This window comes from Ensifer sp. B1-9 (genome assembly GCF_050474445.1).
In the GTDB taxonomy this organism is placed as follows: domain Bacteria; phylum Pseudomonadota; class Alphaproteobacteria; order Rhizobiales; family Rhizobiaceae; genus Ensifer.
The window spans coordinates 1-54554 of sequence record NZ_JBCHVG010000028.1 but is presented as its reverse complement, the minus strand read 5'-3'; the positions used below and the strand labels follow the sequence as shown (position 1 = coordinate 54554).

The window sequence follows — 54554 nt, the reverse complement described above, 5'->3', positions numbered from 1 at the left end:
GCGGAGTCATCGTTCCCCCTCTACCGATTTCACCGAAGCGATAAGATCCGAACGAGACCTAGAAAACGTGGCTTGCGCGGGCGTGTGGAGGCAAAGCAACAATCATGCAATCGCTCTGCCCTGAGGCAGAACGTCTCTTCACACGAGAATGAGGTGAGAGTTTTTGGAGGCCTCGCCCGGAATTGAACCGGGGTACAAGGATTTGCAGACTTTATCCAGCCATTGAAATCACAGCGGTATTTCGGCGCATGTCGCGTCCATGTCGCGTTCAGGAGAGTAGCGCGCTCGCAGCGTCGGCCAATTCCTTGCCATCGTCGCCGCGCGGAAACAGGTGGCCATAGACGTCCATGGTCATCACGATCGACGAGTGACCGAGTCGTTCCTGCACCACCTTCGCCGGCAATCCGAGGCCGCCATCCTCTTTCCGATTGATCAGCCAACTCGCGAAGAAGTGCCTCAGAGCATGCAGGCCGGTGTACTTGGCGCCGAGAATCGGTTCGCCCTTCTTGTCGACCTCACCGGTATCGACGGTGACGCCAGCCCGGATCATCGCCGGCTGCAGCCCTTTGGACACGAGGTTGGCATGTGAGCGAGAGTTCCCGTCGGGATTGGGGAAGACGAGCCCTTCCTTGTTTCCCTGCTTGAGCTTCAGTTCCTTGAGGGCGTTGATCACGAGTGGAGGCACGGGAATGGTCCTGGTGCCTGCCTCGGACTTCGGAGGGCCGACTTCGCGGAACTGGTCGACGCGTTGTCGAACATTGATCTCGCCGCGCTTTATGTCCACGTCCTGCCAGCGCAGGCCGCGGATCTCCGACGAGCGCATGCCGGTGAATATCGCCGTAAGCAGCAATGGCCTCCAGTGAGGGTCCAGGGCGGCGATTAGCGCCTTGATCTCGTCTCGGCTTGGAATGTCCACTCCGACCTCCAGGCGGCCCTTCTGGCGCTTCTCTGCGCGTCTCTCACGCCCTTTCCTACCGCCGCGCATGTCCCGCACAGGATTGCGTGTCGCCAACCCTCGTTCGTTCGCATCGGCCAAGATGGAACCGAGCGAAGTAATGACCTTCTTTGTCATGGCCGGCGAGCGGCCTTCCTTGCGGAGCCGGTCCTCGAAATCGCGCACGGCCGGCAACGTCAGCTTCGACAAGAGCGTGCCGCCGATCAACGGCTTGATATGGTTCTCGAGGTGGTTCTTGCGCTGGTTGGTCGTCGAGCGTTCCAAGCCCGCACTCTCGCCAGATGCGATCCAGAGCGAGCCGGCTTTCTCCACGGTCACCGTGTCCCGATCCGCAACGTGCGTACCCTCACGAACTTCAACAGAGGCGGTAGCGGCGAAGGCGTCGGCCTGCTTCTTCAGCTTGAATGTCTTCTGGCGCCGAGTGCCCTTAGCGTCGACGTAATCGACAATCCAGGCGGTCTTCTCTTCGCCCTTGGCGGTGGTCCATGTGCGCTTGCGGACAGACATTACAGCCCTCGTAAGTATAGATATCCGCGATTTACGTGCGCCATGTGAGCTAACACTATATTTATTACGTCTTCGAAATCAAAGACTTACAGGAATTAACGTGCCGCACCTGGGGACAGAAGCCCAAACCCCTAGCTTTTCGGGCACGAATTACGGTTCACTATAAGTACGCTCAAGTGATTTGAGTTTACTACAAGAGAGTGGCGGGACTGGTCAAAGTCGCCAAACCAGAAACAGCCCCGCCACCGTCCACACGCTAACGATGGAGAACCACCGATCGTGCCGAACCCTGTTATCCACGAGTCAGCTTCCCCGAGCAAGACAAAACCCGCCCCAGAGATCGTCTATGGCGTCCAAGCAATCGCTGAGGCTGTGGACGAGCCAGACCTTCGCCGTGTCTTCTACATGCTCCAGCAAGGCCACATCCCAGGCGCCCGCAAGATCGGTCGCCGATGGGCTCTGAGCCTCCGCGTCTTCCGCCGAGAGATGCACGGGGATGCCGCATGAGCTGCCCAACTCCCGACAACGAGACTGTTATCCAGGCCGCCCAATGGCTCGCCGACCAGGCCAACCCGCCGCGGCCGATCATTCCCGCATTGCGCCAGCGCTTCAACCTGACCGCCCTCGAGGCGACCGAGGCGGCGGCGATGTCCGATCGTTTTCGGATGTTGCGGAGGGCGTTCGGATGAGCCACCTACACTGGATGAAGCTTTACATAGGCGACGAGTTGGCGATGGCTTCCCACATGACCAATGCCGAGTTTGGCTCGTACATGTTCCTCAAGATGCACTATTGGCAGTTTGGGCGCCTGCCAAGCGACGATCAGCGGCTCGCTCGAATTGCGCGGGTAAGCCTGGAAGAGTGGGAGAACATTCGCCCGACGATCGAGGTACTTTTCGATGACGAATGGGGAAGCGCACGGATGGATGAGCTTCGATCAGAGGCCGAAGACGCCCATAAACGGCGCGTTGAAGCAGGTCGAAAGGGCGGTAGACCCAGGAAAGACGAAAAGCAAAGCTATAAGCATAGCTTTCCGAATGAAAAAGCTATGCCTAAGCAACCAGAACCAGAACCAGAACCAGAACCATATTCAGATTCAGCATCAGCCCCAAAGCCAGCACCAGTTGATCTGGCTCTTGAAGAAAGAGGGAATATGGAAGGAGAGAGCGGCTCCATTCGTCGCTTTTCGGTACCTCGAAACGTTGCGGACGGCCGCAGCTTCCTCATCGGCCACAAGGTGCCGAGTATCGAGATCGACCGTTGCCTTCGGATGCTGATGGCTGGTGAGTTGACGCCATATGACATTGAGGAATGGTCGACCGTCAAAGGTGCAGCATGAAGCAGATGGATCTGTTCGAGTGGGCTGCTTCCCGGTCGTCCGCGGATGTCATCGACATCATGCCGGCGCTGATCCGTAAGATCGCATCCGAACCAGTGTGGCCGCCGACGCCAAAGGGCGGCGAGCTCGTGCATCTCAAGCGGAGCGTCGCATGACCCAGCAGCACCGCGCCGCCCTGGGCTGGGCCGTCAGCCACAAGCCCACAATGGAAGCTTACAGGCGATCGACCGGCGAGGATATCGCCCCCGCGCTCGATCGATACCGGGCATGGGTGGAGGAGAACCTATGCGGGAAGTCAGATGATCATGCGGCGACCAAAGGTCGCGAGACAGTACGCCATTCATAATTGCTTTAACGCGAAACGCGTATATATGATGCGCGCAGGGAGGCCGGCCCGAGTCAATTCGGCCTTTCGCTCCATCGTGCCCGCAAGGTACGAACAAGCGCCTTCAACGAAACTTTTTCGATCGGGAGTGCTTTAAAGACTCGAGAGCGATCGGAGTGAGACCATGAACGCCAACGACGTTGCGAAATACATTCTGCGGATAAAAGGGCCCATGTCCGCGATGAAACTGCAGAAGCTCGTCTACTATTGTCAGGCGTGGTCGCTGGTTTGGGATGACCGTCCGATGTTCGATGATCGCATCGAGGCATGGGCAAACGGTCCCGTCTGCGTCAATCTCTACAATTCCCATCGCGGGCGCTACACCGTCGAGGCGGCGCACATTCCTGGGGATACAAGCCAGCTTGACGTCACAGCGCGGGAAACGATCCAAGTCGTTCAGTGAGACGCAAAGCCTCAAATCGCCGCCCGATTTCTCCAGCATCTTCGCAATATCAAAGACTTAACAATCACTACGACCATTGACATTTGATATGGTGGTGAGAATATCCAGCAAGGCAAGGAGGGAAGCCATGCTGCGATATGTGATCTACACCCGCGTCTCGACTGAGGATCAAGGCAAGTCCGGGCTCGGGCTCGAGGCCCAGGAGCGGGACATCGGAATCTTCCTCGATCGGTTCAGCGCCGTCCCTTACGAGATCATAGGCCGGTTCCAAGACGTCGACAGTGGGAGCAACAACGGCCGGCCAGAGCTGACGAAGGCCCTTGCCCTGGTCCGCAAGACAGGCGCCGAGCTACTGATTGCAAAGCTAGATCGGTTGAGCCGGAAGGTCTCATTCATTGCCACGCTCATGGAGGACAAGCGCGTCAAGCTGCGCGTCGCCTCTATGCCGCACGCCAACAAGTTCGAATTGCACGTCTATGCCGCCCTGGCAGAGCAGGAGCGCACCTTCATCAGCGAACGCACCAAGGCGGCTCTCAGGGTGGCCAAGGAGCGCGGTGCGAAGCTCGGAGGGCTGAGAGATGCCACAATGAAGCGGAACACTGCAATCCAGGCCAAGGCGAACACCGAGGCGGCCAAGGTGATGAAGCTGATCGCTCCCATGAAGGAAGCAGGCGCCTCCCTCGGGCACATTGCCCGCACTCTCGACGAGATGGGTATAGCCACCTCCCGCGGTGGCAAGTGGACCCCCATGCAGGTCTCTCGGGTGATTGATCGATCTCGCCCGTAGCGTGCCCCTCAATGTTCACTGTCCGTTCTTGAATATCCCCCAGATATAGGGTAGATATAAGGGACATCGCACAACATGCGGTGCGTGGCCGTCGAGATGACGCCCCAGTCCCGGAGATGGAACCTTATGCGCCAACTAGGCCCCCACAGCAGGCCGACTGTGCTGGCGAAGCTGGACGGACGCAGGCGTGAAGCGCGCCTGATGCAAAATGTCCGTGACGAGCTTACCAGGCACGTCGGCGGCAAGCCCACAGCCCCACAGAAGGCATTGATCGAGCGCGCGGCATGGCTCAGCCTGCATTGCGCCCTCATGGATGCCAAGCTCCTGGAAGGTGAAGGCCCCCTCTCTGAACGTGATAGCCGGGAATACCTAGCCTGGTCGAATAGCCTGACCCGCTGCCTTCGTTCGCTCGGTATGGGTGAGGCGCCTACTAAGCCGCGCAGGTCTCTTGCAGACATCATGCAGGAGGCGGCGGCTTGAACATCCTCCAGGCATGCCAGAACCCAGAGATCTTTGCACCATGGTTCCGCAAGCCGGAGACCTATCTGGCTTGGCATGCCTTCCTTGCAGCGATGTTCGGGCTGCCAATGACCGAAGAGCAGCTAGACCTATACCGGAAGCATACCGGCCGCTCAGAGCCTCCCACGGAGGCCCAGAGAGAGGCGTGGATGGTGATCGGCCGCCGTGGGGGCAAGTCCTTCCACATGGCGCTCATTGCGGTCTACCTGGCCTGCTTTTTCGACTATCGGGAATACCTCGCCCCTGGTGAGCGTGCGACGGTCCTTGTGATCGCCACCGATCGGCGGCAGGCGCGTGTGATCCTTCGATATGTCCGGGCGATGCTCGATAACATCGACGTGCTCAAAGACATGGTCGAGCGTGACACGGCCGATTCCTTCGACCTGGACAACTTCACCACCATCGAAGTCGGTACGGCCTCTTTCCGATCGACGAGAGGCTACACCTACGCCGCCGTTTTATGTGACGAGCTTGCCTTCTGGCGGACGGATGACGCCGCAGAGCCCGACTATGCCATCCTGGACGCTATTCGGCCTGGTATGGCCTCGATCCCCACCTCCATGCTGCTGTGCGCCTCGTCGCCTCACGCGCGCCGTGGGGCGCTCTGGGACGCGTTCAAGCGGTATTGGGGAAAAGATGATGCGCCGCTCGTCTGGAAGGCCACCACGCGCGAAATGAACCCGACCATTTCGCAATCGGTCGTCGACCGTGCGCTCGAGCGTGATCATGCGTCGGCAATGGCTGAATATGGCGCCGAGTTCCGTGCTGACATCGAAGACCACGATCCGAAGGACATCGTCAGTGAAATGCGTCGTCAGGAGGTGCGGGCCTGGCTGCGCACACTGAAGCCGGAAGAACGCACGAAGGCTGTACGCAATGCCTCTGATCCCTTGATCAAGGAGGCAGCGCTTAGCGTCCCTGCGGAGGTTTCCGGGCTCTTGCCGTCGACCCGCGATGATCTCACCCGCGAACTGATCGAAGCACGCTATGGCGACGAGATCGCCGCCCTGAACGAGCTTGATGAGGCGGTGTCCACTGTGGAGCGAGCCGTCGACGGCGCCCGCGATGACGTCCGCGAAGCCCTTGGCATGGTCCCGCACGATTTCAACGCGGAGTTCCGCGACGTCGAGGACGAGATCGATCGCCTCGCGGAGATTCGCGCGTCCAAGCCTCAGCCCAAGATCGACTTCGATTCCGTCATGTCGACCGTGAAAGCCCTTAACGTCGATGAACAGGATCAGCTCGTGCATGCAATCAAACTCGAACAGAAACGCGCCGATGACCGCGCCTTTCGTGACGAGATTGCCAGACTTAGCGGCAAGGCCGCCTAACCGGAAAGGACAAGCCCATGGACACGAACACCATCGAACTGACCGACCTCGCCAGGGGCCTCCTGCGGTCATCCCTGGAGGACATCGCAAACGTCACCTTGACGCCGGCCGTCGTCGCGAACCGGATCGACGTCCACTTCGATCGTTACCTTGAGAAGGTCGCGAACATCGAGCGAGCGGGCCGAAGCGGCGCCGGCGAGCGCGAAGCTTTTGAAATTGCACGCTCTTTCGCTCGCGAAGTTCTGCGGATTTCGCGCAGCGAGACCAACGTTTCGGCCAAGGTGGCCTGACGAGATGCGCTCCCCGCCGTTCCACGATTTTCGAGCCATGGATCGTGGCTTCCCAGCGGCGGGGGGCGCTGCCTTGCCCGAAGGTCACAGCGCGCTCGCAGAGCAGGCAAACGCCGCGTTCATCGAGAGCCTGGATGCTTTCGGTAGCGCTGCGACTGACGAGCTCCTTCGCTCAGACGTCGACCGCAAGACCGCCCGGGCAAACGTGGTCACGCTGCACAGGCAGCGCAGGGCGGAGATCAAGCGGATTGCCGAAGCATTCAGCCGGCGCTGTGTGACGGAAGACGATCGCAACCTTCTCCGGTTCTCAATCGAACTTTCACTGAGCAACTTGGACGACCTCTACAAGCAGTTCCGTCGAGCCGTGAACGTCATTCACGAGAAGGGATGAGACCATGGCCGACGCGTTCAACTTTGCGCTGGATCTCAGGAAGTTTGCCGACTCCATCCCCGAGGAGATGGTCAAGCCGGTCGTGCAGAAGCTGGCAATGCACGCGCTCAACGGCGTGGTGATGAAATCCCCCGTCGACACCGGCCGCTTCCGTGGCAATTGGAACGTGGCAGTCAAAATCGGATTGATTACTCGGTCTCGGCGGAAACCGACAAATCCGGGGGAAGCGTCATGGCCAAGGGCGCCGCGATCATCGCAGCGGCCGACCCGTTTCAGGCCATCTTCATCACCAACAATCTTCCATACGCGACGGCGCTTGAAGCCGGACATTCGAAGCAGGCGCCTATCGGCATGGTCGCGGTGACCTTCGCCGAGCTTGAATCCATGCTCGTGAGGCTCCCATGACCAACAAGACACTCAACATCGTCATTGACCCCTCTGGCGCGCAGACCGGCGGTCGCGTGGTCAAGCGGACGATCGAAGATGTAGCTGCGGCAGCCGTCACGGCTGAGAAGAGCATCGCGAGCATGTCGGAGAAAAGCGGCAGGGCAATGCGCGTCGTCAGCGATAATGCCCAAGACGCAAGCCGCGACATGAAAAGCTTTAAGGCATCGACAGAGGATGTCGGCCGCGCCTATGCCGCCATGACCGCCAATATGGCCAGGGCGGCAAGCATCGCGAGCTTTCAACAGCGCAATCTCGCGTTCCAGCTCAACGACGTCTTCCAGTCGATCGCCCTCGGCATGCCCGCGATGCAGATCCTGCTTCAGCAGGGCCCGCAGATCGCCCAGATCTACGGCGCAGGCGAAGGCGGTATCGGCCGCGCGTTCAAGGAGACCGCCACACTGGCAACGGGGCTCGTCGCGCGTCTGTGGCCCGTCGCAGCCGCCGCAGCAGGTGTCTACGGCGCCTATAAGCTTGTGACGTCCTATTCCGCGGAAGCTCGCCTGCAGGTCGACGATCTCACGCGCAGCATGGCCGCTCAGGCGCAGTCGGCGGGTGCCCTGAAGGGGTCCATTGCCGATTTCGTGGTTCTCCGCGAGGGCCTGGTCGAAGCTATGGGCATCAAGGGTGCGCTCGGTGAACTGATTACCCTGCAGAGCAACTACAGCGCTGCGATCGGCGAGAGTGCCGGCATACAGACCCGGACGTCCTCATCGATCGTTTCCGACCTTCGTCGGGAGTACGAGGCGAAGCGTTCGCTTCTTGAGATCGAATCCCGCTTGCAGGATGCGAAGATCGCCGTTCAGAAGGCTGACATTGCCTCGAAACAGGCCCAGCTTCGCAAGGAGATCGGCGATCAGGTCTTCACTCGCAACGATCTCGAGGCTCAGGGCTTCTCCGATCCTCGCACCGGCCGATTCACACAGCAGCTTCCCGACTCCATCACCGGCCTCGAAAAGCTGAACAGTGTCATAGCGAACAATCCTCTGACGCTAGAGATCGCCAAGGCGTCCGCGGAATTGGCGATCAGTGAAAACCAGGCTCAAAAGCTCAAGGACACGTTGGCGCAGACCTTCGGCGGCGCTGCGATATCTGCTGGGCTGGACAAGCTTTCAGCTCTCGGGACCACGTTCACGACGACGACGCAAAGCGCCAATGGCCTCGGCGTGGCGATCAATGGCATCGGTACGGCTGCACAAGCCTCACTGGGCGGGGTTTCTGCCGTCGCGCAGACCGCCAGCACGAGCGTCGTCAACGTCACGCAGCAGCTTGCCAAGGCTCGCTTGCAGGCATTGCAGGCAACGCAGCAGGCGTCCAGCCAAGTCACCACCATGAAGAAGGAGCTCGCCGACGTCCAGGCAACGCTGGCGAACGCTTCGAAGATCAACGCTTCCGAACTGTTTGGGGGCAAGGCTCCGGCTGGTGCCCAGTCGGCGATTGCCAGCGCCGTATCGGAAGTCCAGAAGGCCGTCACGGCGCTCCAGAGCGGCGCCAGCACCGTCAGCGTGACGCACAAGGCCATCGAGCAAGCCCGGCAGAGCCTCTTGCGATTGGGGGCGGATTCCAAGGCCGTCGACCAGCTCATCAGCGCTATGATCGTCGGCTATATGCGGACGATGGACCTGAAAACGGCGATCGACCAGGTGTCCCGCTCGATCATGAACATCCCGAACCGGGTCGTCTCAATCGGTATCCAGCAGTACACCGTCCCTTCGTCGGGCGGCGGCACGACGGGCGTCAATGTCTACGGCGGCCAGGCTGATTTCAGCTATCAGCAGTATCAGATCGGCGGCAAAACGGTCGGTGTATCTTCGGGCAATGGTCCCGCTGTCCGCAGCAGCGGCATGATCACGCAGGACGATATCGACACGATGTACAGCCTTCAGGGGCGCCGTGCTGCGGGTGGTACTGTCTCTGCCGGCGGCACCTATCTCGTCGGTGAAAAGGGCCCGGAACTGCTCACCATGCAGGGCGCCGGCCAGGTCACCAACGCCAACTCCACCGCCTCCATCCTCTCCGGCGGCCGAGACACACTCTCGCTGATCGAAGACCACCTCTATAACGCCGTGCAGGAACTGCGCATCCACACGAACTATTTCGAGACCTTCGAGAGCGACTTCAGCGAGATGATCTCTTGCCTGAAGAAGTTGGAGTCGTCGGCTGGCCGTGCGTCGTCTTATAGCGGGGGCGGCTCGTCCTACTCGGGCGGCAGCTCCTACAGCGGCTCGTCGGGGTCCTCGGACAGCGGACAGAGCCACCTCGACCCGTATTCGCCCTATTACTTCAACGCAGCCCGGAACAACGCCGGCCGCGGTGGTGGTCGATATGACCCCGTCGCGGATGCACTGATGAACGGCAACGTCGAAGCCCTGCGCAACTTGAGCGGCGGCCCGACTGAAGCACTCAGCCGGGCGCTCGGCGCCATCAGTGGTTCGGGAGGCCCGTCATTGCTCGATCGGCTGAAGAAACAGGCAGGCTTCGCAACAGGCGGCCAGATCATGCCGGGCGAGGATCAGCGCGTCGAATTCTTCAAGAAGAACACCGAGCGCGTGATTATCGTCGACGACAAGAAGGTCTCGGATAGCCGCGGCGGGAACCCGCAATCCAGGCAGGACGCACGCCCGATCAACCTGACCGTCAACTTCCCCGGCGGCAACCCGGGTGATCCTCGGTCGCGCCAGGCGATGGTCGATGACTTTGTCCGTGCCGTCAAACAGGCTGTCCGGAGGTGATCGCCCATGAGCATGATCATCAACCCATTCATGTTCGCTCCCCCAGCGGCCGGAAATACGCTCACCGCCGAGCTTGGCGCCTTCGCGCTCACTGGCAATCCTGTCGCCTTCAAGCGCTCCCTACGCATGTCGGCCGCGCCCGGCGCGTTCGGGATCACCGGCAAAGATGCGAATCTGAACACAGGCAATGCGCCACTCGTGGCAGCAACGGGCACCTTCGCCTTTACCGGCAATGACGTATCGTTCAAGCGATCACTTAGGATGAGCGCAGCCGCCGGGGTCTTCTCGCTCACCGGCAATGCTGCGACGCTGACATCTTCCGGGTCTGACCCGAACTTCTCCAGCGTCGTCTTGCTCTGCGGCTTCAACGGCGTCGATGGTGCAACGACAGCGACCGATGATAGCAATTCCGCCAAAACGCTCACCTTCTTCGCCAATGCGCAGATTGATACAGCACAATCGAAGTTCGGCGGGGCGAGCCTGTTGCTTGATGGGAACGGCGACTATCTTGAAGTCGCATCCAGCGCGGACTGGAGTTTCGGATCGAGCCCCGTCACCATCGAGTTCTTTGTCCGCTTCAACGCGCTTTCCTCGTCGCAGCGGATGATGATCGGCAACGGGGGCGCGTCCGGCAACTTGGGCTGGGGTGCGGGGGTCACGTCAGACCTAGCGGCCTTCCAGTTCTTCTACAGTTCCAACAGCGGGACAAGCTACAACAATACCGTCACGACGAGCGGGGTCACCCCAGCGACGGGGCAATGGTATCACTTCTGCGTTGAGGTAGATGGCTCGAACAAACTCCGGGTATATGTCGACGGGGTCATGCGCGGAAGCCTCACGTCTGCACCGGCCATAAACTACGAGACAACGAGCCTTTATATCGGCAGCTACATACCAGCCAACATTACCGCCTCCGAAATGAACGGCTGGATTGATGAACTGCGCATCACCAAGGGCGTTGCCCGGTATGCGTCGGATTCCGGCTTCACCGTGCCGACTGCAGCGTTCCCGAGGAGCTGATCATTGTCCGAAGCGCTCGCCCGCTCCATCTGTGCCGAGTTCGATATCGAGATCGTCGCGGCGAACGTGCAGCCAATGCCTGGGCAAACTCGGGCTGTAGGGACGCTCGAGCGGATCTTAATGCGGTATGGCGAAGGGCATGTCCGCCTTGTCGTAGCCACCTTGGCAGAGACGGCCGGCAACAAGGGCCTCATCAATGAATATTCGGCCTGGGCAGTCTCAGACCTGATCCGTGCGAATGCGGAGTGGGTGGAGAACCGTACCGAGGAATGGTTCCAGGCGTGGGAAAAGATCCCCGTGGGCTTCCTGATGTGGCATTGCATGCAGCTCTACGGCTTCGTCACACAGCGCCAAGCCTTAGCCGGAATGCTCTATCTGCTTCTTTCGGGCATGAACCCCCTCAGGAAGCCGGAGGAGGCCATGGGCAGCCGCTGGATGAACCGGCTTCGTGAATCACAGGAAGAGCGGCTGAAGGCCGTGCTCGAGGCCGCTTGAAGCCTTCCCCCGGTGTCAATATCGCCACCAGTTGCCCGGATCGTGGTCGAATTCTTGGAACACACTCCGTTGCTCTCGTCCGACGATGACCATTACGAGGCCACCCAGGAACGTCATGGTGGACACGATCATGCACAGGCTGGGGCCCCAAAGGTTTCGGCTATAGTCAGAGGCCTCGGCCAACTCGTTGATGAGCCACCAATAGAAGAACCCGTCGAAGATCGGGCTAAGGATGAAGAGCCACGCCCCTAGCTTTCCCACCGGAGTTAGGCGCTGGATGCTCATCACCTCGAAGTACTTCGTCGTCTTCTTCTCCTCAGCAGTATGGACGTTCATGACTTCCCCCACGCTCTACAACCATGAGGGGATGCTCTCATAGCGCAAGTTACAGTCAAGCCTTATTTAGCCTCGACTAAACTGTGGCGTGTGCTATCGTCCCTGCGGGGGAGTTTTCTCATGCGATATGTCGCCGCCGGTTTCGCCTTTCTTATGTCTTACTCGTCTTTTTCTACGAGCCAATTCCATCCTACATCGTTGTCACTGGGCGTCATCTTCCTATGGTGGGGGATTGTGTGCTTACAGGGGAAACGGAGGCGCTGAGGCGAACAGCGGTTCTTTTCACGAGAAGCATCCGGGCGGTGTCATCATCTCGACGGACGCGATCTCCTGGTCGGAAAGCGGCTTGCCGCCGTGCTCCCAGACGACCCTCATGGCGGTCAGGTAATACGACGCCTCCAACGCGTCGCCGACCCGCTTGATCGGGCGATCCGGCTGGAGTTCGTTGTAACGCCTACGAGCGGCTTCGAGATCTTTCATCACGGGTAGATGGTGAGCCGCGGGCAACAAAAAAGCCGGATAAACCCGACCCTTCCGTGATCGCCTCCCGCCGCTGCCAGTACATCCGTGGTCAGCAGGCGAGAGGGACCGCATGCACCCAATATAGGCATGGTTGAAATTTAATCAATCACTTCCCGAGCCTGACGCCTGGACCGCCGGCAGCGGACGTCTCACCATCAGCGATGAAAATAACACCGGCCTCCTCCATGGCTGCCCTCATCTTGTCGACGCTGCTCACGCGAGCGTCTTGCCCCGCCTCGAAACGGTTGACCGTGTTTGCTCCCACACCCGCCTTTTGTGCGAGTTCCTGGGTGCTCCAATTGAGGGCTGCACGCCCCATACGACATTGATTTGGCTTCATGTGGTGTTTTTATCACCATTTTCAGTTGACAGCAAATTGGTGATGATACTATGGTTAATGGTGTAAATATCACCATTTGGAGTATTTCCGATGCTTGATCGACCGATCCAGGCAGCCGCCGAAGGCTTGCCAAAACCGACCAGAGCCGACCTGGCTAAGCGGAGAGCCGCATCGATCCCGACGCTCGTAGAACAGATCTCAACGATCGAAGACATTGCCGCGATCTTTTCGTCGCTTCGGACTCTGTTTGACGTGGCGGGCGCCATGAGCTGCCAACCCAAGAGCTTTGATCAAGACGCGCGCGATTACACTGCGGTCGGGAAAGTCACCGAGGCAATTTGCGACTACCTCGGTCACGAAATGGATTCGCTCGTGGCCAAGGTGAAGACCATCAAGCCTCAGACCGAATGGGATCGCTTCCTGGCTCACGGAATGATCATCCGGCACGAGGTGATGGCCGGCGCTGACGCCGCTGACATTGTCACCTTGGCAGGTCAGTTGGCCGCGTCCGAGATGAAGGAGTCCCGCCCATGACCGCGATCAGCAGACGCATCATGCTTGGTGGCTTGGCAGCCACGGCCGGCGGTGTCATCGGTGCCGCCATTCCCCTGCCGGAAGCTGCCACGCTCGCGATGTCGCCCGAGGAACGCCTGAACGCCGCCATCTCCGCGGTGGTCGACATCCTGCGGGAGATGAATCCCGACCGCCCCGAGGCGGAGATCCTGCGGGACCAGGGCGGCAGCTATGTGTTCCTCGGGCTCAAGGCCCCGATCAAGCCAACCTCGGTGGAATGGAGCGGTCCCGGCTTCTACAAGGTCGAGGGCAAACATCCGAACGGCAATCGGTGGTGCGCCACGCTCCGGCTCGAGCGCGTCGACTACAAGACGGTTCCCGGCTCCTACTACCGAGCCGAGAGCTGGTGGAAGGGGCGCCTCGAATACGCACGGCGCCTGAAGCCGGCGGCGATCAGGATCATCAGCAAGGACGACGAATACGCCGCCCTGCACCGGGAATAGGGGGAAATAGGCGATGGACGACCTATCGACCCTCCAAGCCCTCATAGACGCTCACAGGGCCGCTATGGGGCGCTATGACAGCCTCCCAGGCGGTGATGTACCCGATGACGTCGCCGTCGAGATGAGACGAGCCGGTGAGGCGCTGTGTGCCTATCGGCCGGCCACGATCGAGGGGGTCCATCTCAAGGCCGAATACATGATGAGCTGCGACATCTTCGTCGGTGGCGAGGACGGAGATCCAGATTTTACGCACGCGCAGTTGGTCTGCGGGTTTCTGGCGCCGGATTCGCCGTGACATGTTGCATTTCATGTCGCGTGGAGTAGCCGAGTGCCAGAGAAAACCGTTTGAAATCAATCGCACTGGCTTGCAACATGACGCGACATGGAAGCGGGGATTTCCCCGCCTCGGCGCCGCTGCAACGTATTGATTTCGTTGGTGAATATGTTTGGAGGCCTCGCCCGGAATTGAACCGGGGTACAAGGATTTGCAGTCCTCTGCGTCACCACTCCGCCACGAGGCCTCACAGCTCGGATAACCGAGCGTTGGCGCGGATTTAGAATGATTGCAGAAAAACCGCAAGAGGCATTTTCCGAAAAACGCGCCGTCGATTTGCAAGATAGATACTTTCCACAGAGCGATCGCGAAGCTCCGCCGATCGCATCCCGGATTGGCTTCAGCACCAGGGCGTCGCGTGCCCCGTCCACGGCCGCACCAGCCCTTCGTTGACGAGCACCCGCCCGATGGACTGGTCGCCGCGGGTGATCAGCCGCAGCTTTTCACCGGACTTGGCATCCGGACGGCCGCTCGCCGCTTCCAGCTTGAAGTCACCCGCATTCAGCAGTTCGCGCAGGCGCTGCTTGGCGTAAAAGCCGCGCGAACGCTCCTTGTCGCAGCTTGCCTGGCGGATGCGCGGTGCGTCGACGTCTGCCACGCGGATCGTTTCGCCACGGTACAGGAAGGTGGCGCCGTCGATCACGCAGTTGTCGTTGCGAATCCCGCAGAAATAAAACTGATCCGTGCGGATGGATGCCGTCTTCACTTCCTCGTTCGGCCGCACCGCAGGTGTCGGCGCCTTTGCACCGACGTCAACGGACGGCACCGGCGTGGCAAGCGCAACTCTCGTCACCGGATTCGGTTTCTGCCTCTCGACTTGCTGGGTGGGACGCTCATCCGTTTTCTGAGCGACGCGAACGGGCTTCGGCTTCGATTCGTGGCGCGATGTGAAGGCCAGCACGTCCGATGCCACCGGCCAGTGTTTCAATTCGGCGCGGTGATCATAGGCGACCACGCCGCCAATGGTCAGCGCCGCAGCCAGATACCACGGTGCCATTCCGCCTTGTTTACCCCTGCTCCGACCGGAATTCCGGCTTCGACGTTTCGTAGTGGCTTTGGCCATGCGTCCCCATCCTGATTCGCGACCGCATTATGCGTTTGATGGGTTGCCGAAAAGTTTTCGGCGCCCTCCCTCAACAAGGGCTCGCTGGTTCGGTGGGAATCAAATGGTGGAGAAGCGGGAAGCGCTCAGGCTGGTTGCGATCCGGATCGATCAAATGTTTCGCGATCTATCGAAAATGTGGGCGGCAGCTCTTGGTTCACGAGCCGTTGGAGGAATTCGCGCGTCCGCGCCAGCGTGCCCACCAGACAGCCAAGCGACGGCGGCGGCGACGAACGGACGGGATATCGTGCGAAAGGACGATGAGGCCCAGCGGTATCATCCAGAAGCCGAGCACCGGCAGAAAGCCGAGAAAGCCGCAGAACACCAGCAGCGAGCCCAGCAGGATACGCAGCAGCGGCGATTGCGGTAGCGTGATGCGCCATTTGCCGAGCACGATCTGGCGCGTCTGCGGATCAATCCCGAAGTGCGTCTGCTTCCTGTTTTTATTCATCATTCGCTATCCGGCGTCTTTTCCCACAATTGGGGGCTTCTCCACAGCCTCGCAACCGAACTTGTCATTTTTTTTGAAAAAACCGCTTGGCAAATCAGAAAAGCATGCGTATTAGCAGCCTCACTTCTGAAGCGCACAGCGAAACAGCGGCGCGGATGATCCCTGGTAGCTCAGCGGTAGAGCACTCGACTGTTAATCGATAGGTCGCCGGTTCGAATCCGGCCCGGGGAGCCAGTTTCAAAAAGAGCCATTTGCAGAAATGCGAATGGCTCTTTTTCGTTTTGCACCTATGTTCCCCGGGTGATCAATCCCATTCTAGACGGTACCTATGACAAAGGCGGCGCCGATCATCGTGTGGTTCCGCAAGGATCTGCGCCTTGCCGATAACAGGGCCCTTGCGGCCGCGGCGGGCGAGGCTCCCGTCATTCCGCTCTATATCCGGGAGCCGGACGAAAGCGGCAACGGCCCGCTGGGTGCGGCGCAGCGATGGTGGCTGCACCATTCGCTGGAGGCCTTGGCTGCCCGCCTCGGCCGCCACGGCTCGCAACTCATCTTCCGCTCCGGCGCCCCGCTGGATGTCATCAGCGATGTGGCGCGGACCACGGGCGCCAGTCGTGTCCATTGGAACCGGCGCTATGATCCGAATGGCATCACGGTCGATACGTCCCTGAAAAAAGCACTCGCCACCAGGGAAATCATCGCGGAGAGCTTTCCCGGGCAATTGCTGCACGAGCCTATACGCCTGCTGACGACGACAGGCGGCCCTTACCGCGTCTTCACGCCATTTTGGCGTGCGCTCGAATCCAAAATCGTCCCCTCGCCGCCCGTCGATGAACCACGACATGTCGCGAAACCGGGGATCTGGCCGGAATCGGAAACACTCAGTGACTGGGCGCTGCTACCGAAGAAGCCCAACTGGGCAGCCACATTCAGCGAGATATGGGCGCCGGGTGAGCAAGGTGCCTTTGCGCGCCTCCACGAGTTTACCGACGAGAAGCTGGCAGACTATAAGGTTCACCGCGACTTCCCGGACACCGACGGTACATCCCTGCTCTCGCCTCACCTCACTTTCGGAGAAATCTCGCCGGCGCAGGTCTGGCACGCGACGCAGGGGATGCAGATCGCGGACGGTGAAGGCGTTGCCACGTTTCGTAAGGAAATCGGCTGGCGCGAGTTCTCCTACCATCTGTTGTTTCACTATCCGGAACTCCCGCACCGCAACCTCGATCGCCGGTTCGACCATTTTCGTTGGCTCGACCGTGAGGACGATTTCACCCGCTGGACCAAGGGTTTGACCGGCTTCCCGATCGTCGATGCCGGCATGCGCCAGCTCTGGCAACATGGCTACATGCACAATCGCGTGCGCATGATCGCCGCCTCGTTCCTGATCAAGGGCCTGCTGATCGACTGGCGGAAAGGCGAGCAATGGTTTCGCGACACACTGGTCGATGCCGATCCGGCCAACAACCCGGCAAGCTGGCAATGGGTCGCGGGTTCGGGCGCCGACGCGGCGCCGTTCTTCCGGATCTTCAATCCTGTTCTCCAAGGCGAAAAGTTCGATCCGGACGGAGCCTATGTGAGGCGCTTCGTGCCGGAACTCGGGCGCCTCGATCGGCGCTATCTCCATCGCCCCTTTTCCGCTCCTGCCGCCGTCCTGGCAGCGGCTGGCATCGAACTCGGCACGACCTATCCAAATCCGATCGTCGACCACGCCAACGCGCGGGAACGGGCGCTCGCAGCCTTCGGCGAGATCGCAAGCGCGCCGAGAGAACCGTGACGGATACAAGCCCCCGGTAGAATTCCACAGTTGGCGTCTCGGCCGATTGCCGCTAGGCTCACCTCACGGATGCAACCGCTGAGGGGATGGTGTATGCGTGGTCCGGAAGCCGACTTTGCCGCATTCGACGGCGCGGAAGAGCTTTCCTCCGACAATCTGGCAACGGTGTTGCGTGATTTTCCGCTGAAGGCACGGATGGTGTTGAACGCACTGGTGCATCTCCGGATCGGGACGCTGATGCTCTCCGCCCCCGATGGCCGCAAGCTGGTGATCAGAGGCAAGAGAGCGGGCCCAAGCGCGATCCTCACCTTGAACAACTGGAACCTGCCGAAACGGGCAGTAACAGGCGGCACGATCGGCGCGGCGGAAAGCTACATCGACGGCGACTGGGACAGCCCCGATGTAGGAGCCTTTCTCGAGCTCTTCCTCGTAAACGCCGAGATCGGCGCGCATTTCCCGAACCGGGCGCGCGGCCTGCTACAGCTAGTCGAAAAATTTCTGCATTGGCGCCATGCGAATACGAAGTCCGGCGCGCGCCGCAACATTTCCGCTCACTACGACCTCGGCAATGCCTTCTACAGCGAATGGCTGGATCCGAGCATGACCTATTCGTCGGCGCTCTATGCCGCCGGTGCCAACGATCTCCGCGCCGCGCAGGCCGCCAAGTATCGCGCCCTTGCCGAAGCGACCAATCTTCGGGCGGGTGATCATGTGCTGGAGATCGGCTGTGGCTGGGGTGGCTTTGCAGAATTCGCGGCAACCGAGATCGGTTGCAAGGTGACGGGGCTGACGATCAGCCGCGAGCAACTGGCCTTCGCCCGCGAACGCATCCACCGGGCCGGGCTTGCCGATCGGGTCGAACTGAAATTCCAGGACTACCGCGAGGAAAAAGGCATCTATGACCGCATCGTCTCGATCGAGATGTTCGAGGCGGTCGGCGAAAAATTCTGGGCGACCTATTTCTCGCAGCTCAAGAGATGCCTGAAGCCCGGCGGTAGGGCCGGTCTGCAGATCATCACCATCAAGTCCGAAGCCTACGAGGAATACCGATCCAATCCGGATTTCATTCAGAAATACGTCTTCCCGGGTGGCATGCTGCCGACGCGCGAACATCTCATCGACCTTGGCCGCCATGTCGGCCTGCGCATGATCAACGACTTCGGCTTCGGTATCGATTACGCCCGGACACTCGGCGAATGGCGCGAGCGTTTCTGGTCGGTCTGGAACCGGATCGAACCGTTGGGCTTCGACCTGCGTTTCAAGCGGCTATGGGAGTTCTATTTCTGCTATTGCGAAGCCGGCTTCCGCGCCCGCAACATCGATGTTCGGCAGATCGTCTTCGAATAGGAACGCATATGGCGCGTCTTTACCGCGTCACGCGTAGCGCTTAAGAGGCGGTCGATCCAATTCTCTTTTGAAGGTTCCGCATGCGTCTTGCATGGTTTTTCCTCGCGCTCGCCATCGCGACCGAAGTGGTGGGCTTGACGGTGATGAAGGCCGCCTCATCGAACGGCTCTTATCTCGGCCACATCGTCATGTATGTCTCGATCGCGCTCTCCTACGTTTTCCTGGCCAAGGCAGTGAAGACGATCTCCGTCGGCGTCGCCTACGCGATCTGGGAAGGTTCGGGTGTCGCAATCATCACGCTGGTCTCCGTATTCGTCTTCGGCCATGTGCTGACCGGCCGCGAGATGCTGGGTCTTTCGATGGCGATCGTCGGCATACTGCTCGTCAATGCCGGCGAGCGTCACGACGAGGACGAAGCCACGACGGAAGGAGCAGCCAGTGAGCGCACCTAGCATCTACTTCGCGCTGGCGATGATGGCAGGCATTCTCGATGTCGCCGCCAACCTCGCCTCGACCAAATCGGAAGGCTTTGCCCGCCGTGGATGGGGTGCCCTCTCCATTCTGCTGGTGCTTGCCGCCTTCGCGCTCCTTGCGGAAGCGGTCAAAGGCATGGAGCTCGCGATCGCCTACGCCGTCCTCGGCGCGACCGGAATCTTCGGCACGGCCATCTGCGGACGGCTGCTCTTCGGACAGAAGTTGAAGCCGATCGGCTGGGTCGGGCTTACGCTCATCTTTGGCGCCGTGTTGGTGCTTCACACGGCCTGACGCCGGCGCTCGCCGGAGCCGGCATGTTTTTTCGCCTCTCTTGCCTCGGCAACGACACCCGTCAGCCGCCTGATAAGAGCGAAATAGAGACTATAGGGCAGCAGACGCATGAGCTTCACCGCGTAGGTGAAATGCCGCGGGAAGGTGATTTCGAAGCGTCGGGATTTCAGGCCCGCAACGATGCGATCCGCCGCCTGCTCGGCACTGACGAGGCCCGGACGCGGGAAGCGTATCCTCGCGGTACCCGGCGTATCGACAAAGCCGGGGCAGATGATCTGCAGACGGATACCGATCCGGTCGAGATCAAACTTCAGGCTCTCGGCCATGTTGATCAGCGCGGCCTTGGAGGCGCCGTAGGCGGCGCTGGTGGGCAACCCGCCATAGCCGGCGACGGAAGACACGATGGCGATGTGGCCATGTCCCTGCGCCTTCATATGCTCGACGGCCGGCAGCAGGCAGTTGACCACGCCATTGAGATTGACCGCAAAACTCTTCTCGAAGGCTTCGCGGTGGAGGTCGTCTCCCCGCACGGGGACCGCAACCCCGGCATTGAGGATCACCAGCGACAGGTGGCCATGATCGTACTCGATCGCCGCCAGCACGCGCTCCATGTCCTTAGGGTCGGTGACGTCGCCGTCGAGAACGGTGATCCTTCCGTCACCCGCCGCCTCGTGCTGCAGGTCCACCAGTTTCTCGTGGCTTCTGGCGGTGACGACCACCGAATAGCCTTCACGCACCAGCTTGAGCGCCAGCGCCCGCCCGATACCCGCGCTCGCGCCGGTGACCCAAGCCAGTTTATGTTCGGATTTCACAGACTGAATACTCATCACTCACTCCTCGGCACGCGCCGGGAAAAACGCACGCATCTCCTTCTGGTGAAAAAGACGAGCCCGGCCCTTCATCGCGGCAGCGATCCTTGCCGCGGAGCCCCAGATGCCTTGGAGACGATTTTTGTTCGGGACAGAGCGGCGGCGAAACGCTATTTCTTGCCTGAAGTGCAGGCTGAGCCGAAAACACGCCAACATTTCGGCGGTCCGCGATCGTTGTCGATTTTCGTCAGCCGCCGTTCGTATTTCCCTGGCACGTGTCGCCCTGCTCCGGCGCCTGTCCTCAAACACGAGGTTCTGAAAATGGCCATTCTACCGTCCGTCCTCGAAGCGATCGGCAACACACCCTTGATTCGGTTGAAGGGCGTGTCGGAAGCGACGGGCTGCGACATCCTCGGCAAGGCCGAGTTCCTCAATCCGGGACAATCGGTCAAGGACCGTGCCGCGCTCTCGATCATCCGTCACGCGGAGCGGAGCGGGCAGCTTCGCCCCGGCGGAGTCATCGTCGAGGGTACGGCCGGCAACACGGGCATCGGGCTTGCGCTCGTCGGCCAGGCGCTTGGTTATCGCACCGTCATCGTTATTCCCGAAACCCAGAGCCAGGAGAAGAAGGACGCCTTGCGGCTGCTCGGCGCCCAACTCGTCGAAGTGCCGGCGGTTCCCTACAAGAATCCCAACAACTATGTGAAGATCTCCGGCCGGCTCGCCGAGCAACTGGCGAAAAGCGAACCGAACGGCGCCATCTGGGCGAATCAGTTCGACAACGTCGCCAACCGCGACGCGCATGTGGAAACCACGGCGCCCGAGATCTGGCGCGACACGGACGGCAAGGTCGATGGCTTCATCTGCGCCGTCGGCTCCGGCGGAACGCTGGCGGGCGTCGCTCAGGGGCTGAAGGCGAAGAACCCGGCAATCAAGATCGGCCTTGCGGATCCGCAGGGCGCAGCACTTTACAGCTACTATACCAACGGCGAACTGAAGGCCGAGGGCAGCTCGATCACCGAGGGCATCGGCCAGGGCCGCATCACCGCCAATCTCGAGGGTTTCACACCGGACTTCTCCTACCAGATTCCGGATTCGGAAGCCGTTCCCTACGTCTTCGATCTGATCGAGCGGGAAGGCATCTGCGTCGGCGGCTCGACGGGTATCAACATTGCCGGTGCCGTGCGGCTCGCCAAGGAGCTCGGTCCAGGACATACGATCGTGACGATCCTCTGCGACTATGGTAACCGCTATCAGTCGAAGCTCTTCAATCCGGACTTCCTGGCCTCCAAGGGACTGCCGGTGCCGGCCTGGTTGAAGACGTCTTCCCACATTGCGGTGCCATACGAATCAGTTGGATAGGAATGCCATGACCAGGACCGTGACCGCCCTTTTCCGAGACGATTTCTACCTCTCGACCTGCGAAGCAAGCGTCACCGGAATTCTGGAAGATGGCGGGATCGAACTGGATCAGACCTGCTTCTACGCGACATCGGGCGGACAGCCCGGCGACACCGGCTTTCTGGAGCGCGCCGACGGCAGCCGGATCGACATCGCGGTCGCGCGTCACGGCGATACCAAGGACATCATCATCCATGTGCCGGCTGAGGGACAGCCGGCACCGAATGTCGGTGAAAAGCTCGTCCTGCATATCGACTGGCCGCGCCGCTACCGGCTGATGCGCATGCACACCGCCTGCCACCTGCTCTCGGTCGTCTGCCCCTTCCCGATCACCGGAGCCTCGGTCGGCGAAGACGAGAGCCGTGTCGATTTCGACATGAGCGAGACGATCGACAGGGACGAAGTCACGACGGCGCTGATGAAGCTCGTCGAGGAAAATCACCCGGTTTACGTCCAGTGGATCACCGACGAGGAGCTGGCCGCCAATCCCGGCATCGTCAAATCGAAGAACGTGCGCCCGCCGATCGGCCTTGGGCGCGTCAGCCTTGTCTGCATCGGCGAAAATTCGGCCATCGACAGCCAACCCTGCGGCGGCACGCATGTGTCGGAAACGCAGGAAGTCGGCGCCATCCGCGTCGCCAAGATCGAGAAAAAGGGCAAGGAAAACCGTAGGTTCCGCATCCGCTTCGGTACGCCCGAAGATCGCGCATCAGTTTGAGTAGGGAGTTGCGACCGTGACCAACAACAAGAGCGCCTTTGTCGTTTCCGCCGATTGGCTGCAGGAGCGCCTCGGTGACCCGACGATCCGGATCCTCGACGCCGCCTGGTACCTGCCCGCACAGAACCGCAACCCGAAGGCGGAATACGACGCCGGACACATTCCCGGTGCCGTATTCTTCGACCAGGATGCCATTGCCGACCACACGAGCGGCCTGCCCCACACCTTGCCCTCACCGGAAGTCTTCGCCTCGTCGGTCGGCGCGCTCGGTGTTAGCGAGAAGGACACGATCGTCGTCTACGACGGCCCCGGCATCATGACCGCGCCGCGCGTCTGGTGGATGTTGCGCATCATGGGCGCCAAGAACGTTTACGTGCTCGATGGCGGCATGGACGGCTGGAACAGGGAAGGACGCCCTGTCACCACCGAAGTGCCCTCGCCCAGGCCGGCGACGTTCAATGCGAGCTTCACGCCTTCGGCAGTCACTTCCTTCGAGCGGATGAAAGAGATCGTCGCCGACGGCAACATCCAGATCGCCGATGCCCGCGGGGCCGGACGTTTCTATGGCGAAGAACCGGAGCCGCGCGCTGGCATGCGCTCGGGCCATATGCCTGGCGCGCGCAGCCTTCCCTCCGGCATTTTCTCGGAAAACGGAAAGTTCAAGGATCTCGCGACGCTACGCCAAACCTTCGCCGACGCCGGCGTCGATCTCTCCAAACCCGTGGTCACGACCTGCGGATCGGGCGTCACCGCCGCTATCATCACCCTGGCGCTGCAATCGCTCGGTCACACGGACAATACCCTTTATGATGGCTCCTGGTCGGAATGGGGCGGCCGCGCCGACACGACGATCGTCACCGGTCGAGAGTGATATCATGCGCTCGCCGAAGCTCGCCTCCCTGACAGCGCACGTAACCGAACTCGAGATGACGGCGCCGCCGAAGCAAAGCCTGCCGATGCCGGTCAATATCCAGACCGCCATCCTGCGCGTCTCCGACATCCCGCTCAGCTATTACCGCTTTTTGTACCTGCGTGTCGGTCGCCGCTGGCACTGGACCGAGCGGCTGCGGATGAGCGACGAGGAACTTTCAGCGGTGCTCGGCGACAAGCGGACGAGTGTCACGGTTCTCTATGTCAATGGCGCGCCGGCCGGCTTTTTCGAGTTGCACCAGGGCGACGACGACGTCGTCGAACTCGTCCATTTCGGCCTGATGGAACATGCGCTTGGCCTCGGCCTCGGCAAGTGGTTCCTGCTCCAGACGCTCTTTGCCGCCTGGGCGCTCAATCCGAGCAAGCTGACGGTAACGACCAACAATCTGGATCACCCCCGAGCGCTCCAGCTTTACCAGCAGTTCGGCTTCTCGCCGGTCGCCACCCGCGAGGCAACGGTCGAGCCTCTGACCGACGCAGAACTGCTGACCCTGGCGAAAAATCTCTGAGGCATGTCGCCCCGGCAAGTTCCGGGTGTCGAAAGGGTCGCGCCAGGCGCATCCTCCTGATCGAACATATCGAACCGATCAAGGAGATGCGCCATGACTTTGCGCTACATTCCGATGTCCGACGACGAAGCGCGGCGGATCCGAGAGGGCGGGCCGGACGCCTATGGCAATCCGCCGGAGCGAGAGATTTCCGATGGTGAAGGCGTGCCCTGCCGGCACTGCCTGCGCAATGTCGGCGCCGGAGAGCCCTACCTGATCTTTGCGCTGCGGCCGTTTTCCTCGTTGCAGCCCTATGCGGAGACCGGCCCGGTGTTCATGCATGCCGAGGAATGTCCGGCGCATAGCGGCAACGCGCTTCCGCCGATCCTGGCTTCGAGCGTGAGCTATCTGTTGCGCGGCTATGGCGAGAACGAACGGATTGTCTATGGGACCGGCGGTGTCGTTTCGTCGGAACAACTGCAGGCGCGGGCGGAAGAATTGCTGGCACGACCGGACGTTTCGTCCGTCCATGTGCGTTCGGCCAGGAACAATTGCTACCAGTGCCGGATAGAACTGGCCTGAACACGAATTCGGCCCGGCATCTCCGCCGGGCCGAAAGGATCTATCCCTCAGGCGACGTTCAGGACGGCCTCCGGCGCATAGGCATCGTAGCCCAGCGCTTCGGCGACCGGCGCGTTGGTGACGCGGCCGCGATGAACGTTGAGGCCGGCACGCAGATGCCGATCCTCCGCGATCGCCTTCAGGCCCCTGTCCGCGAGCTGCAGGCCGTAGTGGAGCGTCGCGTTGTTCAGCGCATGCGCCGAAGTCACCGGCACCGCACCCGGCATGTTCGCCACGCAGTAGTGCACGATGCCGTCGACCTCGTAGGTCGGGTCGGAATGGGTGGTGGCATGCGAGGTCTCGAAGCAGCCGCCCTGGTCGATGGCAACGTCGACGATGACGGCACCCTTCTTCATGCCGGTCAGCATTTCGCGGGTCACGAGCTTCGGCGCCGCAGCGCCCGGAATGAGAACCGCTCCGATCACCAGATCGGCGGAGAACACTTCCTCCTCGAGCGCATCGATGGTCGAATAGCGCGTGTGGACGCGGCCGGCGAAGAGATCGTCGAGCTGGCGCAGACGCGGTATCGAGCGATCGATAATGGAGACATCGGCACCGAGACCCGCCGCCATCCGTGCCGCATGCAGGCCGACGACGCCGCCGCCGATGACGGTGACCTTCGCCGGCAACACGCCCGGCACGCCGCCGAGCAGGATGCCGCGGCCGCCATTGGCCTTCTGCAGCGAGGTCGCGCCCGCCTGGATCGCGAGGCGTCCGGCAACTTCGGACATCGGCGCAAGCAACGGCAGGCCACCGCGATCGTCGGTGACGGTTTCATAGGCGATCGCCGTGACGCCGGAATTGAGGAGACCCTTGGTCTGTTCCGGATCGGGCGCAAGATGGAGATAGGTGTAGAGAATTTGGCCTTCGCGGAGCTGCGCCCATTCTGAGGGTTGCGGCTCCTTGACCTTGACGATCATGTCCGACTTTTCGAACACTTCCCTTGCCGTCGCGACAATCTTCGCGCCAGCGGCACGGTAAGCATCGTCATCCGCGCCGATCCCTGCCCCGGCCTTGGTTTCCACGATCACCTCATGGCCATGGGCAACATATTCACGCACCGAGCCGGGCGTCAGGCCGACTCGATATTCATGGTTTTTGATTTCCTTCGGGCAACCGACACGCATCCTCGCGTTCCTCTCCTGTTATGGGCTTTTCGCCCCTTTTGACGAGGCATTCAGCAAAACACGGGCTAAATCGAATGTCCTTGCAAAGACGGAATCCCGGGCGCATTGATTTCGAATAGTATTGTGCGAACTGAAGCATTATTGAGGGAAATCACGAATGAGTGAACTCGATGCCATCGATCATGCGATTCTGCGCATCCTCCAGCAGAATGGCCGGATTTCGAATGCAGACCTCGCGGCGAAGGTCGGGCTCTCTCCGTCCGCATGCTCCCGCCGGGTCGACATCCTCGAAAAGTCAGGAACGATCGCCGGCTATCATGCCCGCATCGCGCACAAGGCGCTCGACTACCAAATTATGGTGATCGTGCATATTTCGCTGTCGGGCCAGTTCGCCAAGACGCTCGCCGAGTTCGAGGCGGCAGTGAAGCTCTGTCCGAACGTGCTCGTCTGCTACCTGATGTCGGGAGAATACGACTATATTCTGAGGGTCGCGGCCAAGGACCTGCAGGACTACGAGCGCATCCACCGCGATTGGCTCTCGGCCCTGCCCCATGTGGTCAAGATCAATTCGAGCTTCTCGCTGCGGGAAGTGATCGACCGGCCGAATGTCGGCATCTGAGCGAGCGGCCTACCGGCCGACGACACAATTGCGGCCACGCCCCTTGGCGGCGTAGAGACGAAGGTCGGCCTCAGACAGCAGGTTCTCGATCGCCGCCCCGTCGTCCGGCGTCGACGACAGACCGATGCTTGCGGTCACCGGCCGCCCGTCCGGCGTCGCGACGAGGTCCGATACGGCTACCCTAATCTCGTCCGCCCGGCGCAAGGCATCCCCATGGGTCATTGCCGGGCACAAGACCACGAACTCCTCGCCGCCATAACGAAACAGCCGATCGACCGGGCGCAGTTTCGATTTTACCGTCTCGACCAGCCGTTGCAGGACGCGGTCGCCTTCCTGGTGGCCGAAGCGGTCGTTGACGCCCTTGAAATGGTCGACGTCGATAATCATCAGCGTGACCGCGGCGTTGTCGGCGCTCGTCGCGCGGAGCATTTCCGGCCCTTCGATTTCAAACCGGCTGCGGTCGAGCGAACCGGTCAGGGTGTCCTGCCCCGACCGCGAAAGCAGGTCTTCGTAGCGTTCTCGGAACGTCAAGGTGTTGAAGATATCGCCAAGCGGCCGATCCGACATAGCCAGGAACGGATGGCGCGAGGCATTGAGATACATGCCTGTCGCAATCGCGAAAAAGGGCGCTGCCAGCATCTTCGCCATCCAGCCGCCCCAGAAAACCTCGAGGGGCGCACCGTTCCACCAGCGCAGCGCCGCATAGAAAGCAGCCTGGTCGAATGTCAGCACGACGACGCCGCAGATCAGGAACCGGACAGTCGCGAAACGCCGGAACCACCTGCCCAGCCGCTCGTAAAGCAGGATGATCATCAGCGAATCGAAATAGAGGATCGTCGTCCCCCAGACCATCAGCCAACCCATCTCGTCGATGAAGGCGAGGTCGGCGGATCGCTCCGCCACGATGGAGACGGTATCATGCTGGCGCAGCAAGAGGCTCAGCGCCACCGTCAGGAAATTGCCGGCGAGCAGGCCATAGATCGGCTGACGAACGGTTGCCGCGTCCTCCTTCACGTAGAGCAGCAGGATCATCATCAGCTTGCCGGAGAAAAGCACGGCCGAGCCGGGCGAGATCACGCCGAACGGCAATTGCACGTAGAAGACGGCAGCGAGATAGGTCTCGATGAAATGCATCACGCCGAGCGCGGCGACGAAGACGCCAAGTCCCAGCCGGGCCCGCAGATGCAGCAGCCCGATCATCACCGTGACGTAGACCAGTGCCTCGCCGACGAAGAGAAGAAGGTTGGCGTTTGGCATGCGCTTCAAAAAATCCGTTTCCCGAAAACCGGTTAACCGGGAAGTTTGAAGAAAACTTTAGCGGGACTCGCGGTTGCCCGGCTTCAGAATGCGAAAATCTGCCGCTTTCGGAAATGTCGCCTTTCCGGCATAGTCGCCGCCAACCCACCGTGGTTCGCGTGCCTGCGAACAAAACTCCGGATTGCACTCGTCTCGGAAAAACCGGGATTCTTGATAAATGGAGGACCGCATGCCAACGATGACATCCCCGCTCCACCTCACGCGCCGCTCGCTTCTCGCCGGGGCCGCGGCTTCCTCGGCGCTCGTCATGCTGCATCCGTTTTCCGTCCGCGCCGCCGCCAACCAGGCGCACCTCAGAATCATGGAAACGACGGACCTGCACGTCCACGTCTTTCCCTACGACTATTATGGCGACAAGCCCAACGATACGGTCGGACTTGCGCGCACCGCCTCGATCATCGACGCCATTCGAGCGGAAGCGACAAATTCCATCCTCGTCGACAATGGCGACTTCCTCCAGGGCAACCCGATGGGCGACTACATCGCCTATCAGCGCGGCATGAAGGATGGCAATCTCCACCCTGTCATCGCCGCCATGAATGTGCTCGGCTATGATTGCGGCACGCTTGGCAACCACGAATTCAACTATGGCCTGGACTTCATGTTCAAGGTCCTGAACGGGGCGAACTTCCCGCTCGTCTGCGCCAACCTGACGAAGGGCGCCCTTGCCGCCAACGGGCGTCAGGACGAGCTGTTTCTCAAACCTTACGTCATTCTCGATCGCAAGGTGAAGGACGGCTCCGGCACGGAGCATCAGATCCGCATCGGTCTCATCGGCTTCGTTCCGCCACAGATCATGACCTGGGATGCCAAGAACCTCGAAGGCAAGGCAAATGCCCGCGATATCGTCAAGGCGGCCGAAGCCTGGGTGCCGCAGATGCGCGAGGAAGGCGCCGATATCGTCGTCGCGCTCTCGCATTCGGGCATCGGCCAGCAGTCCTATGCGGAGAACCTCGAGAACGCCTCCGTGCCGCTCGCCGCGATCGCAGGCATCGATGCGATCGTCACCGGCCATAGCCACCTGGATTTCCCCGGCCCGAAATTCGACGGCATCGCGGGGGTCGACAACACGAAGGGCCTGATCTCCGGCAAACCCGGCGTCATGGGCGGCTTCTGGGGCTCGCATCTCGGCCTGATCGACCTGCTGATCGAACGCGAGGGTGGCGCCTGGCGTGTCGTCAGTTCGACGAGCGAGGCACGGCCGATCTACCGTCGTGAAGGGAAGAAGGTGATCGCCGAAGTCGCCGACAAGCCGGAGGTGCTGGCCGCCGCAAAGAAGGACCACGAGGCGACGCTCACCTATGTGCGCACGCCCGTCGGCAAGACCAGTGCCCCGCTCTATTCCTACTTCGCTCTGGTGGCGGATGACCCGTCCGTACAGATCGTCAGCCAGGCGCAGACCTGGTACGTCAAGGACATGCTGAAGGAGACCGAGTACCGCGACCTGCCGGTCCTTTCGGCCGCCGCTCCCTTCAAGGCCGGCGGCCGCGGCGGCGCGGACTACTATACCGACGTCCCGGCCGGCGACATCGCGATCAAGAACGTCGCCGACCTCTATCTCTACCCGAACACGGTGCAGGCCGTTGTCATCACCGGCGACCAGGTGCGCAACTGGCTGGAAATGTCCGCCGGCATCTTCAACGAGGTCAAGCCAGGCGCCGCCGATGCACCGCTGATCAACGGCAGTTTCCCATCCTACAATTTCGACGTCATCGACGGCGTCACCTACCAGATCGACCTTTCCGAGCCGCCGAAGTTCGACAAGGACGGCAACGTTATCAACCCGTCCTCGAACCGCATCAAGAATCTGCAGTTCAACGGGAAAGCGATTGATCCGGCACAGAAATTTGTGGTCGCCACCAACAACTACCGGGCTGGCGGCGGCGGCAATTTCCCCGACATCGCCGCCGACAAGGTGGTGTTCGTAGCCCCCGATACCAACCGCGATGTCGTGGTGCGCTACATCATCGATCAGGGCATCATCAACCCGTCGGCCGACGCCAACTGGACCTTCGTGCCCCTCGCCAATACGAGCGTGACATTCGACAGCGGGCCGAAGGCCCGGCAGTTCCTGGCGCAGGTGAAGGGTGTGACAATCGAGGATGCCGGCGATGCCGCCGAAGGCTTTGCCCGCTTCCGGATCAAGCTCTGAGCTTCCGTCAAACGAGGATCGGGCCGCACCCGTGGCGGCCCACCACATGTGGCGGGTGACGAAGGTTCAGCCGAACCAGCGATGCCTCTGCAGGCTGCCGAAAGCCAATGCGAGACATTAAAAACGTCCGCTAACTATCTGAGAAAATTTTGATATGCCGCAGGCGGCGACCGATCAAACCTGGCGCGACTGGGCGTCGTCGGAAAACAGCGACGGGCCGGTCTGGTCGATGATCTGGCGTCCCTTGCGCAGCGCGGCGTCAATCGCGTCCTGCTCGGAAGCGAAGAGATCGGCGCGAATGAAGCTGCGGATCTTGGCACTGCCATCGGCCGAGGGCTTCTCGATACTGCCTGCCAGGCGAAACTGCGAGCCCTCGCGCATGGGCGTCGCGCGAATGGTGCATTCGGCATAGGCCTCGGTCTTGCCGGGGGCAGCCTGCGCCTGGTTTTCAGAGGAGCCCGAACGGCCGAACAATTTCGAGAAAAACGATGCCATGACCAAGACTTAGACGCCGCGACCGGCACTGTCAAAGCTTAAGTGCCGATTTTCGACCGCGGCGCCGTCATCCCGGCCTAGATGATGAGATTGGAGAGGATCTCGTTTTCCGTGATGTCCTGGTAACGCAATCCCGCGGCGTCGAAGCGGGCCTTCAGCACCGGGAAATTCTCGGCGTGCTTGGTCTCGATGCCGATCAGGATGGAGCCGAAATTGCGCGCAGACTTCTTCAGATACTCGAAGCGCGAAATATCGTCCTCGTCGCCGAGCAGATTGAGGAAATCGCGAAGCGCGCCCGGCCGCTGCGCCATGCGCAGGATGAAATATTTCTTGAGCCCCGCATGGCGCATCGCCCGCTCCTTGACATCAGGCAGGCGCTCGAAGTCGAAATTGCCGCCGGAGACGACGGCAACCACCGTCTTGCCGGCAAGCGCTTCAGGGCCGAGCGCTTCAAGGGCCGCAACCGAAAGGGCGCCTGCCGGCTCCAGCACAACGCCTTCGACGTTCAGCATATCGACGATCGTCAGGCAGATCGCATTCTCCGCCAGGAGCATCACCTGATCGGCGGAAAAGCGGCGGAGGGCCGCAAAATTGAGGTCGCCAATGCGTCCGACTGCGGCACCGTCGACGAAATTGTCGACCTGATCGAGGGTGACGACGCTGCCGGTTTCGAGGCTCTCGCGCAGGCTGGGCGCGCCGGCGGGTTCGCAAAAGATGAAGTGATCCGCGGCGATCACGTCCTTGAGATACCCCGTCACGCCGGCAGCAAGGCCACCACCGCCGACAGGCAGGACGACGAGATCGGGTGTCACGCCGTCAGGCAGTTGCCAGGCAATTTCAGCAGCGACGCTTGCCTGGCCTTCGATGATATCGGCATGATCGAAAGGCGGCACCATGACGCCGCCGATCGCTTCGACGTGATCGCGCGCCGCCTTGTAGCACTGGTCGAAGATATCGCCGACGAGGCGGATGGTGATGAATTCGCCGCCGAACATGCGGGTCTTGTCGATCTTTTGCTGCGGCGTCGTCACCGGCATGAAAACGACGCCCGGCACGCCGAAATGGCGGCAGACAAAGGCAAAGCCCTGGGCGTGGTTGCCGGCCGAGGCGCAGACGAAGGTCTTGCCGGATGCGTCGGCGCCGAGTGCCTTGCGGAAGAAATTGAACGCGCCGCGGATCTTGTAGGAGCGCACGGGCGACAGGTCTTCGCGCTTGAGGTAGATGTTGGCACCGTAGCGTGCGCTCAAGTGCTCGTTGAGCTGCAGCGGCGTCGGCGGGAAGATCTCCCGCAAGGCTTCGGTTGCGGCTTCGACATCCTGCTTCATCGCGCGCGGTCTTCCGTTGAGTTGGTCGCTGGCTGTGGCTATTGCACATTGCAACGCGCGAAGCCATCGCTTTGACTCGAATCGGACCGCCGTGAACAATGCAGCCGCCTCCCCTTCGTCCGGGACCTCAGCAACACTTTCCGGGAAATTGAACGCTTGAACGCAACGTTGATCCGGCATGCTGTGCACATTGCGGCAATCCTCGGCATATACCTCGCGGGCGCCATGCTCGTGCCGGCGATGGTCGATCTCTATTACGGCCACCCGGACTGGCAGATTTTCGCCGCTTCGGCCTTCATAGTCGGCGGCCTGTCGCTTGCGACCTTCATGGCGACCCGCATGGGGCCACCGCCGTTTTCCAAGAAGTTCGGCTTCGTCCTGGTCAACCTTTTGTGGGCGGTCTTTTCCGTGGTCGGAGCAATCCCGCTCTGGCTGTCGTCGCTGGATCTTGATTTTGCCCAGGCGCTTTTCGAGTCCGTCTCGGCAATTACCACGACCGGCGGCACCGTCATCGTCGGTCTCGACGACGCGCCGCCTGGGCTTCTGGTCTGGCGTTCGCTGCTCTGCTGGCTCGGCGGCATCGGCATCGTCGTGCTCGGCCTGTTCATCATCCCCTATCTCAGGGTCGGCGGCATGTCCTTCTTCAAGATGGAATCCTCCGACACCAGCGACAAACCGTTCGCGCGCCTCGCCAGCTTCAGCCGCGCCTTCCTGATCGTCTATGTCGTCATCACGCTTCTCTGCACGATCGGCTACTTCCTGGCCGGCATGAACCGCTTCGACGCCATCAACCATGCGATGTCGACGGTCGCGACCGGCGGCTTTTCCACCCATGATGCGTCCTTCGCCTATTTCGGCAGCATCCCGCTGCTCTGGACGGCGACCTTCTTCATGGCGCTTTGCAGCCTGCCCTTCTCGATCCTGATCGTGCTGGTGGCGCGCGGCCGGCTCGATGCGCTGCGCGATCCACAGATCATCGTCTTTCTCGGCTATCTCTCGGCCTTCTCAATCGCGGTCGCCGTCTATCACCGCCTGGTCAATGGCGTGGAATTTCACCTGGCGCTGGCGCATTCCTTCTTCAACATCACCTCGATCCTCTCGACCAGCGGCTATGCCAGCCAGGACTACAGCCTCTGGGGGCCCTTCGTCGTCATGGCCGCCTTCATCGCCACCTTCATGGGCGGCTGTTCCGGATCGACGGCAGGCGGCATCAAGGCCTATCGCTTCATCGTGCTCTTCAACGCGATCCGGTCGGGGCTCAACAAACTCGTCTACCCCAACGCGATCTACGCCGTACGCTACGGCAAAAATGCCGTCGATGCCGACACGCAACGCGCGATCTTCCTGTTCTTCATCACCTATATCCTGCTCTGGGTCTTCGGAAGCCTCGCCATGGGTGCGCTCGGCTACGATCTGGTCACTGCGACATCGGCGGTCATCACCTGCCTTTCAAATGTCGGCCCCGGGCTTGGCCCCATCATCGGACCGGCAGGCAACTTCTCGACGCTTGGCGATCCCGAACTCTATCTGCTGTCGCTGATGATGCTGCTCGGCCGTCTGGAGGTCCTGACCGTGCTCGTGATCCTGACGCCGGTGTTCTGGAAGCATTGACCATCGGCCCGCCGGCCCTATCGTCTTGACTCAATGCGGCAGATGCCGAAAGTCGGTGTCATCCGGCGATGGGGAAAACGTCATGGTGAAACATATGCTTTTTCTGGCGACGCTGACCGCCGCCACGACACTATCCGGAAATCTGATCGCACATGCCGGACCACTCACCGATGCAGCGGCGCAGGCGGAGAAGCTTGCCGCTTCAGGTGATGCGGCAAAAGCCCGTGACCTCCTTCGCCAGGCGATCAGCGATTTTTCGCAAAAGCTACCCTTCGCGATCGGCAAGGCGATTTTCGTTTCCAAGCAGCCGACTGGCTATGCGATGTACCAGCCGAGGGACGGCTCGGTCTTCAAGGAGGGCGAGTCGCTGATCTCCTATATCGAGCCGATCGGCCTCTCCTGGAAGGATGCCGCAGAGAAAGGCAAGCTCGAGAGCCATTTCACCGTCGATTTCGACATCCTCAACCCGAAAGGCGACGTGCTCGCCGGGCAGAAGGCCTTCGGCGATTTCACCTTCACCGGTTACCTCAGAAACCAGGAAATCTATGCGACGCTGACCATCGATGTTTCCGGTGCGCCGGCGGGCGACTATGTGCTGCGCTTCCACTTCAACGACGTCAACAGCGGCAAGAGCGCCAGCGTCGACCAGCCCTTCAAGATTGCCGGACCGTAAGACCATGCCTGACGCCATAACGACCGTTGGTTTCGATGCCGACGATACCCTCTGGCAGAACGAACAGTTTTTTCGCCTGACCGAGGCTCGCTTCGCCGAACTTCTCAGTCCCCACACCGACACCGAGCATCTGTCCGAACGGCTGCTTGCCGCAGAAAAACGCAATCTCCGTCTCTACGGTTTCGGCATAAAGGGCTTTGTCCTCTCGATGGTCGAAACCGCGGTGGACGTGACGGAGGGGAAAGTCCCCTCTTCCGTCATCGCCGAAATCCTGGCAGCCGGTCGCGACATGCTCGTGCACCCGGTCGAGCCGCTCCCGCATGCCAAGGAAACACTTGACGCCCTTCATGGCCGGGTCCGGCTCGTCCTGATCACCAAGGGAGATCTCTTCGACCAGGAGCGCAAGCTTGCCGCCTCCGGCCTTGGCGACTATTTCGACGCGGTCGAAATCGTCAGCGACAAGAATGCCGGCACCTACGAGCGCATCTTCAAGCGCCATGGCGACGGCCCGCTGCAGAGCCTGATGGTCGGCAATTCGCTGAAGTCCGATATCGTCCCCGCGCTCGATGCGGGAAGCTGGGGCGTCTATGTCCCGCACGCGCTCACCTGGTCATTCGAGCACCATGACAAGCCGGAGCACCATCCGCGTTTCCGCGAGATCGAGCATCTCGGCGGACTGGCCGCGCTCGTTCGCGGTTTGGGCGACTGACCTGCCCCTTCTCATCCGCACGACTGATCTTGCGTAGATGGACGACGACGGGGGACGACCCCGTACGGTTTCCCGAGGGATTTTAAGTCCCTTGCGCACATCCAGTCTTTCGCCAGATCGGCGCTCCGAGCCCCGCCAAATCGATGCAGGACGAAGCGGCAGACAGCGGCGTGCGGACGATTTCCAGGGAACGCGCGGGAAAAGCGAAAGCACATCCCCTTGACGCAGCGGCGCAAGTGTTTGATCTAGGAGGTCATGCGGGCGTGGCGAAACTGGTAGACGCAAGGGACTTAAAATCCCTCGGCCTTGGCTGTACGGGTTCGACCCCCGTCGCCCGCACCAGACAGACGGCTTTCAGGATCATTGGGCGGCCGGCGTCCAACTCTCGCTCGGCAGCGACAGGTTTGCGCCGGAAAAGGTGACCGCTCAGTTGTTGTAGTAGTAGCAATCGCATTCCGCCTGGTAGGCATCGTCGTGCCATACCCGGACGGCGAGTTTCGAAGCGCATCCCTCGTCTTCCAGCCTGAGGCCGAGAAGCGAGACCGCTGCCGCCTTGGAATTGGGGGCGTCCACCTCGATTGCCGATCCGACCTGGTGGACTCCCTGCCGCGGGGTCCAGGTGAAGATCTGAACGCTGTAGTGCATCGAATATCCTCCGTGGAGAGATGGTGTGCACGCAATACTGTTGCAGAACGCTGGAGCGGAATAAGGAAGCGTGGACGTTTCCGCCCGCATCTTACTCTAATTTATTGTAATCGATCACGTTTGCGATTTTATGTCGAATCATCGTGATCCGGTGTTCGGATTGAGCCGGTTGCCTTGAAGCGAACTAACCGTCGTCTACGGTCGCCTCCGGTCGATCGCCGCCGTCAGTATGTTCGAAGTGCCAGTGACCCTGCTCGTCCTGGAAACTGATATCTTCGTCCTCGCCGCCAACCTGCTGTTCAGCGGCGGCAGCCTTGGCGGCGGCAAGCGCCATTTCGCGGCTGGGGAAGGGTTCCGAAAATGCGTCGGCAGCCTTGTAGGCCCAGCCTCCGTCATGAGGAACGATGGTGTAAGTTATCCGCGCCATACTTCCCTCCAACAGTCCGAAAGACGCTTCGGTCCTCGGGCGGGCCGTTGCCGCACGGCCCTTCTTTCCTCCTCGTCAAAGGCATGCTCATGCCGAACGCCGCGGATATTACCACAGGTACGGTGCGAATTGCCACCTTCGCGAATCACTCATGAACGGCGTGCGGCGAATCAAAAGAGCGGCCCCTGTCGGAGCCGCCCTTGATCAAGAAATCCAATATCTTGAGCGATCAAGCCGCAAGCTTCGCGGCGATCTTGGCGACATGTGCGCCCTGGAATCGAGCGGCATCGAGTTCGACCTCGGAAGGCTGACGCGAACCGTCGCCGCCGGTGATCGTCGAGGCGCCGTAGGGCGAGCCGCCCTTGATCTCGTCGAGGCCCATCTGCCCCTGGAAGGCATAGGGAAGGCCGACGACGACCATGCCGTGGTGCATCAGGGTCGGGATGAAGCCAAGGATCGTCGACTCCTGGCCGCCGTGCTGCGTCGCCGAGGATGTGAAGACCGAGCCGACCTTGCCGACCAGCTTGCCCTTGGCCCACAGGCTGCCGGTCTGGTCGATAAAGTTGCGCATCTGCGAGGCAACCGTGCCGTAGCGTGTGCCCGCGCCGAAGATGATCGCGTCATACTGCGCAAGTTCCTCGACATTGGCGATCGGCGCTGCCTGGTCCAGCTTGTAGTACGAAGCCTTGGCAACTTCCTCCGACACGAGCTCGGGAACGCGCTTCACATCGACCTGGGCGCCCGCCGATTTCGCGCCTTCGGCCACCGCATAGGCCATCGTTTCGACGTGTCCGTATGCCGAATAATAGAGAACAAGAACCTTGGCCATAAAATGCTCCTTTGGATTCAAGCGATCCCACTTGATCACCGCTGCCGGGAAGATTTATCAAAATGCGGCCGCTTGCCAGGAGTTGTCCGGGAAACAGACTGTTCTTGTTCGTCGAACAATGAACAGTCACTGTTAAACGATTGTCTTATATAAATAGGAATTACCGATGAGCCCAAAAATCGTCACTGCCGCGATGGTCGCCATCGGCGACGAACTTCTGTCGGGTCGCACCAAGGACAAGAACATCGGCCATCTCGCCGAAATGATGACCATGGTTGGCATTGATTTGCGCGAAGTCCGGATCGTCGCCGATGACGAGGCTGCGATCGTTGAGGCCATCAACGCCGTGCGTGGCCGCTACGACTACGTCTTTACGTCAGGCGGCATCGGCCCGACGCATGACGACATTACCGCCGACGCGGTGTCGCGCGCGTTCGGTGTCGAATGCGTCTACGACCCAGAGGCGATGGCCCTGCTCGCTGCAATGTACGAGCGCCGCGGCATGGAGTTCACCGACGCGCGCAAGCGCATGGCACGCATGCCGCTAGGTGCACGCCATATTCCAAACGCCGTCTCTACTGCACCGGGATTCGCCATCGGCAACGTGCATGTCATGGCCGGCGTGCCGCAGGTATTCCAGGCCATGCTCGACGCCTTGCTGCCCGGCCTTCAGGTCGGTTCGCCGCTGCTCTCCCGAACCGTGCGCTCACCTTTCGGTGAAGGCGATATCGGCAGCCCGCTGACGGAGGTGCAGAAGAACCATCCGGAGACGAGCATCGGCTCCTATCCCAAATTCGACGGCAAGAACTTCTCGACCGATATTGTCGTGCGTGCCCGCGATCCACAGGCGCTGGCTGCGGCCGAAGCCGACGTGCAGGCAATGATCCAGGCAATCACCGAAGCGCGCGCGAAGACCTGATTGCGACTGCATAATTCCTGGGATTGGATCGATTAAAGGATAATTGTGCGGCAGGCCCGATGCGTTGCAGCGAGCTTGGCGCGTCTTAAAGGATGCGCGGCGCTGTAGAGCCTTGCGCTTTGACCGCCATTGCCGTTATTGCATGTCGGCAAATCAGGATGACGCGTTCCCGCCTGCCCGATCTGCCGGACGCTTCGCCTTTACCTCGTACAGACAAGCCGGAGCCCCCCCATGTCGCTGCCCGATAAAGCCTTTCCCGTCTCCTGGGACCAGTTCCACCGCGATGCCCGCGCCCTCGCATGGCGCCTTGCCGACAACGGCCAGGAATGGCGCGCCATGGTCTGCATCACGCGCGGCGGTCTGGTTCCTGCGGCGATCATCTGCCGCGAGCTCAATATCCGCATGATCGAGACCGTCTGCATCGCGTCTTACCACGACTATGACACGCAGGGTCAGATGAAGGTGCTGAAGGGCATCGCGCCTGAAATTGCCGAAAATGGCGGCGAAGGCGTGTTGATCGTCGACGATCTGACCGACACCGGCAAGACCGCCGCGGAAGTGCGCGCCATGCTGCCGAAGGCGCATTTCGCCGCCGTCTACGCCAAGCCGAAGGGCCGGCCGATGGTTGACACCTTCGTTACCGAAGTGAGCCAGGACACCTGGATCTACTTCCCCTGGGACATGGGCTTCACCTATCAGGAGCCGATCGCCAAGGGTACGCGCGGCTAAGTACCGGGCATTCGACCCACGCGCCTCAAGCGATCCCTTCCAAGCGATCCCTTCGTCGGGGGCCAGTTGCTTGACGCGCTGCTTTGCCGGCCTCACGCCATTGGCGGTATGGTGCCAATCAATGTCTCGGCAGTCAGTCCCCGCCCGGCTTGACCACCGGCCGCACCATGTCGCCAGACGGCGGCGGCCGCTGCCTCGAACGCCGGCATCCCCCGAGCAAGATGTGCGCCGGTGATGCCGGCGAGAACGTCTCCCGAACCGGCGGTTGCTAGCCACGGCGGCGCATTGTTGTTGATCACGGCCCGGCCGTCGGGTGCGGCGATCACCGTATCCGCTCCCTTGTAGACGATGACAGCGTGGCTGACGCGCGCCGCCGCCTGCGCCTTCTCGACCTTGGAGAGGGTGTCGTCGCCGGCAATATCGGGAAATAGGCGGGCGAATTCCCCTTCATGCGGCGTCATGACCATCTGGCCGCCGGCTCTTACGAGCGCGGAGAAGAGCTCTTCGCGGTTCGCTTGGAACGATGTGATGCCGTCGGCGTCGAGCACGAACGACCGGTCGCAGAGTGCCAACACAAAGTCTCTCGCCTTCTTGCCAACGCCGAAACCGGGCCCAAGGACGAAGCTGCCCAGGCGGCGATCCTGCAGCCATTTCGTCAGGTCTCGCTTACCCTCCACTTCCCTCACCATCACGGCGGTCAACTGCGAGGCGTTGATGCCGAGCGCTGCCTTTCCGGTGGCCACCGTGACCAATCCGGCGCCGGCCGCAAGGCCGGCCGTTGCCGCCAACCGCGCGGCACCCGTCGCTTGCCGATCCCCGGAGAAGACGACGAGATGACCACGCTTGAACTTGTGCGTCGATGGGGCGAGATCGCCGCCCCAACCCGACCAGACAGCCGGCGAATTCAGACGCAACGGCCCGGCTCCGGCCAGCACGATGCGCGGCGGGATCCCAATATCGAAGACCTCGAGCGTTCCGCACAGGGATCGGCCAGGCAAAAGCCAGTGGCCCGGTTTCGGCGCCATGAAGGTTACCGTGTGGCGGGCTGCGAAAGCTGCGCCACGGATTTCACCGGTCCGTCCATCAATGCCGCTTGGCAGATCGACGGCAAGGACCGGGAGCTTGCTCGCGTTGACACGCTCTATCAGTTGAACGATCTCACCCGAAAGATCTCGCGAGAGCCCTGCCCCGAACAGCGCATCAATGATGATATCGCCGGCCCGCGGTTCGAACTCCGTAAGCGACGCCACCGCTCCGTGCCATTCCGACCTCGCTCGTGCGGCATCGCCCTGAAGGGCTCCGGGGTTGCCGAGCGCAAAGACTGCTACGTCCGCGCCACTCTCCGCGAGACCGCAGGCGGCGACGTAACCATCGCCGCCGTTATTGCCCGGCCCGCAGAGCACGACGAAACGGAGAGCGTCCGGGCAGCACCGCAGCGCCGCAGCGGTCACGGCCAACCCGGCGTTGCGCATCAATGTAAAGCTGTCGATGCCGGATTGGGCGGCCGCCTGATCGATTGCCGTCATTTCCGAGGGCGTGATCAACAAGTGCTGAAGTTCGGAGCGCATGGCCCAGACTTATCCATGCCCGGCGGCGCGAAGCAAGACCTACCGTCGCGGCACACGATATGCCCACAAATTGTGCATATGCACATATTTGTTGCTCAAATAACGTGCTCCACCGCATCAATGACCAAAGGCGGCGGCCAAGACCGGGCAACTTTCGATCGAAAATCATAAAAATTAGGCAGATCACCGCCCGGAATGGCGTGGAAACCCAACGATCCGGGTCTCGGCAGCAGATTTTTTGTCATTCCGACAGATTTTCGCAGAAAAACTGGCATGCAACGTGCATATTCAGGGCGAGCGGGCATGATCCTGCTTTAAAGGGAGAAGCGGAGAGACATTTTCTCATGAAAAAGATCGAAGCGATCATTAAGCCCTTCAAGCTCGACGAAGTGAAGGAAGCCCTTCAGGAAGTCGGCCTGCAGGGCATTACCGTCACGGAAGCCAAGGGCTTCGGGCGACAGAAGGGCCACACGGAGCTTTATCGCGGTGCCGAATACGTGGTGGACTTCCTGCCGAAGGTAAAGGTCGAAGTCGTGCTGGCGGATGAAAACGCGGAGGCCGTCATCGAGGCGATCCGCAATGCCGCGCAGACCGGCCGCATTGGTGACGGAAAGATTTTCGTTTCCAATGTGGAAGAAGTCATCCGAATTCGCACGGGCGAAACCGGCCTCGACGCCATCTGATATCTCACGGGCCGTCCGGCCCGTTCCTTTTCAAACCTCGTCATCTCACACAGGGAATTACGGCAAATGACGACTGCAAGCGATATTCTGAAGCAAATCAAGGACAACGACGTCAAGTTCGTCGACCTGCGCTTTACCGACCCCAAGGGCAAGCTGCAGCACGTGACGATGGACGTCGTCTGCGTCGATGAAGACATGTTCGCCGACGGCGTCATGTTCGACGGCTCCTCGATTGGCGGCTGGAAGGCGATCAACGAGTCCGACATGGTGCTGATGCCCGATCCGGAAACAGCGCACATGGACCCGTTCTTCGCGCAGTCGACGATGGTCATCATCTGCGACATTCTGGATCCGGTTTCCGGCGAAGCCTACAACCGTGACCCGCGCGGCACGGCGAAGAAGGCGGAAGCCTACCTCAAGGCCTCCGGCATCGGCGACACTGTCTTCGTCGGCCCGGAAGCCGAGTTCTTCGTTTTCGACGACGTCAAGTACAAGGCGGATCCGTACAACACCGGCTTCAAGCTCGACTCCTCGGAACTGCCGTCGAACGACGACACCGACTACGAGACCGGCAACCTCGGCCACCGTCCGCGCGTCAAGGGCGGCTATTTCCCGGTTCCGCCGATCGACAGCTGCCAGGACATGCGTTCGGAAATGCTGACGGTTCTCGCCGAGATGGGCGTAACGGTCGAAAAGCACCACCACGAAGTGGCTGCCGCCCAGCACGAGCTCGGCGTCAAGTTCGACGCGCTGGTTCGCAACGCCGACAAGATGCAGATCTACAAGTACGTCGTGCACCAGGTTGCCAATGCCTATGGCAAGACCGCAACCTTCATGCCGAAGCCGATCTTCGGCGACAACGGCTCGGGCATGCACGTGCATCTGTCGATCTGGAAGGACGGCAAGCCGACCTTCGCCGGCGACGAATATGCCGGCCTGTCGGAAACCTGCCTCTATTTCATCGGCGGCATCATCAAGCATGCCAAGTCGCTGAATGCCTTCACCAACCCCTCGACGAACTCCTACAAGCGTCTCGTCCCGGGCTATGAAGCGCCGGTTCTGCTCGCCTATTCGGCCCGTAACCGTTCGGCCTCCTGCCGCATTCCGTTCGGCACCAACCCGAAGGCCAAGCGCGTCGAAGTCCGCTTCCCGGATCCGACCGCCAACCCCTACCTCGCCTTCGCAGCCATGCTGATGGCCGGCCTCGACGGCATCAAGAACAAGCTGCACCCGGGCAAGGCCATGGACAAGGACCTCTATGACCTGCCGCCGAAGGAACTGAAGAAGATCCCGACCGTCTGCGGCTCGCTGCGCGAAGCACTCGAAAGCCTCGACAAGGACCGCAAGTACCTGACCGCCGGCGGCGTGTTCGACGACGACCAGATCGATTCCTTCATCGAACTGAAGATGCAGGAAGTGATGCGCTTCGAAATGACCCCGCATCCGGTCGAGTACGACATGTACTACTCGGTCTAAGACCATGCCCACCGGCGGCATCGACTTTGCTGCCGGCACGGTAAGAGCATGAAGAGCCGGTGGTTCCTAAAGCGGGGCCGCCGGCTTTTCTTTCGGCTGTCGCTTTCGTCCGTGGAGGCGCCCCTTGCGCAGGCGGCACGGTTTGCGGAATTGTGTGATATTATGGTGGCGGCAACCTTTGCGCGTCCAGCCGGGTGCACGACGCCGAAGGTCAACGCAGGGCGGAAAGGAGATCCCTATTGATGTTTTGGGTTCGCCAACCCAGATAATCTCCTGAAAGGATGTGTTGCGTCATGAAACAAAGAAACGCCAAATTCGAGATCGGACAGGTGGTTCGCCATCGGATTTTCCCGTTCCGCGGCGTCATTTTCGACGTCGATCCGGAATACGCCAACACCGAAGAGTGGTGGAACGCTATTCCGCAGGAGATCCGCCCGAGCAAGGATCAACCCTTCTACCATCTGTTCGCCGAAAACGATGACAGCGAATATGTCGCCTACGTATCCGAGCAGAACCTGGAGTTCGACGACAGCGACCGGCCGATGCGCCACGCCCAAGTCGATGCCCTGTTCGATAAGGATGGCGTCGGCCACTACAGGCCCAAGGCGACTTTCCGTCACTGAAGCATGCCACAAAGCTTTGTAGCAGTTTTGCGGTGAAATACCGAAAGCTCAAAGCGCATGGAGCGAAGGGGAAAGATCGCGACACGCTTCAGGGCCTTTGCCCCGGATAAAATGAAAACGCCCGGACGCTAGGTCCGGGCGTTTCTTTTTGGGGATCGCGAGAGATCGCTCAGTTCTGCTTGGCAGCCTTCTGGGCTTCCTCGAGCTTCTTGCGGGCGTCCTCGGCCTTCTTCTGCATTTCTTCCTGCAGGAGGCGCTGACGCTCTTCGAGCTGCGACTGTTCGATCGGCTCGCCATCGAACACACCGGTGAAGCCCGTGAGGGCCATCTTGATCGGGTTCGGCGCACGCTGGAAGTTGACCGACGTGAAGACGACTTCGTTGCCCTTCTTCAGGCTTGCGATCAGCTGGTCGGAGAGCGGCGCTTCGGCAACGCACTTGTCCGGCATGCAGATGGCGTAGTCGAGCTTCACCGGCTTGCCGCCGTCGATCTGCATCTGGACACCGGTCGGGATGAGGCGTGCGGACGGTACGGAAACCTGCAGGACCTTGCGATTGACCTTGCCGCTTACCGTTATGAGGCCGACAGCGGTCACGAGCTGGCCGTTGTTGGCGGTCAGCAGGTTCTGAACGATGCAGACGTCATTGTCTTCCTGCTTGGTGCAGACCTTGAACCAGCCCTGCGGCGGCTTGCCACCCGCCTGCTGGGCGGATGCAACACCCGGTACGCCCGCAGCAGCTACAGAGAGCGCCAGCGCTGCCATACCCGAGCGTTTGGTAAAATTCGACTTGAAGATCATTGTGATTCCGTCTCCTGAAATCCGGTAACGGAACAATTCGTTCCGCAGGTGAGTATCGTCAGCCGCCGTTGTCCTGTTGGCCAAATAAGGCAAATGCATGACCCCGTTTCCGGAAACACCTGTTACATTGGCTCGCTTCGATTATCCAGTGTTTCCTGTCATTTTTTGACTTGCGACTGGGTGGAATTTGGGTGGCGGATCGGTTGGATTCATCGGTCACCGTTGGTAACGTTTAGGGAATCGGCCTGTTGATACCCCTTCACGGGAGGTGACTTTGCGTTCAATTCTCTCCGGTCTGGCACTGCTCATGACCGTCACTTCGTTCGCCAACGGCGCGGCAGCCGCTCCTGTCCATGCCATTGCCATGCACGGCGAGCCGGCGCTGCCAGCCGATTTCAAGAACTTTCCCTACGTTAATCCGAACGTGAAGAAGGGCGGGAAGATCTCTTACGGCGTCGTCGGCAGCTTCGACAGCCTCAATCCCTTCATCCTGAAAAGCATGCGCACGACGGCGCGCGGCATGTGGGACCCGGAATACGGCAACCTCGTCTACGAATCGCTGATGCAGCGCTCGCGCGACGAGGCCTTCACCATGTACGGCCTGCTCGCCGAATCGGTCGAATGGGATGACGACCGGACCTTCGTCCAGTTCAATCTCAACCCCAATGCCCGCTGGGCCGACGGGCAGCCGGTCACCGCTGAAGACGTCATCTTCAGCTTCGAACTGCTGCGCGACAAGGGACGGGTTCCCTTCAGCAACCGCCTGGCCAAGGTGGCAAAGATGGAGAAGGTGGGCGATCGCAGCGTCCGCTTCACCTTCACCGAAGAAGCCGACCGCGAACTTCCACTGCTGCTCGGGCTCTCGCCGGTGCTGCCGAAGCATGCGATCGACGTTGCGACCTTCGATCAGACGAGCTTGAAACCGCCGCTCGGCTCCGGTCCCTATCGCGTCGCCGAAGTGAAGCCCGGCGAGCGCATCGTCTACAAGAGAAACCCGGACTATTGGGCGAAGGACCTGCCGTCGAAAGTCGGCCAGGACAATTACGACGAAATCTCCGTCGAGTATTTCCTCCAGGAAAATTCGCTGTTCGAGGCGTTCAAGAAGGGCGAAATCGACATCTATCCGGAAGGCAGCGCCACCAAGTGGGCACGCGGCTACGATTTCCCGGCTGTCCGCACCGGCGAGGTCGTCAAGGAAACCTTCAAGCCGAAGACGCCCTCGGGCATGCTCGGCATCGTATTCAACACCCGCAGGCCGATGTTCGACAACCTCAAGCTTCGGCAGGGCCTAGCGCTGGTGTTCGACTTCGAGTGGGTCAACAAGAACCTCTTTGACGGCGCCTATACGCGCACCCAGAGCTACTGGCAGAATTCGACGCTGAGCTTCCTCGGCGCGCCGGCCGACGACCGCGAACTCGGCCTCATCGGCGATGCGCGCGACCGGATCAATCCGGCGATTCTCGATGGCACATACCGGCTGCCGGTGACCGACGCCTCCGGTCGCGATCGCAACGTGCTGCGCGTCGCCGTTTCGCTGATGCGGGAGGCCGGCTTCCAGATAAAGGACGGCAAAATGGTGGACGCCAACGGCGTGCCGCTCGCCTTCGAGATCATGAGCCAGAATGCGGGCCAGGAAAAGATTGCGCTTGCCTACCAGCGTTTTCTCGCCCCGCTCGGTATTCAGGCTTCCGTACGCACCGTCGACGATTCGCAGTACCAGCAGCGCAGCCAATCCTTCGACTACGACGTGATCATCAAATCCTTCCCGTCGACTTTGTCACCCGGCATCGAACAGGTCGGGCGTTGGTCCTCCCAATCGCGGGACCGGCAGGGAAGCGACAACTTTGCCGGCGTTGCCGACAAGGATGTCGACCGCATGATCAACAATATTCTCCAGGCCCGGACGACAGAGGATTTCACGGCCGCCGTGCGTGCGCATGACCGGTTGCTGATCAACAATTTCTACCTGGTTCCGCTCTATCACCTCGACGCGCAGTGGGTGGCCAGGCACAAGCATATCGGTCGCCCCGATGTGTTGCCGCTTTACGGCTATCAACTTCCGACCTGGTGGGATCAAAACGCGCAGTAGAAGGTTGGTTCCCTTTTGGTAACGCATTGAAAGCCGGGTGAAACCGGCTTATCTCGGCGACATACCAAACAAGGAAAGGCACCCGCACCATGGAAACCGTCAGCATCGATATCGTCTCGGACGTCGTCTGCCCCTGGTGCTATCTCGGCAAGGCAAGGCTCGATCAGGCGATTGCCAATGTCCCGGACGTGCTCGTCACGGTCAATTGGCGTCCCTATCAGCTCAATCCCGACCTGCCGCCCGAAGGCGTCGACCACAAGCAGCACCTGGCCGCAAAACTCGGCGGTCAGGCAGCCGTCGATCGCGCGCATGACATGCTGCGCGAACTCGGTAACGCCGACGGCATTGCCTTCGACTTCGATGCCGTGAAGATCAGCCCGAACACGCTTGATGCCCATCGGCTCGTGCGCTGGGCTGCAACCAACGGCGAACCGGCGCAATCGGCCGTCGTCGGCATGCTCTTCAAGGCCAATTTCGAAGAAGGTCGCAACGTCGGCGATCACGCCGTGCTGCTGGATATCGCCGAGAAGGCCGGTCTCGATCGGCCTGTCATCGCCGCATTGCTGAGCTCCGACGCCGACAAGGACGCCGTCAAGGAAGAGGTCGGCATGGCGCGCGAGATGGGCGTGACCGGTGTGCCCTGCTTCATTCTCGACGGACAGTATGCCGTGATGGGAGCGCAAACCGTCGACGTATTGACGAACGCGCTGCGCGAAATCGCGCAAATGAAGGCGAGTGGCAAGCCCAACTGAGCAGCCCTACTGCAAGTCTCCTTAAATCGACTTCGATTTAAGGAGACATCCAGCAAATCTAAAGTGTTACAGCGACCTTTGCGCGCCTGAAAAGACGCGCGGCGCTGTAGTCTGGCGCTGCCGCAGCTCGCGGCTGCACGCTATCCAACGTCGCTATTTTGCCAGCCCCGCGAGCTGCGTCATCACCATCGCAGCGCCTGAAAGGCGCTTCTCCGGCGTTGCCAGCTCCCTCTGGAAGAAGATGCTGTGATCCGGCCGGATCTTCGCCAGCGTGCCCTGCTTGGCGATGTAACCGACGAGTGCGGCCGGGTTCGGGAATTCCCTATTACGGAACTGGACGACAACCCCCTTCGGCCCGGCATCGAGCTTCTCGACATTCGCTATGCGGCAGAGCGACTTGATGTAGACGATCTTCAGGAGGTGCTGGACCTCGATCGGCAGCGGCCCGAAGCGGTCGATCATCTCGGCGCCGAAGCCGTCGATTTCCTTGAGATCCGTCAGTTCGCCGAGGCGGCGATAGAGTCCAAGCCTCAGATGCAGGTCCGGCACGTAGTGTTCGGGGATCATGACCGGAGTTCCAACCGAGATCTGCGGCGACCAGCCGGTATCGTGGATTTCCTCCTCGCCCTTGAGTTCGGCGACCGCTTCTTCGAGCATCTGCTGATAGAGCTCGAAACCGACCTCCTTGATATGGCCCGACTGTTCCTCGCCGAGCAGGTTGCCGGCGCCGCGGATATCGAGGTCGTGGCTGGCAAGCTGGAAGCCGGCGCCAAGCGTGTCGAGCGACTGAAGCACCTTCAGCCGGCGCTCGGCCGTTCCCGTCAGCGTCTTGTTGACCGGCAGGGTGAAGAGCGCGAAGGCACGCACCTTCGAGCGGCCGACGCGGCCGCGAAGCTGGTAGAGCTGGGCGAGGCCGAACATGTCGGCGCGGTGCACGATCAGCGTATTGGCCGTCGGGACATCGAGACCGGATTCGACGATCGTCGTCGACAGCAGCACATCGTAACGCCCGTCGTAGAAAGCGTTCATGATGTCTTCGAGCTCGGTCGCCGGCATCTGGCCGTGGGCAACCGCCACCTTCAGCTCCGGAACGTCGGATTTCAGGAAGTCATGGATCTCCGAGAGATCGCTCAAGCGCGGGCAGACATAGAAACTCTGGCCGCCGCGATAGTGCTCGCGCATCAGCGTTTCGCGGATCACCAGCGCGTCGAAGGGCGAGATGAAGGTACGCACCGCCATGCGGTCGACCGGCGGCGTGGTGATCAGCGACAGTTCGCGAACACCGGTCAGGGCGAGCTGCAGCGTGCGCGGGATCGGGGTTGCCGACAGCGTCAGCACGTGCACGTCGGACTTCAGTTCCTTCAGCCGCTCCTTGTGCTTGACGCCGAAGTGCTGCTCCTCGTCGATGATCAGCAGGCCGAGATTGGCGAAATTGACCGAAGTGCCGAGCAGCGCATGGGTGCCGACGACGACGTCGGTTTTTCCATCGGCCACCTCCTTCTTCGTCAGCGCCAGTTCCTTCGATCCGACGAGACGGGATGCCTGCTGGATGCGGATCGGCAGACCGCGGAACCGCTCGGAAAAGGTCTTGAAATGCTGGCGCGCGAGCAGCGTCGTCGGCACGACGACGGCAACCTGCACGCCGTTCATCGCTGCGATGTAGGCGGCACGCAGTGCCACTTCCGTCTTGCCGAAGCCGACATCGCCGCAGACGAGCCGGTCCATCGGGCGGCCGCTGCCGAGATCGTCGCGCACCGCCTCGATCGAGTTTAGCTGATCCTCTGTCTCGTCATAGGGGAAGCGGGCGGCGAACTCGTCATAGACGCCATCCTGAGCGACGAGAACCGGGGCCCGGCGCGTGTGGCGTTCGGCGGCGATGCGGATGAGACCGCCCGCCATGTCGAGCAGCCGCTTCTTGAGCTTGGCCTTGCGCGCCTGCCAGGCGACGCCACCGAGCTTGTCGAGGATCGCATCGGTCCCCTCCGCACCATAGCGCGACAGAAGCTCGATGTTTTCGACCGGCAGGAACAGCTTGGCATTATCGGCATAGACAAGCTCGAGGCAATCGTGCGGCGCACCGACGGCCTCGATGGTGCGCAGGCCGACGAAGCGACCAATGCCGTGCTCGGCGTGCACGACATAACTGCCCTCGTCGAGGCCTGCGACTTCGGCGATGAAGTCCGCCCCGCGCTTGCGACGTTTTGAGCGCCGCACCATGCGGTCGCCCAGGATATCCTGTTCGCCGATGATCACGAGATCGCCGGTCTCGAAGCCGGCCTCGATGCTGAGCACGGTCGATCCCGCCTCGCCCGGCTTCAGGCTCTTGACCTCGGCCAGCGCCTTGATCGGCTTGATGTTGCCGAGCCCATGTTCGACGAGCACCTGCAACAGGCGGTCGAGCGATCCCTCGCTCCAGCCCGAGATGACCACCTTGGCGCCCTTCGAACGGCGCTCGGCAATGTACTTGACCGCCTGGTCGAAGACATTGACACGCTCGCCATCGGTCTCGCCCTCGCCTGCCGACTTCGCCCAGCGCATGCCCTGCCGCGCGTCGACCGATATCACCTGTCGGGCTTCGCCTTCATGCTCGTTGAACGGCGACAAACGAATGGCGTCGCGCGAGGCGAGCGCAGCGTTGAAGCCCTGCGAATTCAGATAGAGCAGTTCCGGCGGAACCGGCTTATAGGGCGTGCCTTGCGAGGTCTGCGACTTGCCCGGAGAAGCCGATGCCAGACGGGCATCGTAATAGTCGAGAATGAGCTTCGAGCGTTCGGCGGCGGCTTCGCGCGCCAGATGGTCGGTGACGATGCGGAAACCGTCGAGATAGTCGAAGACCGTCTCCAGCCCATCATAGAAGAGCGGCAGCCAGTGCTCCATGCCGGCGTAACGCCGCCCTTCGGAGACAGCCTGATAGAGTGCATCGTCGCGGGTCGTGGCGCCGAAGAGCGAAAGATACTGCCTGCGGAAGTGGCTGATCGTCTCCGGCGTCAGCGACACCTCGCTCATCGGGTTGAGATCGAGGGAGCGGACCTGGCCGGTCGTGCGCTGGCTTGCGGGATCGAAGGAGCGGATGGTCTCGAGCGTGTCGCCGAAGAAATCGAGACGCAGCGGCTCGCCGCTGCCGGGCACGAAAACATCGAGAATGCCGCCGCGGACCGCGTATTCACCCACTTCGCGCACCGTCGCGACCCGCTCGAAACCGTTGCGCTCGAGGCGGGTGGCGATGTCATCCATGCGCACCTGATTGCCCGGGCGGGCCGAAAACGCCAGGCTCTCGATCACATCCTGCGGCGAGATCTTCTGCAGGGCAGCATTGACCGTCACCAGCACGATCGCGGCATGCGGCTTCTTCTTGTGCGCAATCAGGGCGCTGAGTGCCGCCAGACGCCGTGCCGATGTGTCGGCGCTCGGCGACACGCGGTCATAGGGAAGGCAGTCCCAGCCCGGCAGCGTCAAGACCGGAATATCGGGCGCCACGAAGCCGAGAACCTGCTCGAGATCCGCGATCCGCTGGCCGTCAGACATAATATAGGCGACCGGCTGGCCTGCCCGCGCAAGTTCGGCCAGAACCAGTGCCTCGGCACCGGCGGGAACCGGGCCGATCGTGATCTCCCGCTGCGCTTCGACGATCTTCTTCGGATCAAGGCCAACCAGCATCATCGGTCTATTTCATTCCTTCGGGAAGCTTATCGAAATCGGGACGATAGGCGGCAATGCGTTCGAACATCGGCGTCTGATAGCGAACGGGCACAGGCTGTTCACCGGTGATCCACCTGACGAGATCATTGTCCTCTTCGCGCATGATCGTCTCGAGTTCATCGAGCTCCACCTCGGAGAGCGCCGAAAGCTCAGCCTCTGCAAACTGCCCAAGGATCAGATCCATCTCGCGAATGCCGCGATGCCAGGCGCGGAACAGGATCCGCCGTCGCCGCGGATTGAGATCGGCGCTGGTGCGTGAGATGCCAGTCATGGAAATTCCTTCCTGCCGCCCGCTACCGCGCCGCGCGCCTTCCAAGGCGTACGAAAGTCGCTGTAGCGCTTGAGATTGCTGCATGTTCTTGCCCCTGATCCCGACTGGGTTCAGCGAGAAGGAAGACATGCAGGAGAACGCCGCGCATTCGGACGAACACGCGAAACACGCTCCAGCGCTTTGATTCCAGAGCACCTTGTCGCCTTCAGTGATACCACTTGAAAGCGGGACGCTCCAGGTTACGGTTTGTCGTCACTGGGCTCTATAAACTCTGAATAGGTGATTGTCAGCCTTGCCAAAGCCCGATTTATCATCGCAATTTCATCGCCATGCGCCCCGCCCTGCTCGACCCGCTCTTCTCACCGCTCGACACGCTTCCAGGCATCGGCCCGAAGATCGGCGAACTCTATGCCAAGCTGCTCGGTCGTGAAACGATCGAGGATTGCCGTGTCGTCGATCTTGTCTTCCACGCGCCGCATTCGCTGATCGACCGCCGGCAGCAGCCGGGCATTGCCCATGCGCCGCAAGGGGTCATCGTCACCATTACCGGCCGGGTCGACCGCCATCAGCCGCCGCCGCGCGGCAAACCCAACCTGCCCTATCGCGTCTTCCTGCATGACGAGACCGGCGAACTGGCGCTCACCTATTTTCGGGTCAAGGGCAATTGGCTGGAAAAATCGCTGCCGGTGGATGAGACGGTTATCGTCAGCGGCAAGGTCGACTGGTTCAACGGACGGCCTTCCATGGTGCATCCGGACTACGCGGTTCGGGCAAGCGAGGCGGAAAACCTGCCGCTGGTGGAGCCGGTTTATGGCCTGACCGCCGGGCTTTCGCCGCGGATATTGCGCAAGTCGATCGAGGCGGCCGTTGCCCGCGTGCCGGAAATGCCGGAATGGGTGGATGATGCGCTGCTCGCCAGGCAGGGTTTCGCCAGCGCGGCCGAGAGTTTCCGGGCGCTGCATGATCCCCGGGATGCAACGGATATCGATCCACAGGCACGTGCGCGCCGCCGGCTTGCCTATGACGAATTTCTCGCCGGACAGTTGTCGCTCGCGCTCGTCCGCCAGCGCCTTCGCAAGGTCGCGGGTACGCCGGTCCACGCCACCGGCGCGCTCTCCCGGCCCGTCATCGATTCGCTTCCGTTTTCGCTGACGGCGAGCCAATCCACGGCCATTGCCGACATCCTCAAGGACATGGGCGGGACCGAGCGCATGCTGCGGCTGCTGCAGGGCGACGTCGGCTCCGGCAAGACGATGGTGGCGCTGATGGCGATGCTGGCCGCGGTCGAATCCGGCGGCCAGGCCGTGCTGATGGCGCCGACCGAAATTCTTGCGCGGCAGCATCATGCGACCCTTGCGCGGATGGCCGCGCCGGCCGGCATCACGATTGACGTCCTGACCGGCCGCACCAAGGGCAAGGAACGCGATGCCATCTTGGACCGTATCGCGTCCGGCGAGACGCGGATGGTGATCGGCACGCACGCGCTTTTCCAGGATACGGTGAACTACAAGGAACTGACGCTGGCGGTGGTGGACGAGCAGCACCGCTTCGGCGTTCATCAGCGCCTGCGCCTGACTGCCAAGGGGATCTCTCCGCATATGCTCGTGATGACGGCGACGCCGATCCCGCGAACGCTGGTGCTCGCAGCCTTTGGCGACATGGATGTCTCGAAGCTGACGGAGAAGCCTGCCGGGCGTAAGCCGATCCAGACCGTGACGATCCCGACCGAGCGTACCGGCGATATCGTCGATCGTCTGGACGCAGCCCTTCGCGAGGGCAAGAAGGCCTACTGGATCTGTCCGCTCGTCGAGGAGTCGGAAGCCGTCGACGTCATGTCTGCCGAAGAACGATACGAAGGCCTCGCGAAGCGCTTCGGCAACAATGTCGGTCTCGTACATGGCCGCATGAATGGCGCCGAGAAGGACGCCGTCATGCTCGCCTTCAAGAATGGCGAGATCCGGTTGCTGGTCGCCACCACCGTCGTCGAGGTCGGCGTCGACGTGCCCGATGCGACGATCATGGTGATCGAACATGCGGAACGTTTCGGCCTTGCCCAGCTTCATCAGTTGCGCGGCCGCGTCGGGCGCGGCGACGAGGCTTCGACCTGCATCCTGCTCTACAGAGGTCCGCTCAGCGAGAATGGCCGATCACGGCTCTCGATCCTGCGTGACAGCGAGGACGGCTTCCTGATAGCGGAGGAGGACCTGAAGCTGCGCGGCGAAGGCGAGTTGCTCGGCACACGCCAGTCGGGCACCCCGGGCTTCCGCATCGCCAGCCTGGAAGCCCATGGCGATCTCCTGGAAATCGCCCGCAAGGACGCCGCCTATGTGATCGAGCGCGACCCGGACCTGACGTCGGAACGCGGCGAAGCGCTGCGGACACTGCTCTATCTCTACCGGCGCGACGAGGCGATCCGCTTCCTGCGCGCCGGCTAGATGCTAACCGGGGTAGCGTGACCCGGTTTCGACCGGATGCACGTCTGGTCGTCAGGCGGTCTTCTGCTGGCCGATCTTCAACGGCGCATTGGCAAGCGGCTTGTGGTCAGGCACCACAAGGCCACCGGAGATCAACAGCTTGGCGGCATCCTCCGCACTCATGTCGAGCGGAATGATCTTGTCGCGCGGTACGAACAGCAGGAAGCCAGCCGTTGGGATGGGAGTCGGCGGCAGAAACACCGTGACCATGTCCATGCCGCGGTCGTCGAACTTGGCGGCGATTTCCCCTTTGACGTCCGTTGCGATGAAGACAAGCGCCCAGAGGCCCGGGCTCGGATATTCGATGAGCCCTGCCTTTTTGAAGGACGACGACTGCTCCTGAAGCACCGTCTGGAAGATCTGCTTGGTCGACTTGTAGATCGTGCGCACCAGAGGCGTGCGGTTGACCAGGGACTCGCCGAAATTCACGATCGACCGGCCAACGAGGTTTGCGGTCAGGAAGCCGACGAGCGTGATCACGACGATGGCGACGAGCAATCCGAAGCCGGGGATGGCAACGGGAGAATAGGTGTCCGGATTATAGAAATTCGGCAGATACGGTTTCACCCATCCATCCGCCCATTCGATGAAGGAGCGGACGAGCCAGGCCGTGATCGCTATCGGTGCACAAATGATCAGACCAGTCAGGAAATAGTTTCGTAACCGGGTTGCGATGAAGCTCTTCTTCGTCGTCATGCGTCTTTCGCCTTAGATCACGCTTATGATTTCGGGTCGGATCGACCGAAAATCATAAACCTGATCGCTTCTCCAGTTAGAGCGGGATTCGGGCGGAAGACCCCGCTCCAACCTCACGCGCCCCCGAAGGCCGGATGATAGGCGACAGTGCCCGCCGCCATCGCGCCGGAGAGTGCCAGCGCCATGAAATATTGCGGCGCACAACCGAGGAATACAAGAGCCGATTCGTTGCGGAAACCGAACTTTTGATAATAGGCGGGATCGCCGACGACGACGCAGCCGGCAGCCCCTTCCGCCCGCAGCCATTCAAGGCCCTCGAGGATCAACTGCCTGCCGATGCCCTGCGCCTGAACCTCCGGCTTGACCGAGACCGGCCCAAGCCCGAACCAGCCGGATTCTGCCGGCGTCAGCGTGACGGGCGAAAAGGCGATGTGCCCGACAATGTCATCGTTCATCTCGGCAACCAGCGAGACGCTGAGCGCGCCGGCTTCGCGCAGGCGTTCGATGATGAGGGGCTCGCTCTGATCACTGTGCGGATGCCCTTCGAACGCGGCGACGGTCACGTCGCGGATCGCCTTCTCATCTCCTTGACGCTCATGCCGGACGTAGATCATTCGACGGTCACCGATTTGGCGAGGTTGCGGGGCTGGTCGACGTCGGTGCCCATGAACACCGCCGTATGATAGGCAAGAAGCTGGATCGGCAGCGAGAAGATCATCGGCGCGATGACCTCGTCGACGTCAGGCAGCACGATCGTCGCCATGGTTTCGAGCTTCGAGGCGGCAGCCCCCTTCTCGTCGGTGATCAGGATGATCCGGCCGCCGCGCGCGGCCACCTCCTGCATGTTGGACACCGTCTTCTCATAGAAGCGGTCATGCGGCGCGATGACGATGACGGGCATGTTCTCGTCGATCAGCGCGATCGGCCCATGCTTCAGCTCGCCGGCGGCATAGCCTTCGGCGTGAATATAGGAGATTTCCTTGAGCTTCAGAGCGCCTTCCATCGCCAGCGGGAAGCTGGTGCCGCGACCGAGATAGAGCACGTCGTCGTACTTGGCGAGTTGGTGCGACAATTGCTCGATCTTCGGCTGGATGGCGTTCAGAACCTGGCCCATGATGCGCGGCATCTCGGCGAGGCAGCGAACCAGCGTCTGCTCCTCCTCTGTGCTGACCATGCCGCGGGCGCGGCCGGCGCCGATCGCCAGCGACGCCAGCACCGCGAGTTGGCAGGTGAAGGCCTTGGTCGAGGCGACGCCGATCTCCGGACCGGCAAGGATCGGGAACACCGCATCG

General features: G+C 61.2%; 60 protein-coding genes and 3 tRNA genes. 41 read left to right on the top strand and 22 right to left on the bottom strand.

Annotation, left to right across the window (positions count from 1 at the left end):
- Nucleotides 1–268 precede the first annotated feature (268 nt).
- Entirely contained in the window at nucleotides 269–1462 is a 1194-nt protein-coding gene (locus ACQ5BM_RS33140) for a tyrosine-type recombinase/integrase (RefSeq protein WP_429820301.1), read from the bottom strand.
- A gap of 503 nt (nucleotides 1463–1965) precedes the next feature.
- Here ACQ5BM_RS33140 and ACQ5BM_RS33135 point away from each other — a divergent pair.
- The 14 genes from ACQ5BM_RS33135 (at nucleotide 1966) to ACQ5BM_RS33070 (ending at nucleotide 11598) form a co-directional block, all read left to right on the top strand.
- Nucleotides 1966–2151, top strand: coding sequence for a hypothetical protein (locus ACQ5BM_RS33135; RefSeq protein WP_429820299.1), 186 nt, complete (start codon nucleotides 1966–1968; stop codon nucleotides 2149–2151).
- Complete coding sequence (locus tag ACQ5BM_RS33130) at nucleotides 2148–2801, top strand: YdaU family protein (RefSeq protein WP_429820297.1); 654 nt, start codon at nucleotides 2148–2150, stop codon at nucleotides 2799–2801. The genes ACQ5BM_RS33135 and ACQ5BM_RS33130 overlap by 4 nt, the downstream gene beginning before the upstream one ends.
- The gene (locus tag ACQ5BM_RS33125; RefSeq protein ID WP_429820294.1) at nucleotides 2798–2956 is read left to right on the top strand and encodes a hypothetical protein; all 159 of its coding nucleotides are present in this window, start codon (nucleotides 2798–2800) and stop codon (nucleotides 2954–2956) included. The genes ACQ5BM_RS33130 and ACQ5BM_RS33125 overlap by 4 nt, the downstream gene beginning before the upstream one ends.
- Nucleotides 2953–3147 carry a hypothetical protein gene (locus ACQ5BM_RS33120; RefSeq protein WP_429820292.1) on the top strand — a complete coding sequence of 65 codons (195 nt, stop codon included), beginning with the start codon at nucleotides 2953–2955 and terminating at the stop codon, nucleotides 3145–3147. Before ACQ5BM_RS33125 ends, ACQ5BM_RS33120 begins: the two co-directional genes overlap by 4 nt.
- Before the next feature lie 163 nt (nucleotides 3148–3310).
- A complete protein-coding gene (locus ACQ5BM_RS33115; RefSeq protein ID WP_429820290.1) occupies nucleotides 3311–3589 on the top strand; it encodes a Panacea domain-containing protein in 279 nt (92 codons plus the stop codon).
- A 127-nt stretch (nucleotides 3590–3716) separates the two neighbouring features.
- On the top strand, nucleotides 3717–4376 hold the full coding sequence (locus ACQ5BM_RS33110; protein WP_429820288.1) for a recombinase family protein: 660 nt from the start codon (nucleotides 3717–3719) through the stop codon (nucleotides 4374–4376).
- A 159-nt stretch (nucleotides 4377–4535) separates the two neighbouring features.
- Complete coding sequence (locus ACQ5BM_RS33105) at nucleotides 4536–4856, top strand: hypothetical protein (RefSeq protein WP_429820286.1); 321 nt, start codon at nucleotides 4536–4538, stop codon at nucleotides 4854–4856.
- Entirely contained in the window at nucleotides 4853–6226 is a 1374-nt protein-coding gene (locus ACQ5BM_RS33100) for a hypothetical protein (RefSeq protein ID WP_429820283.1), read from the top strand. Before ACQ5BM_RS33105 ends, ACQ5BM_RS33100 begins: the two co-directional genes overlap by 4 nt.
- Nucleotides 6227–6243: 17 nt before the next feature.
- On the top strand, nucleotides 6244–6516 hold the full coding sequence (locus ACQ5BM_RS33095; protein WP_429820280.1) for a hypothetical protein: 273 nt from the start codon (nucleotides 6244–6246) through the stop codon (nucleotides 6514–6516).
- A gap of 37 nt (nucleotides 6517–6553) precedes the next feature.
- The gene (locus tag ACQ5BM_RS33090) at nucleotides 6554–6907 is read left to right on the top strand and encodes a hypothetical protein (RefSeq protein WP_429820278.1); all 354 of its coding nucleotides are present in this window, start codon (nucleotides 6554–6556) and stop codon (nucleotides 6905–6907) included.
- A 231-nt stretch (nucleotides 6908–7138) separates the two neighbouring features.
- Complete coding sequence (locus ACQ5BM_RS33085; RefSeq protein ID WP_429820275.1) at nucleotides 7139–7312, top strand: hypothetical protein; 174 nt, start codon at nucleotides 7139–7141, stop codon at nucleotides 7310–7312.
- Entirely contained in the window at nucleotides 7309–10083 is a 2775-nt protein-coding gene (locus tag ACQ5BM_RS33080; RefSeq protein ID WP_429820273.1) for a phage tail length tape measure family protein, read from the top strand. Before ACQ5BM_RS33085 ends, ACQ5BM_RS33080 begins: the two co-directional genes overlap by 4 nt.
- Before the next feature lie 6 nt (nucleotides 10084–10089).
- Complete coding sequence (locus tag ACQ5BM_RS33075) at nucleotides 10090–11103, top strand: LamG domain-containing protein (RefSeq protein WP_429820271.1); 1014 nt, start codon at nucleotides 10090–10092, stop codon at nucleotides 11101–11103.
- 3 nt (nucleotides 11104–11106) lie between these two features.
- The gene (locus tag ACQ5BM_RS33070) at nucleotides 11107–11598 is read left to right on the top strand and encodes a hypothetical protein (protein ID WP_429820269.1); all 492 of its coding nucleotides are present in this window, start codon (nucleotides 11107–11109) and stop codon (nucleotides 11596–11598) included.
- A 15-nt stretch (nucleotides 11599–11613) separates the two neighbouring features.
- On the opposite strand, the gene ACQ5BM_RS33065 is transcribed toward ACQ5BM_RS33070, so the two are convergent.
- The 3 genes from ACQ5BM_RS33065 to ACQ5BM_RS33055 form a co-directional block, all read right to left on the bottom strand.
- Entirely contained in the window at nucleotides 11614–11934 is a 321-nt protein-coding gene (locus tag ACQ5BM_RS33065; protein ID WP_429820267.1) for a hypothetical protein, read from the bottom strand.
- 282 nt (nucleotides 11935–12216) lie between these two features.
- Complete coding sequence (locus tag ACQ5BM_RS33060; RefSeq protein ID WP_429820265.1) at nucleotides 12217–12414, bottom strand: hypothetical protein; 198 nt, start codon at nucleotides 12412–12414, stop codon at nucleotides 12217–12219.
- 148 nt (nucleotides 12415–12562) lie between these two features.
- A complete protein-coding gene (locus tag ACQ5BM_RS33055) occupies nucleotides 12563–12775 on the bottom strand; it encodes a helix-turn-helix domain-containing protein (RefSeq protein WP_429820340.1) in 213 nt (70 codons plus the stop codon).
- A 111-nt stretch (nucleotides 12776–12886) separates the two neighbouring features.
- On the opposite strand from ACQ5BM_RS33055, the gene ACQ5BM_RS33050 reads away from it, so the two are divergent.
- Genes ACQ5BM_RS33050 through ACQ5BM_RS33040 form a run of 3 tightly spaced genes read left to right on the top strand, consistent with a single transcriptional unit; the run spans nucleotide 12887 to nucleotide 14107 of the window.
- Nucleotides 12887–13330, top strand: a complete 444-nt coding sequence (locus ACQ5BM_RS33050) for a hypothetical protein (protein ID WP_429820263.1) — start codon at nucleotides 12887–12889, stop codon at nucleotides 13328–13330.
- Complete coding sequence (locus tag ACQ5BM_RS33045; protein WP_429820260.1) at nucleotides 13327–13812, top strand: hypothetical protein; 486 nt, start codon at nucleotides 13327–13329, stop codon at nucleotides 13810–13812. The genes ACQ5BM_RS33050 and ACQ5BM_RS33045 overlap by 4 nt, the downstream gene beginning before the upstream one ends.
- A 13-nt stretch (nucleotides 13813–13825) precedes the next feature.
- Nucleotides 13826–14107, top strand: a complete 282-nt coding sequence (locus ACQ5BM_RS33040; protein ID WP_429820258.1) for a hypothetical protein — start codon at nucleotides 13826–13828, stop codon at nucleotides 14105–14107.
- Nucleotides 14108–14259: 152 nt separating this feature from the next.
- Here ACQ5BM_RS33040 and ACQ5BM_RS33035 read toward each other — a convergent pair.
- The 3 genes from ACQ5BM_RS33035 to ACQ5BM_RS33025 form a co-directional block, all read right to left on the bottom strand.
- Nucleotides 14260–14333, bottom strand: a tRNA-Cys gene (locus ACQ5BM_RS33035).
- Nucleotides 14334–14486: 153 nt separating this feature from the next.
- On the bottom strand, nucleotides 14487–15143 hold the full coding sequence (locus ACQ5BM_RS33030) for a thermonuclease family protein (protein ID WP_429820256.1): 657 nt from the start codon (nucleotides 15141–15143) through the stop codon (nucleotides 14487–14489).
- A 262-nt stretch (nucleotides 15144–15405) separates the two neighbouring features.
- On the bottom strand, nucleotides 15406–15699 hold the full coding sequence (locus tag ACQ5BM_RS33025) for a hypothetical protein (protein ID WP_429820254.1): 294 nt from the start codon (nucleotides 15697–15699) through the stop codon (nucleotides 15406–15408).
- Nucleotides 15700–15858: 159 nt separating this feature from the next.
- Here ACQ5BM_RS33025 and ACQ5BM_RS33020 point away from each other — a divergent pair.
- The 5 genes from ACQ5BM_RS33020 (at nucleotide 15859) to ACQ5BM_RS33000 (ending at nucleotide 19588) form a co-directional block, all read left to right on the top strand.
- Nucleotides 15859–15933, top strand: a tRNA-Asn gene (locus tag ACQ5BM_RS33020).
- Between the two features lie 94 nt (nucleotides 15934–16027).
- Nucleotides 16028–17476, top strand: a complete 1449-nt coding sequence (locus ACQ5BM_RS33015) for a cryptochrome/photolyase family protein (protein WP_429820252.1) — start codon at nucleotides 16028–16030, stop codon at nucleotides 17474–17476.
- Nucleotides 17477–17569: 93 nt separating this feature from the next.
- Nucleotides 17570–18823 (top strand): class I SAM-dependent methyltransferase, encoded by a 1254-nt coding sequence (locus ACQ5BM_RS33010; protein ID WP_429820250.1) that lies wholly within the window; start codon nucleotides 17570–17572, stop codon nucleotides 18821–18823.
- Between the two features lie 80 nt (nucleotides 18824–18903).
- Nucleotides 18904–19275 (top strand): SMR family transporter, encoded by a 372-nt coding sequence (locus ACQ5BM_RS33005; RefSeq protein ID WP_429820248.1) that lies wholly within the window; start codon nucleotides 18904–18906, stop codon nucleotides 19273–19275.
- A gap of 19 nt (nucleotides 19276–19294) precedes the next feature.
- Nucleotides 19295–19588: an SMR family transporter gene (locus ACQ5BM_RS33000; protein WP_429820338.1), complete on the top strand. Its 294-nt coding sequence runs from the start codon at nucleotides 19295–19297 to the stop codon at nucleotides 19586–19588.
- On the opposite strand, the gene ACQ5BM_RS32995 is transcribed toward ACQ5BM_RS33000, so the two are convergent.
- Nucleotides 19576–20415, bottom strand: coding sequence for an SDR family NAD(P)-dependent oxidoreductase (locus tag ACQ5BM_RS32995; RefSeq protein WP_429820246.1), 840 nt, complete (start codon nucleotides 20413–20415; stop codon nucleotides 19576–19578). The two genes, ACQ5BM_RS33000 and ACQ5BM_RS32995, sit on opposite strands and share 13 nt — an antisense overlap.
- Before the next feature lie 303 nt (nucleotides 20416–20718).
- Here ACQ5BM_RS32995 and ACQ5BM_RS32990 point away from each other — a divergent pair, with 303 nt between their 5' ends.
- The 5 genes from ACQ5BM_RS32990 (at nucleotide 20719) to ACQ5BM_RS32970 (ending at nucleotide 24516) form a co-directional block, all read left to right on the top strand.
- Nucleotides 20719–21759, top strand: coding sequence for a cysteine synthase A (locus tag ACQ5BM_RS32990; RefSeq protein WP_429820244.1), 1041 nt, complete (start codon nucleotides 20719–20721; stop codon nucleotides 21757–21759).
- A gap of 7 nt (nucleotides 21760–21766) precedes the next feature.
- Entirely contained in the window at nucleotides 21767–22516 is a 750-nt protein-coding gene (locus tag ACQ5BM_RS32985) for an alanyl-tRNA editing protein (protein ID WP_429820242.1), read from the top strand.
- Between the two features lie 16 nt (nucleotides 22517–22532).
- Nucleotides 22533–23387, top strand: coding sequence for a 3-mercaptopyruvate sulfurtransferase (sseA, locus tag ACQ5BM_RS32980; RefSeq protein ID WP_429820240.1), 855 nt, complete (start codon nucleotides 22533–22535; stop codon nucleotides 23385–23387).
- A 4-nt stretch (nucleotides 23388–23391) separates the two neighbouring features.
- Entirely contained in the window at nucleotides 23392–23955 is a 564-nt protein-coding gene (locus tag ACQ5BM_RS32975) for a GNAT family N-acetyltransferase (protein ID WP_429820238.1), read from the top strand.
- A 93-nt stretch (nucleotides 23956–24048) separates the two neighbouring features.
- Complete coding sequence (locus ACQ5BM_RS32970; RefSeq protein ID WP_429820235.1) at nucleotides 24049–24516, top strand: DUF1203 domain-containing protein; 468 nt, start codon at nucleotides 24049–24051, stop codon at nucleotides 24514–24516.
- A gap of 47 nt (nucleotides 24517–24563) precedes the next feature.
- On the opposite strand, the gene ald is transcribed toward ACQ5BM_RS32970, so the two are convergent.
- A complete protein-coding gene (gene ald, locus ACQ5BM_RS32965; RefSeq protein ID WP_429820233.1) occupies nucleotides 24564–25682 on the bottom strand; it encodes an alanine dehydrogenase in 1119 nt (372 codons plus the stop codon).
- 157 nt (nucleotides 25683–25839) lie between these two features.
- Between ald and ACQ5BM_RS32960 the strand changes: the two genes are divergently transcribed.
- A complete protein-coding gene (locus ACQ5BM_RS32960) occupies nucleotides 25840–26301 on the top strand; it encodes an Lrp/AsnC family transcriptional regulator (RefSeq protein ID WP_057255972.1) in 462 nt (153 codons plus the stop codon).
- A 9-nt stretch (nucleotides 26302–26310) separates the two neighbouring features.
- Here the strand turns inward: ACQ5BM_RS32960 and ACQ5BM_RS32955 are convergent, their stop codons facing one another.
- The gene (locus tag ACQ5BM_RS32955; RefSeq protein ID WP_429820335.1) at nucleotides 26311–27558 is read right to left on the bottom strand and encodes a diguanylate cyclase; all 1248 of its coding nucleotides are present in this window, start codon (nucleotides 27556–27558) and stop codon (nucleotides 26311–26313) included.
- A gap of 238 nt (nucleotides 27559–27796) precedes the next feature.
- Between ACQ5BM_RS32955 and ACQ5BM_RS32950 the strand changes: the two genes are divergently transcribed.
- Entirely contained in the window at nucleotides 27797–29770 is a 1974-nt protein-coding gene (locus ACQ5BM_RS32950; RefSeq protein ID WP_429820333.1) for a bifunctional 2',3'-cyclic-nucleotide 2'-phosphodiesterase/3'-nucleotidase, read from the top strand.
- 174 nt (nucleotides 29771–29944) lie between these two features.
- Here the strand turns inward: ACQ5BM_RS32950 and ACQ5BM_RS32945 are convergent, their stop codons facing one another.
- Together ACQ5BM_RS32945 and ilvA are read right to left on the bottom strand one after the other, a co-directional pair.
- A complete protein-coding gene (locus ACQ5BM_RS32945; protein WP_429820231.1) occupies nucleotides 29945–30265 on the bottom strand; it encodes an HlyU family transcriptional regulator in 321 nt (106 codons plus the stop codon).
- Between the two features lie 77 nt (nucleotides 30266–30342).
- Nucleotides 30343–31590, bottom strand: a complete 1248-nt coding sequence (gene ilvA, locus ACQ5BM_RS32940) for a threonine ammonia-lyase (protein ID WP_429820229.1) — start codon at nucleotides 31588–31590, stop codon at nucleotides 30343–30345.
- Between the two features lie 156 nt (nucleotides 31591–31746).
- Between ilvA and ACQ5BM_RS32935 the strand changes: the two genes are divergently transcribed.
- From ACQ5BM_RS32935 to ACQ5BM_RS32920, 4 genes are all read left to right on the top strand, one after another.
- Nucleotides 31747–33201, top strand: a complete 1455-nt coding sequence (locus tag ACQ5BM_RS32935; RefSeq protein ID WP_429820227.1) for a TrkH family potassium uptake protein — start codon at nucleotides 31747–31749, stop codon at nucleotides 33199–33201.
- An 82-nt stretch (nucleotides 33202–33283) separates the two neighbouring features.
- The gene (locus ACQ5BM_RS32930) at nucleotides 33284–33874 is read left to right on the top strand and encodes a hypothetical protein (RefSeq protein ID WP_429820225.1); all 591 of its coding nucleotides are present in this window, start codon (nucleotides 33284–33286) and stop codon (nucleotides 33872–33874) included.
- A gap of 4 nt (nucleotides 33875–33878) precedes the next feature.
- Entirely contained in the window at nucleotides 33879–34583 is a 705-nt protein-coding gene (locus ACQ5BM_RS32925; RefSeq protein WP_429820223.1) for an HAD family hydrolase, read from the top strand.
- Nucleotides 34584–34840: 257 nt separating this feature from the next.
- Nucleotides 34841–34925, top strand: a tRNA-Leu gene (locus ACQ5BM_RS32920).
- Between the two features lie 84 nt (nucleotides 34926–35009).
- Here the strand turns inward: ACQ5BM_RS32920 and ACQ5BM_RS32915 are convergent.
- From ACQ5BM_RS32915 to wrbA, 3 genes are all read right to left on the bottom strand, one after another.
- A complete protein-coding gene (locus ACQ5BM_RS32915) occupies nucleotides 35010–35228 on the bottom strand; it encodes a hypothetical protein (protein WP_429820221.1) in 219 nt (72 codons plus the stop codon).
- A 184-nt stretch (nucleotides 35229–35412) separates the two neighbouring features.
- Nucleotides 35413–35655: a DUF2188 domain-containing protein gene (locus tag ACQ5BM_RS32910; RefSeq protein ID WP_429820218.1), complete on the bottom strand. Its 243-nt coding sequence runs from the start codon at nucleotides 35653–35655 to the stop codon at nucleotides 35413–35415.
- Nucleotides 35656–35884: 229 nt separating this feature from the next.
- On the bottom strand, nucleotides 35885–36484 hold the full coding sequence (gene wrbA / locus ACQ5BM_RS32905; protein ID WP_429820215.1) for an NAD(P)H:quinone oxidoreductase: 600 nt from the start codon (nucleotides 36482–36484) through the stop codon (nucleotides 35885–35887).
- Between the two features lie 166 nt (nucleotides 36485–36650).
- Here wrbA and ACQ5BM_RS32900 point away from each other — a divergent pair, with 166 nt between their 5' ends.
- The gene (locus ACQ5BM_RS32900; RefSeq protein ID WP_429820213.1) at nucleotides 36651–37403 is read left to right on the top strand and encodes a competence/damage-inducible protein A; all 753 of its coding nucleotides are present in this window, start codon (nucleotides 36651–36653) and stop codon (nucleotides 37401–37403) included.
- A 231-nt stretch (nucleotides 37404–37634) separates the two neighbouring features.
- A complete protein-coding gene (gpt, locus tag ACQ5BM_RS32895; RefSeq protein ID WP_057255950.1) occupies nucleotides 37635–38132 on the top strand; it encodes a xanthine phosphoribosyltransferase in 498 nt (165 codons plus the stop codon).
- Between the two features lie 92 nt (nucleotides 38133–38224).
- Here gpt and ACQ5BM_RS32890 read toward each other — a convergent pair whose 3' ends face one another.
- Nucleotides 38225–39700: an NAD(P)H-hydrate dehydratase gene (locus ACQ5BM_RS32890; RefSeq protein WP_429820211.1), complete on the bottom strand. Its 1476-nt coding sequence runs from the start codon at nucleotides 39698–39700 to the stop codon at nucleotides 38225–38227.
- 344 nt (nucleotides 39701–40044) lie between these two features.
- Between ACQ5BM_RS32890 and ACQ5BM_RS32885 the strand changes: the two genes are divergently transcribed.
- The 3 genes from ACQ5BM_RS32885 to hspQ all read left to right on the top strand — a co-directional run bounded on the left by ACQ5BM_RS32885 (nucleotide 40045) and on the right by hspQ (nucleotide 42482).
- Nucleotides 40045–40383 carry a P-II family nitrogen regulator gene (locus ACQ5BM_RS32885; protein WP_003528058.1) on the top strand — a complete coding sequence of 113 codons (339 nt, stop codon included), beginning with the start codon at nucleotides 40045–40047 and terminating at the stop codon, nucleotides 40381–40383.
- A 66-nt stretch (nucleotides 40384–40449) separates the two neighbouring features.
- The gene (glnA, locus tag ACQ5BM_RS32880) at nucleotides 40450–41859 is read left to right on the top strand and encodes a type I glutamate--ammonia ligase (RefSeq protein ID WP_429820209.1); all 1410 of its coding nucleotides are present in this window, start codon (nucleotides 40450–40452) and stop codon (nucleotides 41857–41859) included.
- A gap of 293 nt (nucleotides 41860–42152) precedes the next feature.
- Nucleotides 42153–42482 (top strand): heat shock protein HspQ, encoded by a 330-nt coding sequence (gene hspQ, locus ACQ5BM_RS32875; protein ID WP_429820207.1) that lies wholly within the window; start codon nucleotides 42153–42155, stop codon nucleotides 42480–42482.
- A 169-nt stretch (nucleotides 42483–42651) separates the two neighbouring features.
- Here the strand turns inward: hspQ and ACQ5BM_RS32870 are convergent, their stop codons facing one another.
- On the bottom strand, nucleotides 42652–43281 hold the full coding sequence (locus ACQ5BM_RS32870) for an invasion associated locus B family protein (protein WP_173516493.1): 630 nt from the start codon (nucleotides 43279–43281) through the stop codon (nucleotides 42652–42654).
- A 307-nt stretch (nucleotides 43282–43588) separates the two neighbouring features.
- Between ACQ5BM_RS32870 and ACQ5BM_RS32865 the strand changes: the two genes are divergently transcribed.
- Both ACQ5BM_RS32865 and ACQ5BM_RS32860 read left to right on the top strand, forming a co-directional pair.
- Nucleotides 43589–45370 carry an extracellular solute-binding protein gene (locus ACQ5BM_RS32865; RefSeq protein ID WP_429820331.1) on the top strand — a complete coding sequence of 594 codons (1782 nt, stop codon included), beginning with the start codon at nucleotides 43589–43591 and terminating at the stop codon, nucleotides 45368–45370.
- 89 nt (nucleotides 45371–45459) lie between these two features.
- Nucleotides 45460–46122, top strand: a complete 663-nt coding sequence (locus tag ACQ5BM_RS32860; RefSeq protein WP_429820205.1) for a DsbA family oxidoreductase — start codon at nucleotides 45460–45462, stop codon at nucleotides 46120–46122.
- Between the two features lie 153 nt (nucleotides 46123–46275).
- On the opposite strand, the gene mfd is transcribed toward ACQ5BM_RS32860, so the two are convergent.
- Together mfd and ACQ5BM_RS32850 are read right to left on the bottom strand one after the other, a co-directional pair.
- Complete coding sequence (gene mfd / locus ACQ5BM_RS32855) at nucleotides 46276–49779, bottom strand: transcription-repair coupling factor (RefSeq protein WP_429820329.1); 3504 nt, start codon at nucleotides 49777–49779, stop codon at nucleotides 46276–46278.
- A gap of 7 nt (nucleotides 49780–49786) precedes the next feature.
- On the bottom strand, nucleotides 49787–50092 hold the full coding sequence (locus tag ACQ5BM_RS32850) for a succinate dehydrogenase assembly factor 2 (RefSeq protein ID WP_429820203.1): 306 nt from the start codon (nucleotides 50090–50092) through the stop codon (nucleotides 49787–49789).
- A 329-nt stretch (nucleotides 50093–50421) separates the two neighbouring features.
- Between ACQ5BM_RS32850 and recG the strand changes: the two genes are divergently transcribed.
- On the top strand, nucleotides 50422–52527 hold the full coding sequence (gene recG / locus ACQ5BM_RS32845; RefSeq protein ID WP_429820201.1) for an ATP-dependent DNA helicase RecG: 2106 nt from the start codon (nucleotides 50422–50424) through the stop codon (nucleotides 52525–52527).
- 51 nt (nucleotides 52528–52578) lie between these two features.
- Here the strand turns inward: recG and ACQ5BM_RS32840 are convergent, their stop codons facing one another.
- The 3 genes from ACQ5BM_RS32840 to ACQ5BM_RS32830 form a co-directional block, all read right to left on the bottom strand.
- Nucleotides 52579–53262 (bottom strand): DUF502 domain-containing protein, encoded by a 684-nt coding sequence (locus ACQ5BM_RS32840; RefSeq protein ID WP_429820199.1) that lies wholly within the window; start codon nucleotides 53260–53262, stop codon nucleotides 52579–52581.
- A gap of 113 nt (nucleotides 53263–53375) precedes the next feature.
- Entirely contained in the window at nucleotides 53376–53873 is a 498-nt protein-coding gene (locus ACQ5BM_RS32835; protein ID WP_429820327.1) for a GNAT family N-acetyltransferase, read from the bottom strand.
- The coding region (locus ACQ5BM_RS32830) for an SIS domain-containing protein (RefSeq protein ID WP_429820197.1) at nucleotides 53873–54554 on the bottom strand (682 nt) is incomplete at its 5' end. The genes ACQ5BM_RS32830 and ACQ5BM_RS32835, both read right to left, overlap by 1 nt.

Bases quoted from the DNA above. Each gene is read 5' to 3' on its own strand.
- ald (WP_429820233.1), bottom strand. From the start codon at position 25,682: ATGCGTGTCGGTTGCCCGAAGGAAATCAAAAACCATGAATATCGAGTC.
- ACQ5BM_RS33030 (WP_429820256.1), bottom strand. From the start codon at position 15,143: ATGGCACCGTGGTATCTGGCTGCGGCGCTGACCATTGGCGGCGTGGTC.
- ACQ5BM_RS32865 (WP_429820331.1), top strand. From the start codon at position 43,589: ATGACCGTCACTTCGTTCGCCAACGGCGCGGCAGCCGCTCCTGTCCAT.
- ACQ5BM_RS33010 (WP_429820250.1), top strand. From the start codon at position 17,570: ATGCGTGGTCCGGAAGCCGACTTTGCCGCATTCGACGGCGCGGAAGAG.
- ACQ5BM_RS33135 (WP_429820299.1), top strand. From the start codon at position 1,966: ATGAGCTGCCCAACTCCCGACAACGAGACTGTTATCCAGGCCGCCCAA.
- ACQ5BM_RS33130 (WP_429820297.1), top strand. From the start codon at position 2,148: ATGAGCCACCTACACTGGATGAAGCTTTACATAGGCGACGAGTTGGCG.
- ACQ5BM_RS33115 (WP_429820290.1), top strand. From the start codon at position 3,311: ATGAACGCCAACGACGTTGCGAAATACATTCTGCGGATAAAAGGGCCC.
- hspQ (WP_429820207.1), top strand. From the start codon at position 42,153: ATGAAACAAAGAAACGCCAAATTCGAGATCGGACAGGTGGTTCGCCAT.
- ACQ5BM_RS33090 (WP_429820278.1), top strand. From the start codon at position 6,554: ATGGATCGTGGCTTCCCAGCGGCGGGGGGCGCTGCCTTGCCCGAAGGT.
- ACQ5BM_RS32945 (WP_429820231.1), bottom strand. From the start codon at position 30,265: ATGGCATCGTTTTTCTCGAAATTGTTCGGCCGTTCGGGCTCCTCTGAA.
- ACQ5BM_RS33075 (WP_429820271.1), top strand. From the start codon at position 10,090: ATGAGCATGATCATCAACCCATTCATGTTCGCTCCCCCAGCGGCCGGA.
- ACQ5BM_RS32870 (WP_173516493.1), bottom strand. From the start codon at position 43,281: ATGATCTTCAAGTCGAATTTTACCAAACGCTCGGGTATGGCAGCGCTG.
- ACQ5BM_RS33120 (WP_429820292.1), top strand. From the start codon at position 2,953: ATGACCCAGCAGCACCGCGCCGCCCTGGGCTGGGCCGTCAGCCACAAG.
- ilvA (WP_429820229.1), bottom strand. From the start codon at position 31,590: ATGAAGCAGGATGTCGAAGCCGCAACCGAAGCCTTGCGGGAGATCTTC.
- ACQ5BM_RS32885 (WP_003528058.1), top strand. From the start codon at position 40,045: ATGAAAAAGATCGAAGCGATCATTAAGCCCTTCAAGCTCGACGAAGTG.
- ACQ5BM_RS33080 (WP_429820273.1), top strand. From the start codon at position 7,309: ATGACCAACAAGACACTCAACATCGTCATTGACCCCTCTGGCGCGCAG.
- ACQ5BM_RS32850 (WP_429820203.1), bottom strand. From the start codon at position 50,092: ATGACTGGCATCTCACGCACCAGCGCCGATCTCAATCCGCGGCGACGG.
- ACQ5BM_RS33050 (WP_429820263.1), top strand. From the start codon at position 12,887: ATGCTTGATCGACCGATCCAGGCAGCCGCCGAAGGCTTGCCAAAACCG.
- recG (WP_429820201.1), top strand. From the start codon at position 50,422: ATGCGCCCCGCCCTGCTCGACCCGCTCTTCTCACCGCTCGACACGCTT.
- ACQ5BM_RS33000 (WP_429820338.1), top strand. From the start codon at position 19,295: ATGATGGCAGGCATTCTCGATGTCGCCGCCAACCTCGCCTCGACCAAA.
- ACQ5BM_RS32970 (WP_429820235.1), top strand. From the start codon at position 24,049: ATGACTTTGCGCTACATTCCGATGTCCGACGACGAAGCGCGGCGGATC.
- ACQ5BM_RS32955 (WP_429820335.1), bottom strand. From the start codon at position 27,558: ATGCCAAACGCCAACCTTCTTCTCTTCGTCGGCGAGGCACTGGTCTAC.
- ACQ5BM_RS32960 (WP_057255972.1), top strand. From the start codon at position 25,840: ATGAGTGAACTCGATGCCATCGATCATGCGATTCTGCGCATCCTCCAG.
- ACQ5BM_RS32925 (WP_429820223.1), top strand. From the start codon at position 33,879: ATGCCTGACGCCATAACGACCGTTGGTTTCGATGCCGACGATACCCTC.
- glnA (WP_429820209.1), top strand. From the start codon at position 40,450: ATGACGACTGCAAGCGATATTCTGAAGCAAATCAAGGACAACGACGTC.
- ACQ5BM_RS32910 (WP_429820218.1), bottom strand. From the start codon at position 35,655: ATGGCGCGGATAACTTACACCATCGTTCCTCATGACGGAGGCTGGGCC.
- ACQ5BM_RS32900 (WP_429820213.1), top strand. From the start codon at position 36,651: ATGAGCCCAAAAATCGTCACTGCCGCGATGGTCGCCATCGGCGACGAA.
- ACQ5BM_RS32995 (WP_429820246.1), bottom strand. From the start codon at position 20,415: ATGAGTATTCAGTCTGTGAAATCCGAACATAAACTGGCTTGGGTCACC.
- ACQ5BM_RS32930 (WP_429820225.1), top strand. From the start codon at position 33,284: ATGGTGAAACATATGCTTTTTCTGGCGACGCTGACCGCCGCCACGACA.
- ACQ5BM_RS33045 (WP_429820260.1), top strand. From the start codon at position 13,327: ATGACCGCGATCAGCAGACGCATCATGCTTGGTGGCTTGGCAGCCACG.
- ACQ5BM_RS33025 (WP_429820254.1), bottom strand. From the start codon at position 15,699: ATGAATAAAAACAGGAAGCAGACGCACTTCGGGATTGATCCGCAGACG.
- ACQ5BM_RS33015 (WP_429820252.1), top strand. From the start codon at position 16,028: ATGACAAAGGCGGCGCCGATCATCGTGTGGTTCCGCAAGGATCTGCGC.
- ACQ5BM_RS33085 (WP_429820275.1), top strand. From the start codon at position 7,139: ATGGCCAAGGGCGCCGCGATCATCGCAGCGGCCGACCCGTTTCAGGCC.
- ACQ5BM_RS32990 (WP_429820244.1), top strand. From the start codon at position 20,719: ATGGCCATTCTACCGTCCGTCCTCGAAGCGATCGGCAACACACCCTTG.
- ACQ5BM_RS33060 (WP_429820265.1), bottom strand. From the start codon at position 12,414: ATGAAAGATCTCGAAGCCGCTCGTAGGCGTTACAACGAACTCCAGCCG.
- gpt (WP_057255950.1), top strand. From the start codon at position 37,635: ATGTCGCTGCCCGATAAAGCCTTTCCCGTCTCCTGGGACCAGTTCCAC.
- ACQ5BM_RS33005 (WP_429820248.1), top strand. From the start codon at position 18,904: ATGCGTCTTGCATGGTTTTTCCTCGCGCTCGCCATCGCGACCGAAGTG.
- mfd (WP_429820329.1), bottom strand. From the start codon at position 49,779: ATGCTGGTTGGCCTTGATCCGAAGAAGATCGTCGAAGCGCAGCGGGAG.
- ACQ5BM_RS33125 (WP_429820294.1), top strand. From the start codon at position 2,798: ATGAAGCAGATGGATCTGTTCGAGTGGGCTGCTTCCCGGTCGTCCGCG.
- ACQ5BM_RS32915 (WP_429820221.1), bottom strand. From the start codon at position 35,228: ATGCACTACAGCGTTCAGATCTTCACCTGGACCCCGCGGCAGGGAGTC.
- ACQ5BM_RS32860 (WP_429820205.1), top strand. From the start codon at position 45,460: ATGGAAACCGTCAGCATCGATATCGTCTCGGACGTCGTCTGCCCCTGG.
- ACQ5BM_RS32985 (WP_429820242.1), top strand. From the start codon at position 21,767: ATGACCAGGACCGTGACCGCCCTTTTCCGAGACGATTTCTACCTCTCG.
- ACQ5BM_RS33140 (WP_429820301.1), bottom strand. From the start codon at position 1,462: ATGTCTGTCCGCAAGCGCACATGGACCACCGCCAAGGGCGAAGAGAAG.
- ACQ5BM_RS32840 (WP_429820199.1), bottom strand. From the start codon at position 53,262: ATGACGACGAAGAAGAGCTTCATCGCAACCCGGTTACGAAACTATTTC.
- ACQ5BM_RS33055 (WP_429820340.1), bottom strand. From the start codon at position 12,775: ATGGGGCGTGCAGCCCTCAATTGGAGCACCCAGGAACTCGCACAAAAG.
- ACQ5BM_RS32975 (WP_429820238.1), top strand. From the start codon at position 23,392: ATGCGCTCGCCGAAGCTCGCCTCCCTGACAGCGCACGTAACCGAACTC.
- ACQ5BM_RS32950 (WP_429820333.1), top strand. From the start codon at position 27,797: ATGACATCCCCGCTCCACCTCACGCGCCGCTCGCTTCTCGCCGGGGCC.
- wrbA (WP_429820215.1), bottom strand. From the start codon at position 36,484: ATGGCCAAGGTTCTTGTTCTCTATTATTCGGCATACGGACACGTCGAA.
- ACQ5BM_RS33110 (WP_429820288.1), top strand. From the start codon at position 3,717: ATGCTGCGATATGTGATCTACACCCGCGTCTCGACTGAGGATCAAGGC.
- ACQ5BM_RS33065 (WP_429820267.1), bottom strand. From the start codon at position 11,934: ATGAACGTCCATACTGCTGAGGAGAAGAAGACGACGAAGTACTTCGAG.
- ACQ5BM_RS33040 (WP_429820258.1), top strand. From the start codon at position 13,826: ATGGACGACCTATCGACCCTCCAAGCCCTCATAGACGCTCACAGGGCC.
- ACQ5BM_RS33095 (WP_429820280.1), top strand. From the start codon at position 6,244: ATGGACACGAACACCATCGAACTGACCGACCTCGCCAGGGGCCTCCTG.
- ACQ5BM_RS32890 (WP_429820211.1), bottom strand. From the start codon at position 39,700: ATGCGCTCCGAACTTCAGCACTTGTTGATCACGCCCTCGGAAATGACG.